The 47,487-nt window shown below is 62.8% G+C and carries 44 protein-coding genes, 1 tRNA gene and 2 pseudogenes (1 of these 47 only partly in view); 25 read left to right on the top strand and 22 right to left on the bottom strand.

The genetic code is table 11. The features are described 5' to 3' along the window. Nucleotides 1-86: 86 nt before the first annotated feature. The 7 genes and pseudogenes from GGR40_RS19680 to GGR40_RS19650 form a co-directional block, all read right to left on the bottom strand. A pseudogene (locus GGR40_RS19680) lies at nt 87-317 on the bottom strand (response regulator); the annotation flags it as partial. Continuing rightward, complete coding sequence (locus tag GGR40_RS19675; protein WP_429277946.1) at nt 314-3,040, bottom strand: DUF4118 domain-containing protein; 2,727 nt, start codon at nt 3,038-3,040, stop codon at nt 314-316. The pseudogene GGR40_RS19680 and the gene GGR40_RS19675, both read right to left, overlap by 4 nt. After that, nucleotides 3,037-3,627 carry a potassium-transporting ATPase subunit KdpC gene (gene kdpC / locus GGR40_RS19670; protein WP_429277945.1) on the bottom strand — a complete coding sequence of 197 codons (591 nt, stop codon included), beginning with the start codon at nt 3,625-3,627 and terminating at the stop codon, nt 3,037-3,039. The genes GGR40_RS19675 and kdpC overlap by 4 nt, the downstream gene beginning before the upstream one ends. A gap of 11 nt (nt 3,628-3,638) precedes the next feature. Then, nucleotides 3,639-5,675 (bottom strand): potassium-transporting ATPase subunit KdpB, encoded by a 2,037-nt coding sequence (gene kdpB, locus GGR40_RS19665; protein WP_429277944.1) that lies wholly within the window; start codon nt 5,673-5,675, stop codon nt 3,639-3,641. Nucleotides 5,676-5,685: 10 nt separating this feature from the next. Next, complete coding sequence (kdpA, locus tag GGR40_RS19660) at nt 5,686-7,389, bottom strand: potassium-transporting ATPase subunit KdpA (protein WP_429277943.1); 1,704 nt, start codon at nt 7,387-7,389, stop codon at nt 5,686-5,688. A gap of 11 nt (nt 7,390-7,400) precedes the next feature. Beyond that, nucleotides 7,401-7,490, bottom strand: coding sequence for a potassium-transporting ATPase subunit F (locus GGR40_RS19655; protein WP_008829858.1), 90 nt, complete (start codon nt 7,488-7,490; stop codon nt 7,401-7,403). A gap of 263 nt (nt 7,491-7,753) precedes the next feature. Further along, on the bottom strand, nt 7,754-8,851 hold the full coding sequence (locus GGR40_RS19650; RefSeq protein ID WP_429277942.1) for an SDR family oxidoreductase: 1,098 nt from the start codon (nt 8,849-8,851) through the stop codon (nt 7,754-7,756). A 185-nt stretch (nt 8,852-9,036) separates the two neighbouring features. On the opposite strand from GGR40_RS19650, the gene GGR40_RS19645 reads away from it, so the two are divergent. Next, on the top strand, nt 9,037-9,891 hold the full coding sequence (locus GGR40_RS19645; protein ID WP_429277941.1) for a glucose 1-dehydrogenase: 855 nt from the start codon (nt 9,037-9,039) through the stop codon (nt 9,889-9,891). Then, nucleotides 9,888-11,003 carry a patatin-like phospholipase family protein gene (locus GGR40_RS19640; protein ID WP_429277940.1) on the top strand — a complete coding sequence of 372 codons (1,116 nt, stop codon included), beginning with the start codon at nt 9,888-9,890 and terminating at the stop codon, nt 11,001-11,003. Before GGR40_RS19645 ends, GGR40_RS19640 begins: the two co-directional genes overlap by 4 nt. A gap of 13 nt (nt 11,004-11,016) precedes the next feature. Here GGR40_RS19640 and ssb read toward each other — a convergent pair whose 3' ends face one another. From ssb to GGR40_RS19615, 5 genes are all read right to left on the bottom strand, one after another. Beyond that, nucleotides 11,017-11,595 carry a single-stranded DNA-binding protein gene (gene ssb / locus GGR40_RS19635; protein WP_429277939.1) on the bottom strand — a complete coding sequence of 193 codons (579 nt, stop codon included), beginning with the start codon at nt 11,593-11,595 and terminating at the stop codon, nt 11,017-11,019. Nucleotides 11,596-11,675: 80 nt separating this feature from the next. Beyond that, nucleotides 11,676-13,520 carry a ferrous iron transporter B gene (gene feoB / locus GGR40_RS19630; RefSeq protein ID WP_429277938.1) on the bottom strand — a complete coding sequence of 615 codons (1,845 nt, stop codon included), beginning with the start codon at nt 13,518-13,520 and terminating at the stop codon, nt 11,676-11,678. After that, the gene (locus GGR40_RS19625) at nt 13,517-13,756 is read right to left on the bottom strand and encodes a FeoA family protein (RefSeq protein ID WP_429277937.1); all 240 of its coding nucleotides are present in this window, start codon (nt 13,754-13,756) and stop codon (nt 13,517-13,519) included. Before GGR40_RS19625 ends, feoB begins: the two co-directional genes overlap by 4 nt. Nucleotides 13,757-13,858: 102 nt before the next feature. Then, nucleotides 13,859-14,515, bottom strand: a complete 657-nt coding sequence (locus GGR40_RS19620) for a COQ9 family protein (RefSeq protein WP_429277936.1) — start codon at nt 14,513-14,515, stop codon at nt 13,859-13,861. A gap of 26 nt (nt 14,516-14,541) precedes the next feature. Next, entirely contained in the window at nt 14,542-15,183 is a 642-nt protein-coding gene (locus GGR40_RS19615) for an ankyrin repeat domain-containing protein (protein ID WP_429277935.1), read from the bottom strand. Between the two features lie 90 nt (nt 15,184-15,273). On the opposite strand from GGR40_RS19615, the gene GGR40_RS19610 reads away from it, so the two are divergent. The 7 genes from GGR40_RS19610 to GGR40_RS19580 all read left to right on the top strand — a co-directional run bounded on the left by GGR40_RS19610 (nt 15,274) and on the right by GGR40_RS19580 (nt 19,630). Continuing rightward, nucleotides 15,274-15,882 (top strand): SCO family protein, encoded by a 609-nt coding sequence (locus GGR40_RS19610; RefSeq protein ID WP_429277934.1) that lies wholly within the window; start codon nt 15,274-15,276, stop codon nt 15,880-15,882. Further along, the gene (locus GGR40_RS19605; RefSeq protein ID WP_429277933.1) at nt 15,870-16,400 is read left to right on the top strand and encodes a YcgN family cysteine cluster protein; all 531 of its coding nucleotides are present in this window, start codon (nt 15,870-15,872) and stop codon (nt 16,398-16,400) included. Before GGR40_RS19610 ends, GGR40_RS19605 begins: the two co-directional genes overlap by 13 nt. A 5-nt stretch (nt 16,401-16,405) precedes the next feature. Then, on the top strand, nt 16,406-17,131 hold the full coding sequence (locus GGR40_RS19600) for a M48 family metallopeptidase (RefSeq protein ID WP_429277932.1): 726 nt from the start codon (nt 16,406-16,408) through the stop codon (nt 17,129-17,131). Nucleotides 17,132-17,172: 41 nt separating this feature from the next. After that, nucleotides 17,173-17,670, top strand: coding sequence for a hypothetical protein (locus GGR40_RS19595; protein ID WP_429277931.1), 498 nt, complete (start codon nt 17,173-17,175; stop codon nt 17,668-17,670). Then, the gene (gene ribD, locus GGR40_RS19590) at nt 17,667-18,650 is read left to right on the top strand and encodes a bifunctional diaminohydroxyphosphoribosylaminopyrimidine deaminase/5-amino-6-(5-phosphoribosylamino)uracil reductase RibD (RefSeq protein WP_429277930.1); all 984 of its coding nucleotides are present in this window, start codon (nt 17,667-17,669) and stop codon (nt 18,648-18,650) included. The genes GGR40_RS19595 and ribD overlap by 4 nt, the downstream gene beginning before the upstream one ends. A 4-nt stretch (nt 18,651-18,654) precedes the next feature. Next, nucleotides 18,655-19,272: a riboflavin synthase gene (locus GGR40_RS19585; RefSeq protein ID WP_429277929.1), complete on the top strand. Its 618-nt coding sequence runs from the start codon at nt 18,655-18,657 to the stop codon at nt 19,270-19,272. Between the two features lie 106 nt (nt 19,273-19,378). Then, nucleotides 19,379-19,630 carry a hypothetical protein gene (locus GGR40_RS19580; protein WP_429277928.1) on the top strand — a complete coding sequence of 84 codons (252 nt, stop codon included), beginning with the start codon at nt 19,379-19,381 and terminating at the stop codon, nt 19,628-19,630. Here the strand turns inward: GGR40_RS19580 and GGR40_RS19575 are convergent, their stop codons facing one another. From GGR40_RS19575 to GGR40_RS19565, 3 genes are all read right to left on the bottom strand, one after another. Continuing rightward, the gene (locus GGR40_RS19575) at nt 19,631-20,179 is read right to left on the bottom strand and encodes a GNAT family N-acetyltransferase (RefSeq protein WP_429277927.1); all 549 of its coding nucleotides are present in this window, start codon (nt 20,177-20,179) and stop codon (nt 19,631-19,633) included. A 1-nt stretch (nt 20,180) separates the two neighbouring features. Beyond that, on the bottom strand, nt 20,181-21,356 hold the full coding sequence (locus tag GGR40_RS19570; RefSeq protein WP_429277926.1) for an amino acid aminotransferase: 1,176 nt from the start codon (nt 21,354-21,356) through the stop codon (nt 20,181-20,183). 80 nt (nt 21,357-21,436) lie between these two features. Continuing rightward, nucleotides 21,437-22,210, bottom strand: a complete 774-nt coding sequence (locus tag GGR40_RS19565) for a DUF1134 domain-containing protein (protein ID WP_429277925.1) — start codon at nt 22,208-22,210, stop codon at nt 21,437-21,439. A gap of 315 nt (nt 22,211-22,525) precedes the next feature. Between GGR40_RS19565 and GGR40_RS19560 the strand changes: the two genes are divergently transcribed. The 3 genes from GGR40_RS19560 (at nt 22,526) to GGR40_RS19550 (ending at nt 26,196) form a co-directional block, all read left to right on the top strand. Beyond that, nucleotides 22,526-22,617: transfer RNA gene (locus GGR40_RS19560), tRNA-Ser, on the top strand. A 143-nt stretch (nt 22,618-22,760) separates the two neighbouring features. Beyond that, nucleotides 22,761-23,900 (top strand): tyrosine-type recombinase/integrase, encoded by a 1,140-nt coding sequence (locus tag GGR40_RS19555; protein ID WP_429277924.1) that lies wholly within the window; start codon nt 22,761-22,763, stop codon nt 23,898-23,900. A gap of 289 nt (nt 23,901-24,189) precedes the next feature. Then, nucleotides 24,190-26,196, top strand: a complete 2,007-nt coding sequence (locus GGR40_RS19550) for a TonB-dependent receptor plug domain-containing protein (protein ID WP_429277923.1) — start codon at nt 24,190-24,192, stop codon at nt 26,194-26,196. Here GGR40_RS19550 and GGR40_RS19545 read toward each other — a convergent pair. Continuing rightward, nucleotides 26,159-26,827, bottom strand: a complete 669-nt coding sequence (locus GGR40_RS19545; RefSeq protein WP_429277922.1) for a cation transporter — start codon at nt 26,825-26,827, stop codon at nt 26,159-26,161. The two genes, GGR40_RS19550 and GGR40_RS19545, sit on opposite strands and share 38 nt — an antisense overlap. 66 nt (nt 26,828-26,893) lie before the next feature. On the opposite strand from GGR40_RS19545, the gene GGR40_RS19540 reads away from it, so the two are divergent. The 5 genes from GGR40_RS19540 (at nt 26,894) to arsH (ending at nt 30,205) form a co-directional block, all read left to right on the top strand. Further along, entirely contained in the window at nt 26,894-27,298 is a 405-nt protein-coding gene (locus tag GGR40_RS19540; protein ID WP_429277921.1) for a MerR family transcriptional regulator, read from the top strand. 96 nt (nt 27,299-27,394) lie between these two features. Further along, complete coding sequence (locus GGR40_RS19535) at nt 27,395-27,724, top strand: ArsR/SmtB family transcription factor (protein WP_429277920.1); 330 nt, start codon at nt 27,395-27,397, stop codon at nt 27,722-27,724. Between the two features lie 10 nt (nt 27,725-27,734). Further along, on the top strand, nt 27,735-28,163 hold the full coding sequence (gene arsC, locus GGR40_RS19530) for an arsenate reductase (glutaredoxin) (protein ID WP_429277919.1): 429 nt from the start codon (nt 27,735-27,737) through the stop codon (nt 28,161-28,163). Beyond that, nucleotides 28,163-29,449 carry an arsenic transporter gene (locus GGR40_RS19525; protein ID WP_429277918.1) on the top strand — a complete coding sequence of 429 codons (1,287 nt, stop codon included), beginning with the start codon at nt 28,163-28,165 and terminating at the stop codon, nt 29,447-29,449. The genes arsC and GGR40_RS19525 overlap by 1 nt, the downstream gene beginning before the upstream one ends. After that, entirely contained in the window at nt 29,450-30,205 is a 756-nt protein-coding gene (arsH, locus tag GGR40_RS19520) for an arsenical resistance protein ArsH (RefSeq protein ID WP_429277917.1), read from the top strand. A 282-nt stretch (nt 30,206-30,487) separates the two neighbouring features. On the opposite strand, the gene GGR40_RS19515 is transcribed toward arsH, so the two are convergent. Together GGR40_RS19515 and GGR40_RS19510 are read right to left on the bottom strand one after the other, a co-directional pair. Continuing rightward, on the bottom strand, nt 30,488-31,735 hold the full coding sequence (locus tag GGR40_RS19515) for an aminotransferase class V-fold PLP-dependent enzyme (protein ID WP_429277916.1): 1,248 nt from the start codon (nt 31,733-31,735) through the stop codon (nt 30,488-30,490). Nucleotides 31,736-31,764: 29 nt separating this feature from the next. Next, nucleotides 31,765-34,146, bottom strand: a complete 2,382-nt coding sequence (locus tag GGR40_RS19510; protein ID WP_429277915.1) for a TonB-dependent receptor plug domain-containing protein — start codon at nt 34,144-34,146, stop codon at nt 31,765-31,767. Nucleotides 34,147-34,573: 427 nt separating this feature from the next. Here GGR40_RS19510 and GGR40_RS19505 point away from each other — a divergent pair. Beyond that, nucleotides 34,574-35,191 (top strand): annotated as a pseudogene (locus GGR40_RS19505) (SDR family oxidoreductase); the annotation flags it as partial. A gap of 319 nt (nt 35,192-35,510) precedes the next feature. Beyond that, complete coding sequence (locus tag GGR40_RS19500; protein ID WP_429277914.1) at nt 35,511-36,260, top strand: SDR family NAD(P)-dependent oxidoreductase; 750 nt, start codon at nt 35,511-35,513, stop codon at nt 36,258-36,260. Here GGR40_RS19500 and GGR40_RS19495 read toward each other — a convergent pair. Next, nucleotides 36,257-37,150 (bottom strand): LysR substrate-binding domain-containing protein, encoded by an 894-nt coding sequence (locus GGR40_RS19495; protein WP_429277913.1) that lies wholly within the window; start codon nt 37,148-37,150, stop codon nt 36,257-36,259. The two genes, GGR40_RS19500 and GGR40_RS19495, sit on opposite strands and share 4 nt — an antisense overlap. Nucleotides 37,151-37,269: 119 nt before the next feature. Between GGR40_RS19495 and GGR40_RS19490 the strand changes: the two genes are divergently transcribed. From GGR40_RS19490 to GGR40_RS19465, 6 genes are all read left to right on the top strand, one after another. Continuing rightward, a complete protein-coding gene (locus GGR40_RS19490) occupies nt 37,270-38,148 on the top strand; it encodes a transketolase (protein ID WP_429277912.1) in 879 nt (292 codons plus the stop codon). A 23-nt stretch (nt 38,149-38,171) separates the two neighbouring features. Next, the gene (locus GGR40_RS19485) at nt 38,172-39,167 is read left to right on the top strand and encodes a transketolase family protein (RefSeq protein WP_429277911.1); all 996 of its coding nucleotides are present in this window, start codon (nt 38,172-38,174) and stop codon (nt 39,165-39,167) included. Nucleotides 39,168-39,219: 52 nt separating this feature from the next. Beyond that, the gene (locus GGR40_RS19480) at nt 39,220-40,518 is read left to right on the top strand and encodes an MFS transporter (RefSeq protein ID WP_429277910.1); all 1,299 of its coding nucleotides are present in this window, start codon (nt 39,220-39,222) and stop codon (nt 40,516-40,518) included. Between the two features lie 88 nt (nt 40,519-40,606). Further along, nucleotides 40,607-42,022, top strand: a complete 1,416-nt coding sequence (locus tag GGR40_RS19475) for a carbohydrate porin (protein ID WP_429277909.1) — start codon at nt 40,607-40,609, stop codon at nt 42,020-42,022. A 480-nt stretch (nt 42,023-42,502) separates the two neighbouring features. After that, nucleotides 42,503-44,824 (top strand): membrane-bound PQQ-dependent dehydrogenase, glucose/quinate/shikimate family, encoded by a 2,322-nt coding sequence (locus tag GGR40_RS19470; RefSeq protein ID WP_429277951.1) that lies wholly within the window; start codon nt 42,503-42,505, stop codon nt 44,822-44,824. Nucleotides 44,825-44,883: 59 nt separating this feature from the next. Continuing rightward, nucleotides 44,884-45,636, top strand: coding sequence for an SDR family NAD(P)-dependent oxidoreductase (locus GGR40_RS19465; RefSeq protein WP_429277908.1), 753 nt, complete (start codon nt 44,884-44,886; stop codon nt 45,634-45,636). 341 nt (nt 45,637-45,977) lie between these two features. On the opposite strand, the gene GGR40_RS19460 is transcribed toward GGR40_RS19465, so the two are convergent. The 3 genes from GGR40_RS19460 to GGR40_RS19450 form a co-directional block, all read right to left on the bottom strand. After that, on the bottom strand, nt 45,978-46,889 hold the full coding sequence (locus GGR40_RS19460) for a HEPN domain-containing protein (protein WP_429277907.1): 912 nt from the start codon (nt 46,887-46,889) through the stop codon (nt 45,978-45,980). A 73-nt stretch (nt 46,890-46,962) separates the two neighbouring features. Next, the gene (locus GGR40_RS19455) at nt 46,963-47,178 is read right to left on the bottom strand and encodes a DUF2274 domain-containing protein (protein ID WP_429277906.1); all 216 of its coding nucleotides are present in this window, start codon (nt 47,176-47,178) and stop codon (nt 46,963-46,965) included. Between the two features lies 1 nt (nt 47,179). Then, nucleotides 47,180-47,487, bottom strand: the final stretch of a protein-coding gene (locus tag GGR40_RS19450) for a TraB/TrbI/VirB10 family type IV secretion system protein (protein WP_429277905.1). 1,012 nt of this gene lie beyond the right edge of the window; only the last 308 of its 1,320 coding nucleotides appear in the window; its start codon lies beyond the right edge, outside the window; its stop codon occupies nt 47,180-47,182.

Genomic DNA, 47,487 nt, shown 5'->3' with positions numbered 1-47,487 from the left:
AGCCCGTATCTTCATCCTATCGGGGAACAGTCACCTGCTACTACACCCACCGGGCGTCAGGACGACTCGCTCCCGCGATTATCCCATGTTTCGGGTTGGGCCTGCTTGATAAGCGGCACCAGTTCCAGCCCGTCGCGGTCGGGCAGGCCAAGGTCCAGCAGCACTACCTCAGGACGGTCCTCGCGTACGCGTTCCATCGCGTCGCGGGCGGTTCCGGCTTCCAGTGTGGCATAGTCGGCGCGGGCCAGCGCGGCCTGCACCAGACGGCGGATATGCGGTTCGTCATCGACGATGAGAACCTTGTGGCGGATTTTCATGGAACGTCCTCGCTATCGAGATGCGCGATGATGAGATGCTCTGGAATGCGGATGGTGAAGCGCGCGCCCGTAATACCTGGTGAGGTGGCCCCCGCCGGATCGTCGGTGTTGGCCGCCTCCACCGTCAGGCCCATCGCTTCGGCGAAACCCTTGACGATGGCAAGGCCCAGCCCGGTGCCGTGGCGCACGCGGTCCGACCCTTCCAGCCGGGTGAACGTCTCGAACACCCGCTTTTCCTGGCCCGGCGGGATGCCCGGCCCATGGTCGATCACCGACAGCGCCAGCGCGTCCGGCAGGCGGCGGCAGCGGATCACGATGGGCGTGCCGGGATCGCCATAGCGCCCGGCGTTGTCCAGCAGGTTGATGAGGCAGTGGTGCAGCAGCACCGGATCGAGCCGGACCAGCGGGATGTCCGGCACGATATCGACCTCCACCGGGCGGCCGTGGAGAGAGGCGCGGGTATCGTGGACGGCCCCGGCGACGGCGTCGAACAGGTCGGTCGCCTCCACCTTCATCGGCAGCGCGCCCGCTTCCACCCGCGCCATGTCCAGCAGGTTGGCGACGAAGCGGTTGAGCCGCTGCGCTTCGGTGTCGATCGCCTCGACAAGGTCGCTGGAAGAGTGTTTTCGCAGCTCCTGCGCCGCGGATATGATCGTGGTCAGCGGAGTGCGCAGGTCGTGGCTGACGGACGACAGCAGCGCGGAGCGCAGGCGGTCGCGCTCGCCGACCTGCCGCGCCTTCTGGCTCTCCTCCTCCAGCGCCATGCGGTCCAGCGCGATGGATGCCTGATCCAGCAGGCTCATCAGCAGCGGCACCTGGTCCGACCGCAACGGATCGCCCGCATCCTCGCGCGCAATGCCCAGCACGCCCAGCACGCCCCGGCCCGACGCGGCAGAGGCGCGCAGGGGGTGGAACAGCCAGTCGGACGCGGTCAGGGTGGACGATCCGCGCCCGGCGGGCTGCTCGTTGTCGATGGCCCACTGCGCCGCCGCCAGTTCGATCTGGTCCAGCCGGTCCTCCGGCGGATAGGCGGCCTGAAGGTTCGGGCCGTTGGTGGAGGGCAGCAGCAGCGCGGTGCGCACGTCCAGCAGGCGGGCGACGTCGGCGCAGATCGCCTGCATCAGTTCGTCCTGCGTCGCCGCTGCGGTCAACTGGCGCGAAAAGCTGGCCAGCGCCGCGTTCTGGCGCGAACTGGATCCCGCAAGGTCCGCCTGCGCCTTCACCCGCGCCGCGAACTGGCTGGTGACGATCGCCACGCCCAGCAGCACCAGAATGGAGATGACGTTTTCGGGATTGTTGACCGTCAGCGTGCCGGTGGGCGGCAGGAAGAAGAAGTTGTAGGCCAGGCTCGACGCCAGCCCGGCGAACAGCCCCGCGCGCAGGCCGAAGGTGGCGGCGGCGAACATCACCGGCACCAGATAGAGCAGAGCGATATTGCCAAGGTCGATGGCTTCCACCAGCAGGCGGCCCAGCACCGTCAGCGCGCAGACCATCATCAGCGTCCAGACGTAGTCGACCGGCCGCCCCCAGTGCCCGCGCGCCCGTTCGCCCCGCGTATTGCCCGCGGGCACCGTGCTGACCGGTTCGCCCGAGGGCATGACGTGAACCGCCACTTCGCCGATGGTGCGCACCAGCCGGTCCACCACCGATCCGTGCCGCAGTTCGAACCACCATGACCGCGACGACTTGCCGATCACGATCTGCGTCGCGCGCGCATTGCGGCAATAGTCGCGGATGCCCTCTGCCACGCCGGTCGCCGGGATGCTGGCGGTTTCGGCACCAAGACGCGACGCCAGCGCCAGCGTGTCGGCCAGCTGGCGGCGGTCGGCATCGGTGAAGTGCTGATTGCGCTGGGTTTCGATATGCACCGCCGCCCACGGCGCCTTCAGCGCATCGGCAAGGCGCTTGCCCGCACGCACCAGCCCTGCCGCATGGGGATGCTCGCTGACCGCCACAACGATGCGTTCGCCCACCGCGAAGCTGCCGGCCAGGGCATTGGCGCGCACATGCTCCAGCATCTGCGCATCGACCGCCTGCGCGGCGCGGCGCAGCGCCAGTTCGCGCAGCGCCGTCAGGTTGGACTTGGAAAAGAAATGGCCCAGCGCCCGCGTCGCTTCGTGGGGGACGTAGACCTTGCCCTCCCTCAGCCGCTCGATCAGTTCGTCGGGCGGGATGTCCACCACCTCGATCTCGGCCTGTTCGAGGATGGAATCGGGCACCGTTTCGCGCACCCGGACGCGGGTGAAGGACGCCACCACATCGTTCAGGCTTTCGACGTGCTGGATGTTCAGCGTGGAATAGACGTCGATCCCCGCGTCCAGCAGTTCCTCGACGTCCTGATAGCGTTTGGGATGGCGGCTGCCGGTGTCGTTGGTGTGGGCCAGTTCGTCCACCAGCACCAGCCGGGGCGCGCGCGCAAGAATGGCGTCGAGGTCCATTTCGCCAAGGCTGTGGCCCCGGTGCTCGACGACGCGGCGCGGGGTGACTTCATGGCCGAGGACGAGCGCTTCGGTCTCGCGCCGGCCATGCGTTTCGACGATACCCACGACGACATCCACGCCCGCATCGCGACGCTGACGCCCTTCGGTGAGCATTTCCCACGTTTTGCCCACCCCGGGGGCAGCGCCCAGGAAGATCTTGAGCCGCCCCTTCCCCTCCTGCGCAGCGGCGCGCAGGAGGGCTTCGGGAGAGGGACGACCGGGATCGGTGGTTCTGTCGTTCACCGGGCAGGCTTAGCGCCAAGACCGTCCAGTCGTCGATTCAGTTCGAACACGTTGACGCGTGGTTCCCCCAGGAAACCGAACAGCGGCTGCTGCACGCTGCCCGCCACCAGTCGCCGGACGGCTTCGGCTTCGATACCGCGCACCCGCGCGATCCGCCCGACCTGATAGAACGCGGCCTGCGGGGTGATGTCGGGGTCCAGCCCGGAGCCCGAAGCGGTGACGAGATCCGCGGGGATGGCCTGCCCGGGCTGTGCCGCCTTCATCGCATCGACCTGCCCCTTCACGCGGTCGTGCAGCGCCTGCGACGTCGGGCCAAGGTTCGAGCCGGAGGATGCCAGCCCGTCATACCCCTTGCCCGCTGCCGAAGGACGGGTCTGGAAGTAGCGCTCCGACGTGAAGGCCTGCCCCGCCACGGCAGAGCCGATGACCTGGCCGCTGCGGGTCACAAGGCTGCCGTTGGCCTGGCTCGGGAAGATCACCTGGCCGATGCCGGTCATCGCCAGCGGATAGGCAAGCCCCAGCAGGCCCGCGAAAAGCAGCGTCATGACGATCGCCGGGCGGAAGGATGATAGGATGTCGTTATTCATGATGCGCCTCCTCAGGCGAGACCCAGGCCGCCTACGGCCAGGTCGATGAGCTTGATCCCGGCGAACGGCGCGATCAGGCCGCCAAGGCCGTACACCGCAAGGTTGCGCGCCAGCAGCGGCCCGGCCCCCATCGGCTTGTAGGCCACGCCCTTCAGCGCCAGCGGCACCAGACACGGGATGATCAGCGCGTTGAAGATGATCGCCGACAGGATCGCGCTCTGCGGACTGGACAGACCCATGACGTTGAGCACGCCAAGGCCGGGGTAGAGCGCCACGAACATCGCCGGGATGATCGCGAAATACTTCGCCACGTCGTTGGCGACGGAGAACGTCGTCAGCGCCCCGCGCGTCATCAGCAACTGCTTGCCGAGGCCGACCACCTCGATCAGCTTGGTCGGGTCGCTGTCGAGGTCGACCATGTTGCCCGCCTCGCGCGCGGCCTGCGTGCCGGTGTTCATGGCGACGCCGACGTCGGCCTGCGCCAGCGCGGGCGCGTCGTTGGTGCCATCGCCGCACATCGCCACCAGCCGCCCGCCCTGCTGCTCCTTGCGGATCAGGGCCAGCTTGTCCTCGGGCGTGGCTTCGGCAAGGAAATCGTCCACGCCCGATTCCGCCGCGATCGATGCCGCAGTCAGCGGGTTGTCGCCGGTTATCATGACGGTGCGGATGCCCATCGCCCGCAACTCGCCGAAGCGTTCGCGGATGCCCGCCTTGACGATGTCCTTGAGGAAGATCGCCCCCAGCAGCCTGCCGTCCACCGCCACTGCCAGCGGCGTGCCGCCCGCACGACCGATCTCGTCGGTGATGCGGCGCAGTTCGGTGGCGGCAGCCGTGGTCCCGGCACCGGGATTGGCCTTGAGGATCGCCTGCACCGCGCCCTTCTGGATCACCCTGCCGCCGGTGTTGACGCCGGAGATGCGGGTCTGCGCGGTGAACGGGATCACCTCCGCCCCTTCAGGCAGCACGGTGGCTGTCTGGCCGAACTTCTCCCGCGCAAGGACCACGATGGAACGGCCTTCGGGCGTTTCGTCGGCAAGGCTGGCGATGAGAGCGGCTTCGGCCAGTTCGGCCACGTCCACGCCGTCGACGGCACGGAACTCGCTGGCCTGACGGTCGCCCACGGTGATGGTGCCGGTCTTGTCCAGCAGCAGCACGTCGACGTCGCCCGCAGCCTCCACCGCGCGGCCAGACTTGGCCAGCACGTTGAAGCGCACCAGCCGGTCCATCCCGGCGATGCCGATGGCCGACAGCAGCGCCGCGATCGTCGTCGGGATCAGGGTGATGAGCAGCGCCGCCAGGATCGACACCGGCACCGAGCCGCCTGCATAGCTGGCGAAACCGGGGATGGTGGCGACGGCGATCAGGAAGATGATCGTCAGCCCCACCAGCAACAGCGTCAGCGCGATCTCGTTGGGGGTCTTCTGCCGCTCTACGCCCTCTACCAGCGCGATCATGCGGTCAAGGAAGCCCTGCCCCGGATTGACGGTGACGCGCACGCGGATCTCGTCGGAGATGACGCGGGTGCCCGCCGTCACGGCAGAGCGGTCGCCGCCTGCCTCGCGGATGACGGGCGCGCTTTCGCCGGTGATCGCCGCCTCGTTGACGGACGCCACGCCGGCGATGACTTCGCCGTCGGACGGGATCAGGTCGCCGGTCTGGACAAGGACCACGTCGCCCTTCTTCAGCTGGCTGGCGGGCACGCTGTCGTAACGGCTGCCGTCCCCCTTCAGGCGCTTGGCGGTCAGTTCCGCCTTGGTGGCGCGCAGCGAGGCCGCCTGCGCCTTGCCGCGACCTTCGGCCAGCGCTTCGGCGAAGGTGCCGAACAGCACGGTCAGCCAAAGCCACAGCACCAGCTGGATCTTGAAGCCGGCGGCGAGGCCGTCCTGCCCCACGACCAGCAGCACCGTCAGCAGCACCGCGACGATGGCGGTGGTGAACATCACCGGGTTGCGGATCAGCTCGCGCGGGTCGAGTTTGCGAAAGGCGTCGCCGATCGCCGGAACGATCAGGTCAGCCGTGAACAGAGATTTATTGTCGGACCGAGCCATGTGCGGATCCTTAGAAAAGCTGGCCACGGATCATCGCGAGATGATCGGCGATGGGGCCAAGGGCAAGGCTGGGCAGGAACGTCAGGCCGCCGACGATCAGCACGATGCCGATCAGCAGGCCCGTCCACAGCGGTCCCGTGGTGGGGAAGCTGCCTGCGGTTTCGGGCGTATATTTCTTGGCGGCAAGGCTGCCAGCAACGGCCAGCATCGGGATGATGATGAAGAACCGCCCGATCCACATCGCCACGCCCAGCATGCCGTTGTAGAACGGCGTATTGGCGGTCAGCCCGGCAAAGGCGGACCCGTTGTTGGCGACCGCGCTGGTGAAGGCGTAGAGGATCTCCGAAAATCCGTGCGGCCCCTTGTTGAGCGGCCCGGCAAGACCCGCCGGCAGGACCGCGGCAACCGCCGCCATGCCCAAAATCGTCAGCGGCAGGACGGCGATCGCCAGCACGGCCAGCTTGACCTCGCGGCTTTCGATCTTCTTGCCCACGTATTCGGGCGTGCGGCCCACCATCAGCCCGGCCACGAAGACCGCGAGGATGGCGAACAGCAGGAAACCATAGATGCCCGCGCCGACGCCGCCGATGACGACTTCGCCCAGCTGCATGTTGAACAGCGGGATCATGCCGCCCAGCGCCGTGAAGCTGTCATGCATGGCATTGACCGCGCCGCACGATGCCGCCGTGGTGACGACCGAGAACAGCGCGCTGCCCGCGATGCCGAAGCGGACTTCCTTGCCCTCCATGTTGCCGCCCGCGACGCCCAGGTGGTGCAGCACCGGATTGCCCGCCGCTTCCTGCCAGTACGTGATTGCGGTGCCCGCCAGGAACAGCGTCATCATCGCCGCCAAGATCGCCCAGCCCTGCCGCGTGTTGCGCACCGCCTTGCCGAAGGTATAGGTCAGCCCCACACCGATTGCGAAGATCGACAGCATCTGCACCAGATCGGTCAGCGCGGTCGGGTTCTCGAACGGGTGCGCGGAGTTGGCGTTGAAGAAACCGCCACCGTTGGTGCCCAGCATCTTGATCGCCTCCTGAGAGGCCACGGGGCCAAGCGCCAAGGTCTGCTTCGCGCCTTCCAGCGTCGATACGTCCACCGAACCGGCCAGCGTCTGCGGCACGCCGCTGGCGATGTAGAACACCGTCAGCACCATGCAGAGCGGCAGCAGCAGATACAGCGTGACGCGCGTCACATCGGCCCAGAAATTGCCGATTCCTGTTGCGCTGCGGCGGGCAAAGCCGCGGAAGAGCGCGAAGGCCAGCGCGATGCCGGTGGCCGCCGACAGGAAGTTGTGGATCGTCAGCGCCAGCATCTGCGACAGGTTCGACATCGTCGATTCCCCGCCATAGCTCTGCCAGTTGGTGTTGGCGCCGAAACTGATCGCGGTGTTGAACGCCAGATGCTCGCTGACGGCGCCGTAGCCCAGCGGGTTCAGCGGCAGCAGCGCCTGCGCACGCAGCAGCACGTAAGTCAGCAGGATCAGCGCCGCGTTGAACACCAGCATGTGCACCGCATAACGGCGCCATGACTGGTCCTCCTGCGGGTCGATCCCGGATAGGCGATAGAACCCGCGCTCCACCGGCCCCAGCACTGCGTGAAGCGGCGTGCGCCGCCCTTCGTAGAGCGTGAAGAGCCACAGCCCCATGGGCTTTGCGAGCGCCAGCAGGACGCCGACGAAGACTGCGATGAGCAGCCATCCCTGAAAGGTCATGTGCTGCCCCCTCAGAACCGCTCGGGCCGCGCGAGCACGGCGACGAGATAGACGAGAAGGCCAAGCGCGGTGAACCCCGCCAGCCACAGATCGATGGTCATGGTAGCCGGCTCCTCACGCGCGATTGCACAAGGCCGCATAGCCAAGGCTCGCGACCAGCAAGATGAGGAGAAGGCCCACCCAGAGGATGTCCTGCATGATGATGCTCCTGCAAGCTCATGTCCGCGACGTGCGGAATGAGACGAATGCAGCAGACCCACTAGGCCAATGCGCCGTAGAAATTCGAGACGAGCGGCTGTGCAATCGCATAGTGATTGCATATGATTTGGCGATTTTTACGCGGTCGGGTGAGAACCTGCTGCTGTCACCGCCGCTGGCGCCGATGCCATAAGGCGCCGCCCGCCGCCACAAGGCCTGCGGTGGCAAGCGCCATCATGCCCACCCGGGCGACAGGGGATGAAGGCTGGCGCAGGCCCCCATCAATGCGGGCGCCGTCACCTGGCGGGGCGTGGACGTTTCCGTCAGTCGGCTCTGCCCCAGGAGCCTTTGCAAAGTACCGGTCGAACGCCGCCTTTGCAGCCCGCCCACTGAGAGAGGGTGAGATGAAATGCCCGATCCGCGCAGGCCAGTTCGGCGCACCGACATAGACACTGTTGCGCGGATGATCGGCAAGACGCACGACGGCATCGGCTACCCGGCGGGGGTCCAGCAGGGGCGGCGGCGCGCTTAGCCGTTTTCCGGAATGATTGCCCGCGTGCCCCATCGCGGGCGTGTCCACGAAAGCGGGATAGACGTCGCACAGATGGACACCGCGATGGTCCGACAGTTCGGCCCGAAGCGCCTCGGAAAAGCCCCGCAGCCCGAACTTGCTGGCAAAATAGGCCGCCGCATAAGGCGCCGCGGCAAAGCCCCCCAGCGAGATCATGTTGACGAACACGCCCTTCCCCTGCCCGATGAAGATCGGCAGAGCGACGTGTGCGTCATTCATGTGCCCGATAAGATTGGCCCGGACGATCTGCTCGTGCGTGTCCATCGGCACGTCGAGGAACCTGCCTACCGCGCCGACGCCCACGTTGCTGAACCACACGTCGATCCGACCCGCAAAAGCGCGGGCGGCCAGCCCCAGCTCGATGACCGCCGCCGTGTCCGTGACGTCGGTCGGGACGGCCAGAACGCGGGCATTCAGCGCGCGGCACTGCGAAGCGACAGTGGATAGATCATCCTCACTGCGGGCAGCAAGGACCAGATCCCAGCCCTTGCGCGCAAAGCCATGAGCTGTGGCTTGTCCGATGCCACTGGATGCGCCGGTGATGACGGCGGTGCGGCGGCTGTCTGCGTCGGCGATGGCCGGTCTCCTTGTCGGACTGAGTGCCGATGCCCCGTGGAGCGTCGGCAGGACGCAAACCCTCGCAAGACAGGACTGCGCGATGACATGGACCCCAGCTCTTACGCAGGGATCCATGTTCCCTTTCAGAAAATGCCGGCAACATGGGTTGGCGACTTCGCGCTCAGAAAATTTCCAGCAATCCGCCTGAGGGCGCGTTTGCGTTACCGAAGTTAAGAACCGGGATCACAGGTCCATTGCCGGCTCTTGGTTGCACACGTCCGACCGGCGTGCACCAGCGCAATCAAGCGAAAAGGCCCGAGATGGAAAACCTGCAGCCCCCGCTTCCCGAACAGCAGCAGCAACCGCCCGGCACCACCGTCGAAATGGACCCGCGGCCCGATCATGGCGAAGACAGCTATCAGGGGCACGGCCGCCTTGAAGGCAAGCGCACGATCATCACCGGCGGCGACAGCGGTATCGGGCGGGCGGTGGCCATCGCTTTCGCGCGCGAGGGCGCAGATGTGCTCATCTCCTACCTGAACGAGGACGACGACGCCCGCGAAACCGCAAGGCTGGTCGAAGCGGCGGGCCGGAAGGCCGTGCTGGTTCCCGGCGACATCGGCGACCCGGCGCACTGCCGTGCCATCATCCAGCAGGCGGTGGAACAACTGGGCGGCGTGGACGTGCTGGTCAACAATGCCGCCTACCAGATGACGTTCGAGGATATCGCCGACATCCCGGATGAAGAGTGGGACAAGACCTTCCGCACCAATATCCATGCGATGTTCTATCTGGCCAAGGCCGCAGTCGCCCACATGCAGCCGGGCGCCGCGATCATCAACACGACCTCCGTCAACGCCGACATGCCCAAGCAGACGCTGCTGCCTTATGCGACGACGAAGGGCGCGATCCAGAACTTCACCGGGGGCCTTGCGCAGATGCTCATGCCCAAAGGCATTCGCGTCAACTGCGTTGCGCCGGGCCCGGTATGGACGCCGCTGATCCCCTCCACCATGCCGCCGGAACAAGTGAAGGAGTTCGGCGCCAGCTATCCCATCGGACGCCCCGCGCAGCCGAAGGAACTTGCCCCTGCCTACGTCATGCTGGCGACGGACGAAGCCAGCTATGTGTCCGGCGCCACGATCGCGGTGACCGGGGGCAAGCCGATCCTGTGATCCCGGATGACATAGACCTTGTCCTCGCGCTGAGCGGGGGCAACGCGCTGGGCGCGTATCACGCCGGCGCTTACGAGGCCCTGCATCAGCGCAGTCTCATGGCGGGGTGGGTTGCAGGCGGTTCTGCCGGCGCGATCAACGGCGCTCTGATCTGCGGCAACGCGCCGTCGGACCGGCTAAACCGGCTCCGGACACTGTGGGCGCCGTCCTGCGACGCGACCTTCGTACGCGATCCCGGCGGGGTTCTGGAAGACACCCGCAGGTTCGCGGCGGCGGCAATGACGGCGTTCGTCGGCCAGCCGGGCATCTTTGCGCCAAAGTATCTTTCGTGGCTGCACAGCGGGTTCGCCGCGCCGGAACGGGCAAGCCTCTACGACACCTTGCCCTTGCGCGCCTCGCTTGAACGACTGGTCGATTTCGACCTGCTCAACGCCGCCGCCAGCCCCCGCCTCTCGGCCACCGCCGTCGATGTGGAGACGGGTGAGGACGTCGTCTTCGACACCCGCGATCATCCGCTTGCTGCCGATCATCTGCGCGCCAGTGCAGCGCTGCTTCCCGTCTTCCCGCCAGTCGAGATTGCCGGTCGCAGCTTCGCGGATGCCGGCATCTCTGCGAACCTCCCGCTCGATTGCATACTGGCGGAACCGGGTGAGCGGCCGCTCCTGTGCCTGGCGCTGGACCTCCTGCCGCTTGCAGGCATGCGCCCTGGATCGGTGACGCAGTCGCTGCTGCGGATGCAGGACCTGATGTTCGGCACGCAGAGCCGACGGGCGATCGCCGCGTGGCAGGCCATCTTCGAAGAACGTGCAAGGAACGGCAAGGCGCGCCCAATCACGCTCGTCCACCTGGCCTATTCGGGAGAGGATCGCGAAGTCAGCGCCAAGGCATTCGACTTCTCGCCCCGTTCCGCTGCCGATCGCTGGCAGGCGGGGCTTTCGGCCATGGCCGATGCACTTGACGATATCGCCTCAGGCGCGATCGAGTTGCGCAAGGAGGCGGGGCTGTCGGTCTACGCCCGCACCGGGCAAACCGCAAAGCTGCGCAGGACATACTTCCCGCTGGCCCCCTCGCCGGCCCCCGGCCCCGGAGCCCAAAGCCCCCGGGCGGAGTAAGCCGCCGGATCAATCAGAACGGGATGTCGTCGTCCAGATCGTCGCCGAAGCCGCCACCCGAACCGCCCGACGAGCCGCCGGTGCGGCCCCATTCGCTGCCGCCGCTGCTGGAGCCGCCAGAGCCACCCCATTCGTCTCCGCCGCGAGAGCCGCCTCCAGATCGCTGGCCACCGCCTGAGGAGCCGCCTTCGTTCCAGCCACCGCCGCCGCCGCGCTGGCCGCCGCCGCTACCGCCGCCGGGTGCGCCGTCCAGCATGGTCAGCACGCCACCGACGCCGCCCACCGAAACTTCGGTGGTGTAGCGGTCGTTGCCGTTCTGATCCTGCCACTTGCGGGTGCGCAGCTGGCCTTCGATGTAGACCTTGGAGCCCTTGCGCAGGAACCGTTCGGCCACGCCAACCAGACCGTCGGACTGAAGCACGACCGAATGCCATTCGGTGCGTTCCTTGCGCTCTCCGGTGGCGCGGTCCTTCCAGTTTTCCGAAGTCGCGATGCGCAGATTGGCGATGCGGCCGCCGTTCTGGAACGACTTGACCTCCGGGTCGGCACCCAGGTTGCCGACGATGATGACCTTGTTGACGCTGCCTGCCATGCGGGAATCGCTTTCCTTCGAATTTCGGCATCCGGGTTAGCGAATGCCGAACCCCGGCGCGAGTCCTGCCGCGGCCTTTTCTACAGCCCTGCCGCCACGGCGATCCAGTATGTCGCACCCGCGGCGATGTAGGCGAGGCCGAACAGGTAGGCCATCATGAAGACCGGCCATTTCCAGCCGTTGGTCTCGCGCCGGGTGACGGCAATGGTCGACATGCACTGCGGCGCGAAGACGAACCACGCCAGGAACGCCAGCGCCATCGGCAGGGTCCAGCGGGTCTTGAGCTTGTCGCCCAGTTCCAGTGCCTGCTCGTCCTCGTTGTCGCCCGCGTCGACGGCGTAAGTCGTCGCCAGCGAGGCCACGGCCACTTCGCGCGCGGCCATCGCCGGGATCAGCGCCAGCGCCATGTCGCGGTTGAAGCCGATCGGCTCCACCACGTAAGCCAGACCATTGGCAACCTTGCCCGCAATGGAGGCATCGACCTGGCTTTCGCCCGGCGCGGCCTTGGGGAAGTTGAGCATGATCCACAGCACCACGGTGACCGTGAAGATGATGGTGCCCGCGCGGCGCAGGAAGATCCACGCGCGCTGCCACAGGCCGATCGCCATGTCCTTGAGGCGCGGCATCTGGTACTTGGGCAATTCCATGATGAAGCCCGAAGCGGCGCCCCTGGTCACTGACAGGCGCAGGATCAGCGCCACCAGAATCGCGCCTACGATCCCCGCCAGGAACAGCGCGAACAGCACCACGCCTTGCAGGCCTATGCCCCAGCCGAGGTTCGTGTTGGGAATGAACGCCGCGATGATGACGGCATAGACCGGCATGCGGGCCGAACAGGTCATCATCGGCGCAATCAGGATGGTCGTCAGCCGGTCCTTGGGATCGGTGATCGAACGGGTGGCCATGATGCCCGGGATTGCGCAGGCGAAGCTGGACAGCAGCGGGATGAAACTGCGCCCCGACAGGCCGACAAGCGCCATCAGACGGTCCATCAGGAAGGCGGCGCGGGCCATGTAGCCCGATGCTTCCAGCGCGAGGATGAAGGCGAAGAGGATGACGATCTGCGGCAGGAACACCACCACCGAGCCGACGCCGGAAATGACGCCTTCGGTCAGCAGGTCGCGCAGCAGGCTTTCGGGCATTGCCGCCTGCACGGCGTCGTGCACCGCGCCGACCGACGTTTCCAGCAGATCCATGATCGGCTCTGCCCAGGTGAACACCGCCTGGAACATGACGAACAGGATCGCCGCCATGATGACGAAGCCCAGCCAGGGGTGCAGCAACACCCTGTCCAGCTTGGCGTGCAGGCGATGGCGCGCCGATTCCGAAAGGATCGCCGCTGTCGCCATGGCATGGGCGGCCACGCGGCGCTCCGCAGGTCCGAGGTCGGTCAGGCCGGGTCCGGGATGGCGCTCTCCGGCAGAGGCGATCGCCTCTCCCAGTTCAGCAAGGCCGCGGCGGCGCACGGCGACCGTGGGGATGACCGGCACGCCCAGTTCTTCGGCCAGCACCGCGGGGTCCACGACCAGCCCGTCCCGCTCGGCCAGATCGACCATGTTGAGCGCGACGACAGCGGGTTTGCCCAGCGCCAGCAGTTCCTGCGCGAAGACCAGATGCTGTTCGAGGTTCGATGCATCGAGCACCACCACCAGCACGTCGGGCGCGGCTTCGCCGGGGAAGTGCCCGGCGATGACCTTGGCGGTCACTTCCTCGTCAGGGCTGGTGAAGTCGAGGCCGTAGGCGCCCGGCAGGTCGGTCATCTCGACCGGTTCCCCGGTCGGCAGCACGAAGCGGCCCGACTTCCGCTCAACGGTGACGCCGGGATAATTGGCGATCTTCTGGCGGGCGCCGGTCAGCGCGTTGAACAGCGCGCTTTTGCCGGCATTGGGATTGCCGACGAGCGCGATCTTGCGTTGGCGGCTCACAGTTCCTCGACCTCCATCGCACCGGCGTGGGCGCGGCGCACCGCCACGGTCATGCGGCCGATGGTGATCGCGATGGGATCGCGCCCACCGAAGATGCCGCGATGCGCGATCGCGATGCGCGCGCCTTCTTCAAGGCCCAGCGCGCGCAGGCGCCGTGCTTCTTCCTGTACGAGAGCGGACCAGTCTACCGACAGGATCCGCGCGGACCGGCCCAAGGGGAGCATATCCAGAGTCATGCCGGCCCGGTGCCAGATAACATCCTTAATTGCAACCGGGTCGCAATAGCGGAAGGTAAGTATTCGCGCGGTCGCAAGGATTTGTAACCTTCCGCACCATCGTCACCGCGCCGGGTAGCGGATCCGACCCAGCAGGCGCGTCATGCTAAAGCGTTCGTCGGGCTTACGCAGCCATTGCGCCTTGGCCTTTTCAAAGCGCATGATCCCGGCGATCCGGCGATCAAGGAAAGCGCGCGTCTCGGCCTTGTCGACGCTCTTGTCGCGGGCGAAGACGTGCAGAGTGGAGGCATAGATGCTGCCAAGGATCGCGCGCTTGGTATAGTGGTTGTAGTCGGTAGCCTTGTCTCCGGCCAGGCGCCACATCGCATCGGCGCTGCGCCAGCCAAGGCGCGTGGAAGCGGCCACGTTCTGCGGCATCGCCATGATCGCCAGCGCGCGCAGCAGGGCTTCCTCGTTGCCCGAAACCGCTTCGAGCCGCGCCCATACCAGACGCCGGATGCGTTCGCGGATGGGCTGGTTGGACAAGGCGTCGCCGCCGACGGAAGCGGCCATGGTCGCATCCACATGCCCGATCCACGCGGTGATCATCGGCATCGCGCCGTCGCGAAAGGCATAGGCCGCCAGCGCCGGATCGACACCCGCCGCCGTCGCTGCGGAAGCGACCGCGTCGGCGGTCCAGCCATCGAACACGGCGGCATCGGCCACCAGCGGCGCCAGTTGCAGGCGCAGGTCTTCGAGGGAAGCGGCCTCTTGCGTCATCGCAGTATCCTTAACCGTCATGTCCTTCAGAACGTCGGGCCGTAGACCGGCCTGGCGGTCTTGCCGGCATTCTTCTTGCCCAGCGTTTCGATTGCGGAGATGAGCTGACTGCTGCCATCGGCCTTGGCATAATCACGCGCGCTGCGGCCCGAATTGTCCGAACGGTCGGGATTTGCGCCCGCTTCCAGCAGGGCCTTGGTCAGTTGCAGGTCCTTGCGATGCACCGCGAAGATCAGCGGCGTTTCGCCCGCATCGTTGGAGATGTCAGGGCTGGCCTTCTGGTCCAGCAGCAGCTGCGCGCCTTCGCGCCAGCCAAGGTTCACCGCCAGTTCCAGCGGGGTACGACCGCGATCGTCGGCCTGGTTGACGTTGGCGCCCTTGGCGATGAGGTAGTTCAGCCAGGTGAGGTCGCGCCGGGCGGTGACGATGTGCAGCGCGCCTTCACCGGAAGTGACGTCCTTGGCCAGCACGATCGAGCCGGACTTCATGATGGCGGCCTCGACCTTGTCGCCTTCCTTCTTCTTCACGGCTTCAAGGAACTTGTAGCCGTCCGAAAAGTCCGCGCGGGCGGGCGCAGCCAGCAGCAGGCTCATGGCGAACACCGGGACCGCCACCTTGAGGACCGAGCGAGAGAGGCCCACAACGCCGCGAATCGTCTTCATCAACACTTCGATCGTCCTTCCACCACAAGTCTTTCGCGCGGCCCCGCCACCCGCGTCTTGCAAGGAATCGTCTAGCAGGTCATGAGCGGGGACGCCATGACATACCGTGCACGTCGCTTCGCCGCTCTTGCAGCATTCGCGCTGACCGCAGGGCTGTCCCTCGCCGGCTGTTCGCAGCAGCCTTCGGCGGAACGCCCGCCGCTTGAGGGCGCTCAGATCGGCGGCCCCTTCACCCTAGTCGACAAGAGCGGCAAGACCGTCACCTGGGACAGCTTCAAGGGACGCTGGCGCATCGTCTATTTCGGCTACACGTTCTGCCCGGATGCCTGCCCGCTCGATGTCCAATCGCTGATGGGGGGCTTTAGCCGCTTCGAAAAGAGCCACCCGCCGCAGGCGGCCAAAGTGCAGCCGATCTTCATCACCATCGATCCCGCGCGCGACACGCCTGAGGTGGTCGGCGAATGGACCGCCGCGTTCAGCCCGCGCCTGCTCGGTCTTACGGGCACGCAGGCGCAGGTCGATCAGGCCGCCAAGGCCTTTGCCGCGTACTACAAGAAGGGCGAAGTCACTTCCGACGGCGGCTACCTGATGGATCACACCCGCATCGCCTATCTGATGGATCCGGACGGCAAGCCGGTGGCCATGCTGCCGATCGACCGCAAGCCCGAAGCGGTCGAGGCCGAACTGGCCAAGTGGGTCAAGTGACGACCGGTAAGCCCTTTTGGGAACTGCCCCTCGAACGCCTCACGCGCGAGGAGTGGGAAGCGCTGTGCGACGGGTGCGGGCAGTGCTGCCTCCACAAGGTGGAGGACGAGGACACCGGCGAGATTTACCATACCAACGTCGCCTGCAAGCTGCTCAACCTCAAGACCGCACAATGCAGTGACTACGCCAACCGGCGCAGCTTCGTGCCCGATTGCCTGAAGCTGACGCCCGAAAGCGCGGGCCGCTATGCCTGGCTGCCGCCCAGCTGCGCCTATCGCCTGCGCGCCGACGGCGACCCGCTGCCCGAATGGCATTACCTGATCAGCGGCAGTCGCGACACCGTACACGAGGCGGGCATGTCGGTGGCGGGCAAGGTGATCTCGGAAACCGTGGCAGGCCCGCTGGAACAGCACATCGTCTGGCCCTACGGCGATGATGACGACGAAGAGGACTGGGCCGAAGACGACAGCGCGGACAGTCCCGCCCCCTGGGACGTCGTGCCGGAGCGCAAGCGCTGAACGCGATGCTTGACTGGCTACGACGCGACCCGCGCCAGGAGCCGGTCGTGGAGGTCGGCGGACGATCGCTGCCGGTCGTCATCCGCCATCTGGAACGCGCCCGCCGGATGACCATGCGCCTCGCCCCGGACGGTAGCGAGGTGCGCATTTCCATCCCGCGCTGGACCCGCACCGCGGACGCGCTGGCCTTTGCGCAAAGTCGGCGGGACTGGCTGGCAAAGCAGTTGGCCGCGCTGCCTGCCGCCGCGCCGCTGGCTGACGGTGCGACGATCACCTTTCGCGGCGACGACCTGCGCGTGGTCCACGACATGACCGCGCCGCGCCGACCGGTGGTCGACGACGGCGAACTGCGCCTGGGTGGTCCCGCAGACTCGCTGGCGCCCCGGGTGCTGCGCTGGCTTCAGGCAGAGGCGCGGGCCCTCCTCGCCGCAGACCTCGCCGAATATTGCGAGCGGGCGCAGCAGCCCTGCCCCGCCCTTGGCCTGTCCAGTGCCCAGCGGCGCTGGGGATCGTGCGCGCATGACGGGACGATCCGCATCAACTGGCGGCTCATCATGGCGCCCGACCCGGTGCGGCGCTCGGTAGTCGCCCACGAGGTCGCGCATCTGGTCCATTTCGACCACTCCCCCGCGTTCCACCACGTCCTCAAGACCATCTTCGAGGGTTCGGTCCACGAAGCCAACCGCTGGCTGAAAGCGAATGGCCGCACACTCTACGTGCCGTTCGGCTAGCGTAACGCGGCATTAGGCCTTACATAGGGCCCATGTTCCCGATGAAACGCACCGGAATGTGGAAAGACGTGAACCCGACCGGCATGGTCGCGGACTTCAAGCTCGTCTGGAAGCAGGCCGGCCACAACCGCTGGCGCATCGCCGCCGTGTCCGCCGCATGCACTTTCGGCGTGTTCTACCTGATGTTCACGCAGGAGGGCAGCGCGCCGCACCCCCCGCCCAAGGTTACGTGGATTTCCGTGCTCAAGGAGCACCGCACCGACGCCGAGATCGAGGAGGAGAACATCGCCAACCAGAAAGCCAAGGAAGCGAACGCCCGCGAACTGGCGCGGCGCGACAAGGAAGTGCGCGAGCTTTACAAGACGATCGGTCGCTATTCGGGGATGGACGTCGATAAGATGGCTCGCGACGCCGATGCGGAAGACGCCGCCAAGGCCAAGGCGGAACGCGCACGCATCGAAAAGACGCTAAGAGAATCAGGTATTTCCGACCCGAAGCTCGCACCGGATCCCGCTGAACCGGACGCTGCCCGGCAGTGAGTTCCGACGCGCGCTGGCTTGCTGCCGCAGCGGCACTGGCTGCGCGGGCACGACCGCTGAGCCGTCCCAATCCGGGCGTTGGCGCCATCCTGGTGCGGAACGGCGTGGTCATCGCCCGCGGGTGGACACAGCCCGGCGGTCGGCCCCACGCAGAGGCAATGGCGCTCGCTGGTGCCGGAGAAGCCTCGCAGGGCGCCACGCTCTACGTCACGCTTGAGCCTTGTGCGCACGATTCCGTCCGAGGGCCAGCCTGCGCGGATCTCGTCAGCGCATCTGGCCTCGCCCGCGTGGTGATCGGCTGCATGGACCCGGACCCGCGCACCGCAGGCGCTGGCGTCGCGCGCATCCGTGCGGCGGGGATCGACGCGCGTTACCTGCCCTCGCCCGCATGCGAAGCCAGCCTCTCCGGCTACCTCACCGCACGTCGGCTTGGTCGGCCCGAAGTGACGCTCAAGCTGGCGATGTCCCTCGATGGCTGCATCGCCCTGACGAATGGCGAAAGCCAGTGGATCACAGGCCCGGAAGCGCGAACGCATACCCACGCGATGCGCGCGCGGGCGGACGCCATACTGGTCGGAGGCGGTACGCTGCGGGCCGATGCGCCCCGACTGGACGTGCGCTTGCCGGGGCTGGAAGATCGCAGTCCGCAGCGTTGGGTTCTGACCAACGGAACCGCGCCCGATGGCTGGCGCGCCCTCTCCTCTCCCTATGCGATCACCGGGATGGACGGCGTGTTGCACCTCTTCGTGGAGGGGGGCGCACATGCCGCGGCATCGTTCCTCGCCGCCGGGCTGGTAGACCGCCTGCTGATCTATCGCGCGCCGGTGCTGCTAGGTGGAAGGCCCGGCCTTGGCGACCTCGGCCTCTCCTCGCTGACGCAGGCGCACGGGGCCTGGCGCCTGACCGAACGGCGGCGGCTTGGCAGCGACGCGCTCGAAGTCTACGACGCCCGCAATTCCCCCGCCGTTCACGAAGGCTAGTTTCATGTTCACCGGAATCGTCACCGCCGTCGGCACCATTCGCGAAGCCCGTCAGACCGGCGACCTGCGCGCGGTCATCGCCTGCCCCTTCGACCCGGCAGGCATGGCCATCGGCGCCTCCATCGCCTGTTCGGGCGTTTGCCTGACCGTGGTGGACAAGGGCGGCATCGCCGGGGACGCGTGGTTCGCGGTAGATATCTCAGCCGAATCGATCTCGCGCACGGTGCCGGGGCGGTGGGAGGAAGGGCGCATGCTCAACCTCGAAGCGGCCCTCAGGCTGGGCGACGAACTGGGCGGCCACATCGTCACCGGCCATGTCGATGGCGTGGGCACCGTGGTCGGCATCGAACCCGTCGGCGATTCCCGCCGCTTCACCATCGCCGCGCCCCGCGAACTGGCGCCTTACCTTGCACCCAAGGGATCGATCACCGTCGACGGCGTCTCGCTGACGGTGAACGAAGTTGCGGACGAACCGGACGGCACCTGCCACTTCACCCTCAACATCATCCCGCATACCGCCGAAGTGACCACCATCGGCACCTTGCGCGAAGGTGATGCGATCAACCTGGAGATCGACGTGCTCGCCCGCTACCTCCAGCGCATGCAGTCCCTGCGCGGCTGAGCCACATCCCCCGCCCGAATGCGCCATTGCGAGCGACGCGGCGGGAGGGCATCATCAACATACCGGCATCGTCCTGTCACATCTGCCAGCCATAAGGGGAGGCACCATGAAGGTTTCCGTTCTGTCCGCCATCGGCCTTGCGGCCCTGCTCACGCTGGCCGGGTGCCTGGAAACGATGCCGCATCCGGACCGGCCGGGCCGTCCCCGGCCTCCCCGGCCCGAAAAGCCAATGGCCTGCACCCGCGAATACATGCCGGTCTGCGCCGTACGTGGACGCGAGCGCCAGACATTCGGCAACGCCTGCATGGCGAAGGCTGAGGGCTTCCGCGTCGTCAGCCCCCGCGCATGCGAACGGTGATCAGCGGCGGCTGAGCGGTCCTGTCGCAAAGCTTTCGGGCGTGATTTCGTAGAATACGTGTTCGACCATTGCGCCGCCGCGCTCGTGCAGGCGACTGCGGCCTTCGATCAGGCGCCCCCCGATGTTGGCCATCGCACGGCGCGATACGACATTGTCGATGCCGATCTGGAAGATCACCCGGTCCACGAAAGCCAGCGCATGGGCGAGCATCAGCCGCTTGGCCTGCGCGTTCCAGCCGCTGCCCCAATAGCTGCGGGCAAGGAAGGTCCAGCCGATCTCGATCTCTCCGGGCCCTTCCGCACCGGGGACGCCGTAACGACTGGAGCCGATGATCGTGCCGGTCGTCTTGTCTGTCATGACCAGCGCACCGCCGCTTTCCAGCGCATCATCGAAGAAGGCGCGGAAAACCGGTTCACGCCACCGGTCGTGGGCCGGGTGAAGCGCCCATATCTTCGGGTCGGAAGCGACAGCGAACAACGCCGTCCAGTCGTCCGCCCGCAGCGGACGGAGGGTCAGCCGATCCCCGTCGAGGATCGGCTGACGATCCATGTCAGGCGGTCACCGTGGCGACGGCGGCAACGAACTTGTCGATGTTGCCTTCGGTCAGCCCAGCCACGTTGATGCGGCCCGAAGCGGCGAAGTAGATGCCGTGATCGGCGCGCATGGCCTTCACCTGATCGGGGGTGAAAGGAATGATCGAGAACAGGCCGTTCTGCGATCCCACCGGCGTCAGATCCACGCCGCCGACCTTGCCTGCGGCTTCCAGCGTCGAGCGCACCTTGCGCATGCGCTCCCGCATCTCGTCGAGTTCGGCCAGCCACTGCGCGGTCAGCGCCTCATCCTCAAGGACGATGCGAACCGCTGCGGCGCCGTGGTCTGGCGGCTGCGACCAGTTTGCACGGGCCAGACCGTGGCCGTTCGACATGACCTTGGCAAGATCCGCCGGATCGGAAACCATCGCGTACAGCGCGCCAACGCGGTCACGATACAGGCCGAAGTTCTTGTCGCACGAATAGCAGATCAGCGCTTCGGGCACCGCGGCCAGCACCTGGCGCAGGCCATAGGCGTCCTCTTCCATGCCATGGCCCAGCCCCTGGTACGCAAGGTCGAGGACCGGCAGGATCGAGGAAGCGCTCAGCAGCCCGGCGATCTCATCCCATTCGGCATTCGTGTAATCGATGCCGGTGGGGTTGTGGCAGCAGCCGTGCAGCAGGATGGCATCGCCCGCTTCGGCGGCAGCTATGGCACCGCGCAGCGCATCCATGTCGGCGCCGGTCGCGGTCGCGTGATTGAATTCAAGAACGTCAAGGCCAAGATCGGCGCAGATCTGGTTGTGGTTCGGCCAGCTGGGCTTGCCGACGATGATGCGCTTGTAGCCGGCGCGCTTCACCATCGCCAGCGCCAGGCGCAGCGAACCCGTGCCGCCGGGGGTCTGCATGCCTTCGATGCGACCGTCCATGGTCGGATTGGACTTGCCGAAAATGTAGGGCATCAGCTTTTCGACGAAGCCCATGTCACCCTCGGGGCCAAGGTAGGCCTTGGTGTCCTGACCGGCGACCAGTTTCTGCTCCGCGGCCTTGATCGCGGCAAAGACCGGCGTGGCGCCATCGGCAGTCTTGTAGACGCCGACGCCAAGGTCGATCTTGTCAGCGCGCGGGTCGCTGTTGTGGAGCTTGATCAGCGCAAGAAGCGCGTCGGCGGGCTGTTGCTTGAGTTCGTTGAGCATGGCGGGCGGCCCATAACCTCGCCAGCTTCATGACGCAACCGTCCAGTTCAACCGTCGCGTCATGAAGCAATATCGTTACGTCAGAAGGGCAGCCAACGCTGCTTTTCGGAAAACTTCATGTAGCCGATGTTGGCGCCCAGCCGCAGCCCCGCGCCCGCGCGCACGGGAATCAGCACCGTGTTGCCGCGTCGAAGATAACTGACGGTGAACCCGCCGACGAGGTAGGCCTGCCCTTCACCCGCTCCGAAGCGGTGGAACAGTTCCTGGCTGTCGTAGAGGTTGTAGACCAGCACGAAGGCGTTGCCGGCATTGGCGCCTGCATCGAATCCGATCGACGGCCCAGTCCAGTAGACCGGCCGCTCGCCCTCAACCTTGTGATGCAGGGTGCCGGAACCATAACGCAGCCCCACGGCGATCGCGCCGCCCGCCTCGCGGCCCACGATATAGGCGTTGGGCTGCCCCTGCTTGGCGAGAAGATCCTTGATGATGTCTGCAAGACCCTTGGCGCCCTTGCCGAACACGCCTTCGGCGGCACCGATCAAATCGTCCTCACGGTATGTACCCGAAGCATCCTGCGTCGTCATCGGCGCATTGCCTGGCGAGGCGGGGTAGCTGGATGCCGGCGGCGGTGAAGCGGGGACTTCCCCGCCGTTCCAGTCGGTGGCCGGAGGTGCATCCACCGGCGTGCCGTTGCCGGGGTTCGTGGCAACAGGATTCGCCGGATAGCGAGCGCCCTGATTGAGGTCGGCGTCGATGGCGGCATCCGGATCGACCGTCGTGACCTGCGCGAACGCAGGAGCGACAGGTGTGGCCAGCGCCAGCAGCGCCGTTGCCGAACCGATCGTGAGGCGCATCTTTCCGGCTGTCCCAGTGTGCGTCCGACGTTGCATATGTTGACCCTTCATGGCGTGCGTACCTCAGCAGTGTAGGCGACCAGAGCCGCCCCTTCCATGTCCCCCGCGCCAAAGCACGGCCAAAACCGATAAGCGTCCACAAGAATCCACCCGGCATGACCTCGCAATGAACGGGCGACAGCATGAGTCCGTTTTGCGGCAGGTCGAGTCGAAAATGCGTCGAATCCGGTATGTTGAACAAATGCACATTCTTGTGCGTCACCCCCTTGCCCACCCGGAATCCCCCCGCTATAGGCACCGCTCTAAGCCGCATCCGGAGACGTGGGTGAGTGGCTGAAACCAGCGGTTTGCTAAACCGTCGTGCCCTTAAGGGGGCACCCCGGGTTCGAATCCCGGCGTCTCCGCCACCGGCTCATCCAGCCACATTCGCGACCATCCGATAAGGCTCTGAGAAATCAAGTCTTTCGGATGATTCGCGTCCACCCGCATCTGCCCCTGTTCGCCTGCAACCGATTGGTCGTGTGGGAAAAAATGTGGGAAGATTTGTGGCATGGGTAAGCTGTCCGCCTCAGCCGTAAGGAACGCCACCAAGCCTGGCCGCTTGGGTGATGGTGATGGACTATTTCTCATCATTCAACCCACCGGAGCCAAAAGCTGGGTGTGCCGTGTTCAGAAGGCCGGCAATCGACGAGACTTCGGTCTCGGAAGCGCCGCGAAAGTAACCCTTGCCCAGGCCCGCGATCGTGCCCGTGAGATTCGCAGCTGGGTAGAGCTCGGTCTTGATCCCATCTTCGAGCGGCGGAAGGCAGAAGGCATTCCGACCTTTAAGGAAGCCACCGCCAAGGTTCTCGCTGCCCAACGCAAAACGTGGCGTAATGAAAAGCACGAAGGCCAATGGCTGCGCACGCTCGAGACATATGTGTTTCCGAAGCTGGGCAACGTCCAGGTGTCAGAGATCACGGGCCCGATGATCCGGAACGTTCTGGCCGAGATCTGGCTATCGAAGCCAGAAACCGCGCGGCGTGTGCGTCAACGGATCGGGGCTGTGCTCGACTGGGCATTCGCATCGGGCTTCCGGGAAACCGAGGCACCGATGCGGGCTGTGACGAAGGGGCTTCCGAAGCAACCCAAGAACGACGGCCATTTCGCGGCGATGCCATATAATAAGGTGCCGGCATTCATCACCAGTCTCCGCGCACGGGAATCATTCAGCCGCATGGCGCTCGAGTTTGCGATCCTGACTGCCGCCCGCTCCGGCGAAGTCCGAGGAGCACGCTGGGAGGAATTCGATCTGCAAAACCGTCTCTGGACGATTCCCAAGGAACGAATGAAGGCAAACCGTGAACACATCGTCCCTCTCACTGCGGCCGCAATTCGAATTGTTGAAAGGGCCTCTATCCTCCGGTTGGGCGAATGCCCCCTTGTTTTCCCCGGAGCAAAGCGGAACAGTCCCTTGTCCGACATGACGCTAACAAAGCTCCTACGTGAGATGAAGGAACCATATACGGCCCATGGCTTCCGCTCGGCATTTCGGGATTGGGTGAGCGAAGAAACTGAACACTTGCGGGAGGTTGCAGAAGCGGCGCTTGCCCATGCCGTCAAGGACAAAACTGAAGCAGCTTATCGACGAGGAAATCTGCTAGAGAAGCGCCGAAAGTTGATGGAAGATTGGGCGCAATTTTGCAAATAGCTGAATGAGATTGGTTCTGCCGGCATACGGCAGCCCCTGCCCCACCCTGTTTAGCGCCGTCCCATTTTAGCCATTTAGAGCTAGAATTCCGCTCCTGACGTGCAGCCCTTCCGCTCTGCCGGCAGCTCGCGACCAACTTACGCCGTAGCCAAGACGGTGCATGATCGTCCGCTTAGGACAGAACCTGCCAACCGCCGTGGCACGGGACGTGCAGTATACCCTCGCCGATCTTCACCTGACGTCCAAAGGCCTTGACCCTGTAGTTGCTACAGGCCCTATGAGGCTCCCCGTGATCGCAATCTGGATCGAACAGGGGCTAGCATTGAAGTCTGTTTCTCGAAAGCACCGGCGGCTGAACCGCGCCCTTCTCTGGCTTCTCCTTGGAACTGCCTGGCCCGCCTCGGCCTATGGTCAAACCGATGATCACGCCGAAGAGGAAGAAGAACCCGAGATCGTAGTGCAGGCGACCCGTTCAAGGCGCCGCGTACAGGATGAACCCATCCGTGTGGACGTGGTGAATCGGGAAGAGATCGAAGAAAAAGTCCTCATGCGGCCGGGCAACATCGCTATGCTGGTCAGCGAAACGCCGGGAGTCAGGGTCCAGACCACTTCGCCTGCGCTGGGCGCGGCCAATGTGCGCATCCAAGGGCTGAAGGGCAGATACACGCAGATTCTCGCCGATGGCCTCCCGCTCTACGGCGGGCAGACGCCGTCCATTGGCCTGCTCCAGATCCCGCCAACTGATCTGGGTCAGGTGGAGATCGTCAAAGGCGCGGCCTCTGCCCTTTACGGTCCTTCGGCCCTTGGCGGCGTCATTAACCTGGTGTCCCGTCGTCCGACGAGCGAACCGCAGGGCGAACTGCTGCTGAATGCGACAAGCCGGAACGGTCAGGATGTCGCCGGCTACGTCGCTTCCCCGATCAGCGAGACGCTTAGTGCGTCGGTTACGGCGGGCTATGACCGGCAGAGTCGCCAGGACCTCAACGATGATGGCTGGGCAGACATGCCCGGCTTTGAGCGCTTCACCGTTCGACCCCGGTTCTTCTGGGATGGTGCTGACGGATTAAAGGCCTTGTTGACCTTCGGCGCCATGGCCGAGCAACGTGACGGCGGCACAATTCCAGGTGCGACTGCGCCGGATAGGCGACCTTTCGTTCAGGCGCAGCGCAGCCGCCGCTATGATCTGGGCCTGACGGCCGAGACGCCGCTGGACGGCATCGGCACACTTCATCTGCGCGCTTCCGGTGTTACCCAGTCTCATCGCCACCGCTTTGGTGACCTCATTGAGAATGACCGCCACAGGACTGGTCTGGCCGAGGCGTCGATTGGCGGCGAGGTTGGCAGGACCACATGGCTGGCGGGCGCTGCCATTCAGGCGGACGATTACCGCTCCAGAGCGTATTCCGCCTTTGATTATAGCTACACCGTGCCCTCGCTCTTCATTCAAGGGGAGCAGAAGCTGGCTGACAGCCTGACGCTTGCGGGGAGCGCGCGATGGGATGGTCACAGCGACTATGGTTCGCGTGTCAGTCCGCGTCTGTCGGCGCTCTACAAGCCCGGCCCCTGGACAATCCGCGCGTCGCTCGGGCGCGGCTTTTATGCCCCAACGCCATTTGTCGAAGAGATTGAGGCGAACGGCCTTTCACGCCTTATGCCCTATGCCAAGCTGAAGGCTGAGGTGGCGGACAGCGCGTCCATAGACTTCGGTTATGCAGATGGACCGATCGAGGCCAATGTAAGCCTGTTCGCTTCCAACATCGACAATGCGGTTCAGCTGCGGGAGGTGGACGCTAGTCATGTGACACTCATTAACGCCGCCGGCCTGACGAAGACGCGCGGTGCAGAGGTGCTGTTGCGATACCGCTGGGAAGCCGTGACGCTCACTGGCAGTTATGTTCATGTCGATGCGAGAGAGCCATACCCGGATGGGCCGGGTCGCCGGACGGTCCCGCTGACTCCTCGCGACAGTGCCGGGCTGGTTGCCATGTGGGAAAGACATGGGCGGGGCCGGATCGGGATCGAAGCCTATTATACCGGCCGTCAGTCGCTGGACGACAATCCCTATCGGACCCGGAGTCGCCCATACGTCCAGCTCGGCGCGATGGGCGAACTCGTACTTGGCAAAGTCAGTCTGTTCGTCAACGCGGAGAATCTGCTGAATGTCCGGCAGACCAAATATGACCCGCTACTCCTGCGCAGCCGCGCGCCGACAGGTGCCTGGACGGTCGATGCATGGGCGCCGACCGATGGCTTCGTTCTCAATGGCGGGGTGCGGTTCCGGTTTGGCGGGGAATAGGACGAGCATGGTCGATGCCCTTCAATTCCCCCCAAGCCTGTCGGACTATTTGCCAACCGCCCGATATGCCAAGACCAGCCAGCACCGCAGCGACGGCGATGTCCGGCCAGGCGGTTCCAGTGCCGAAGACGCCCAGCGCGGCCGCGACCACAGCAATGTTGCCGATCGCATCGTTGCGAGAGCATATCCAGACCGACCGGCGATTGGCATCGCCCTCCCGATGCCGCCACAGGATCACCGCACAGATCAGGTTGGCGACGAGTGCGAGGACGCCGATGATGCCCATGGTTTCGGCCGTCGGCAACGTCCCGCGCGCCGCCATCCACACAGTGCTGGCGATGACCCAGATGCCCAGCAGCAGAAGCGACACGCCCTTGGCTAGCGCAGCGCGGGCACGCCAGCGCAGCGCAAGCCCGGCCACGCCGAGGTTGATGGCGTAGTTGGCCGCATCGCCCAAAAAATCGAGCGCGTCGGCCTTAAGTGATGCTGATCCCGCGGCGACGCCCGCGACAATCTCGACACCGAACATGCCGGCGTTAATGAAAAGCGCAATCCACAGCGCTCGCCGCCAGACGCGATCGTCGGTCTTTGCGTCATTGCCGTGTGATCCGCCGCAGCAACCGCCGGCCATATGCCATCTCCTCATTCCGTCGATGACCGGCTACATAAGGCCTGTAGCAACTACAGGGTCAAGAGCATGGCGATGACGATCGGTGAAATGGGCAAGGCCACGCATACGAAGATCGAGACCATCCGCTACTATGAGCGGATCGGCCTGCTTCCGAAGCCTGCGCGCACGTCAAGCAACTACCGGAATTACGGGCAAGCCGAGCTTGGGCGCCTGTCTTTCATCCGGCGGTCGCGAGATCTGGGCTTTTCTCTCGATCAGGTCCGCGCGCTTCTCGGCCTGTCCGACGATCGCAGTTGCGACTGCGCCGGGATCGATCGGATCGCCAATCAGCACCTTAGGGAGGTGGATCGCAAAATCGCGGATCTCCAGGCATTACGACGGGAATTGAAAGCCGTGATCGACTCTTGCGATGGTGGGACTGTCGCGGAATGCCGCATCATCGAGGCGTTGGGGCCGGTTGTATCGCGATAGTAGAGCGTCATCTCCGGGATTGAGAATTACCGACCAATCCATCGGGTAATTCCGATGCTTCTTGACTGCGCAAATCCCATCGGATAGATCCGATGGATGGAAATCATTGCTTCCCTCGAAATTTTAGGTGCGCTGGCGCATCCCACCCGTCTGGATGCCTTCCGCCTCCTTGTTCGCCACGAGCCTGATGGGTTGTCGACTGGACAACTTGTTGAGGCTTCAGGGCAGAGCCAAAGCACATTCTCGACGCATTTGGCTGTGCTTGCGAAAGCTGGACTGGTCCTTTCGGAAAAGCGCGGTCGCCAGCAAATCCAGCGGGCGAACATCAGCGCGTTAAAAAGCCTGATGCTCTTCCTGGCGAAGGATTGCTGTCAGGGCCACCCCGAACTTTGCGAGCCGCTCGTTGCTGAACTCACCTGCTGCTGAAGGATTTATCGTGGCAACCGACATCATCATCTATCACAACCCGGAATGCGGCACCTCGCGCAACACGCTGGCGATGATCTGCAACGCGGGCATCGAACCCCATGTTATCGAATATCTGAAAACCCCGCCTTCGCGCGCCTTGCTGGTCGAGCTGATCGGCCGCGCCGGGATCGGCCCGCGCGCACTGCTGCGCGAGAAGGGAACGCCCTATGCAGAGCTAGGCTTGGCAGACACCGCATTGTCGGATGACGCGCTGGTCGATGCGATGATGGCGCACCCGATCCTCATCAACCGGCCACTTGTCGTCTCGCCGCTGGGCGTGAAGCTGTGTCGTCCTTCCGAAGCTGTGCTTGATTTGTTGCCCACTGGCCAACTCGGCACATTCACGAAGGAAGATGGCGAACAGGTGGTGGACGCCTCGGGCCAGCGCATCGCCTGATGCTACTTGCCGTCCTGATCTTCGTCGTCACCATCACCCTCGTCATTTGGCAACCCAAGGGGCTCGGCATTGGGTGGAGCGCGCTGGGCGGCGCGGCGGTGGCGCTGCTTCTGGGCGTTGTTTCGCTATCCGACGTTCCGGTGGTGTGGGGCATCGTCTGGAACGCGACGGCCGCATTCGTTGCGATCATCATCATCAGCCTGCTTCTCGATGAGGCTGGTTTTTTCGAGTGGGCAGCGCTGCATGTCGCGCGATGGGGCAAGGGCAATGGTCGTCGCCTGTTCGCGATGGTCGTACTGCTGGGCGCGGCGGTCTCGTCCCTTTTTGCCAATGACGGCGCGGCGCTGATCCTGACGCCGATCGTCATCGCCATGCTGCGGGCGCTGGGATATGGCGACAAGGCCACGCTCGCCTTCGTCATGGCCGCCGGGTTCATCGCCGATACGGCAAGCCTGCCTTTGGTCGTATCGAACCTCGTCAACATCGTGTCGGCCGACTTCTTTGGCCTAGGCTTCGGCGAATATGCGAGCGTCATGGTGCCGGTCGATCTGGCCGCGATCGCCGCGACGTTGGGCGCGCTGATGCTGTTTTTCCGGCGCGACATTCCGGCGACCTACGACGTGGCTGCTCTGCGCGCCCCGCGTGAAGCGGTCCGCGACGCCGCGACCTTCCGCGCCGGATGGATCGTTCTGGCGCTGCTGCTGCTCGGCTTCTTCCTGCTCGAACCAATGGGCGTGCCCGTCAGCGCCGTGGCCGCTGCCGGCGCAATCCTGCTGCTCGCGATTGCAGGCAAAGGGCACGTGATCCAGACCCGCAAAGTCATGCGCGAAGCGCCATGGCAGGTCGTGATCTTCTCGCTGGGCATGTATCTGGTCGTCTACGGCCTGCGAAATGCCGGGCTGACCGACCACCTCGCCGCATTGCTCGATAAGACCGCCCAGGGCGGCGTGTGGGGCGCGGCGCTGGGAACCGGCATGATCGCGGCGGCCCTGTCGTCGGTAATGAACAACATGCCGACAGTACTGGTGGGGGCGCTGTCGATCGATGCCGCTCACGCCACCGGCGCGGTGAAGGAAGCCATGATCTACGCCAATGTGATCGGCTGCGACCTCGGACCCAAGCTCACGCCCATAGGTTCGCTTGCGACCCTGCTGTGGCTGCACGTTCTCGGCCAGAAGGGGATCAGGATCGGGTGGGGCTATTATTTCCGGGTGGGCGTCACACTCACCGTTCCCATCCTGCTCATCACCCTCGCGGCTCTCGCCTTGCGTATTGGATTTGCCTGAATGCCTCTTCGTAATCTCCATGACCCCGACAGCCTGCCAGCGCTGGATCCCGCCTATATTCACCAGCGGCCAGCAACGGGGCTAGGCGCGCTCGACCCTGCGCCGCGCATCCTGCTGCTCTATGGCAGCCTGCGCGAGCGGTCTTTCTCCCGTTTTGCCGTTGAGGAAGCCGCGCGCCTTCTGCGTCTGTTCGGCGCGGACACTAAGATCTTCGATCCCTCGACGCTGCCGCTGCCGGATCAAGTAGTGGGAGACGATCATCCTGCTGTCCATGAGCTGCGCGAACTTTCGATGTGGTCCGAAGGTCAGGTATGGTGCAGCCCGGAACGGCACGGGCAGATTACCGGCATCATGAAGGCGCAGATCGACCATCTACCGCTGGAGATGAAAGGGATGCGGCCGACGCAGGGACGCACGCTCGCGGTCATGCAGGTGTCCGGAGGGTCGCAGTCGTTCAACGCGGTCAACACGCTGCGCCTTCTTGGCCGCTGGATGCGGATGTTCACCATCCCCAACCAGTCGTCCGTGGCAATGGCCTACAAGGAGTTCGATGAAGCGGGCCGCATGAAGGCGTCGAGCTATTACGACCGGATCGTGGACGTGATGGAAGAGCTGGTGCGCTTCACTGTCCTGATGCGCCCGCACACGCAGCAGCTTGTCGATCGCTATTCGGAGCGCAAGCACCATGGCGTGCTCGTCGATCCAGCAACTGACCTTTCAGCCATCGCTGTTTCAGGTCAGTCCAGCAGGAACTGACGGGTTTCGGCGAGAGCAGTCGTTCCTTGCAGGTGCTGGGAACGACTGGAAAGTCCCAGGCCAAGGCGTTGCGCGCGCAGCGAAACCGACCCCTTGTCGCCATTCAGACGCAAAGTTCGTGTGCCCAAGTGCGGACGTTCCGGTTGCTAATGCCCCGGCCAGGTCATTCCGACTCTCGGCACCTTGCTAAATCCCGTCCACGAAGCACATCCAACACTTAGAATTAAGTACTCATTTTTGTACTAGGAAAGAGTGGTGCTGTTGCGGCTATAGACGCGTCAGTTATTGGGGCCAGTCGCCTGCTAACTGCCGTATCGCCTGCGCGGCCGCATCAACGTCCTCAATCGAATTGAACAGTGCCGGAGTGATCCGGACACAGGCCCCCTTTCCTACGCCGTTGCGGCTCACGGTGAAGATGGCATGTCTATCCAGCAGCGCAGCGGCCAGCTTGGTGTTGCCATCATCGCTGGTGACATCACGCAAGCGGAATGAGGTTATCGCGCCGTGCAGTTCCGGATCGTCCGGCGTCAGAATTTCCACACGGTCGATGTGCCGCACTTGCGATACCCAGCGGTTGCGCAGCGCACGCAGACGGTCCATTCGGTGCTTGTTGCCGATGCTCTGGTGAAACGCCAGCGCGGCAGGCGCGGTGAGGATTGCAGCGAAATCGCTGGTGCCCGTGTGCACACGGCTCCAGATTCCATGATCGACGCCCTCGGCAGGGTCCAGGTCGATCCGGTCAAGGGCCGACTTCCGGATATGAATGGCGCCCATCCCAAGGGGAGCACCCAGCCACTTGTGGCAGTTCACACCCACGAAATCACAGTCCAGCGAGGCGATGTCGGCATCGCACTGATACCAGCTATGGGCTGCGTCAACGATGACATCAATGCCGCGTGCCCGCGCCATGGCTGCAATCTCACGTACCGGAATGACCAGACCCGTGCGGTGGCTCAGCCGGGTGAGCAGAACCAGTTTCAGGCGCGGGTTCTCCCGGAAAGTCCGTTCATAAGCTTCGATGAGATTATCGCGCGTTGCAGGTTCGGGCAACGCGATGCGAACGACTTGCGCACCCTGCTGCCGAGCAAGGCTGTCCATACAAGCCTGCATCGAATCGTAATCGAGGTCGGCGTAAAGAACGCTGTCGCCCTTCCCCACCCGATTGTAGCCAAGGATCAGGGCCTTCAGTGCTTCCGTGGCGTTACGGGTGAACGCCAACTCTTCCGCTGGAACGCCCATCGCCTGCGCCAGTTGATCTCGCACTGCCTTGGCATCGCGGCCATAGCCACGCCGGGTATAATAGCTGGTATCCCGGTTCACTCGCGCAAGGTTCTCGCGATAGACTTCGAGGACGGCGCGCGGCATCATCCCCCAGTTGCCGTTCTCCAGTTGAATAACGTCTCGCGTGACATCGTATTGAGAGGCGACTTGTCGCCAATATGCTTCGTCGTTCGTAAACGGATCAAGCGGGGCGGCCTGTGCTTCGGCCCGAGACGCCAGCGGCAATGCCGCCAAGGCCCCGGCCAGCATCGTGCGGCGATCCAGACCGCCCTGCTCCATCAGAACGTCACTCCAAGGCGGGCATAGTACTGGCCACCGTCCGTGTCGTAAGGTGCGTTGCGCGAGTAGATCAGACCGCGCACTGCCTGGTTTGTCGCCTCATCAGGGTAGCTGTTGAAAATGTTCTCGGCGCCGACACGCACAGTGAGATGCTCATTGATGGTGTAGGCCACCGACAGATCGAACAGCACCATTGACCCGAAGTCCTGGAAGATTTCGCCCGTGGCATTGCCCGAAACGTCCGTCCAGCTGCCATAGTAACGCGCGCGACCAAGCAGGGAAACCGGTCCCAGATCATACCCCAGCGTTGCAGTGGCGTTGTGCTTGGGCAGACGATCCTCGAATACGCGGCGTTGCGTGGCGTTGCTTACCGCAGCAGAGGTGCCCGAAAGCACCTTTGTCACGTTGTAGTTGTAAGCGAGGCTGGCGTTGACGCGACCGGCACCAAGGGGCGCAGCATAGCCCAGCACCGCGTCTATGCCGCGCGTGCGCGTATCGAAGTCGTTGGTGAAATAGCTGACCGAGGTGAAGCCTTCCGGGTTGGGATAACCGGCAGGCACAGTAAACGTGCTGGACTGGCTGAAGCGATCCGTCAGTTTGATCTGGTAAGCATCAAGGCTTCCGGTCAGACCGAATGGCGTGCGGAAGGTAAGGCCAGCGGTAACCGTCTTGGACTTTTCAGGTGTCAGCGCCTTGGCACCAAGCAATACGGAAAGCGGATCGGACGGCGACAAGCGACCGGACGTGTAGATCGTTTGCGTTGTGGTATCGAGGCCTTGAACGGTCGAGCGGGTGTTCAGCTGTCCGGGCGTCGGTGCTCGGAACCCGGTCGAATATGTAGCACGCAGGCCCAGGCCTTCGGTCGGATCGACGCGCGCGGACAGCTTGTAGTTGAAGGTGTCGCCGAACGCCGAGAAATCCTCGTAGCGGCCCGCCGCGCCGAGGGTCAGCATATTGACCGGCTTCCATTCAAGGTCGACGTAACCTGCGTAGCTGGTCTGGTTCCACGCACCGGCACGGTCGGGCCCATAGCCGGGGAAGCCATTTGAGCCGCCCGCAAGGCCGGTGCGTGCGCCCGGACCGATCAGGTAGGACGCTTCGTCGCCAGCGCCGACTTCGTAAGTTTCGCGACGACGCTCGGCACCGAACGCCACATTGACGGGTTCTTCGGACCCTACGTCTAGCCGGTAGACGAAATCGGCATTGAAGTTGAGCTCGCGCTGCTCAAGCTTGCCGATGTAGAAGCTGGTCGGGCTGAGCGGCCCCATCGAGGCGTTCAGGCTTTCCTTCATGCCATATTCGATAGTGCTGCGGCCCCACGATGCGCTGAGATCGTAGCTGAGGGCGTCGCTGATGTCGCCCTCGAGGCCGCCCACCGTCTGCAGATCGCTATATTGCGTTGTCAGCCGCGGCGTGAAACCGGTGGGATAGAGGGTCGAGAACGAAAAGCCCGGAAATACGCTGCTGGCACCATAGACGCTGGCGGTGGCAGCAGGGTTGCGCCAGTTGAAGTCGGTCTGTCCATCACCCGACTGCGCGGTGAGGAAACCGTAAAGCCGCATGGCATCGCTGAAGGCGTACTTCGCATCGATCGCGCCGCGCAGACGGGTTTCATCAGGCTGGCCCCAGCGCTGTACCGGGTTCGGCACGTCGAGCTGCGGATTGGCGTTCTGAAATTCGATCGCGTCGGGACGCTGCCGGGTACGCGAAGTGGCTTCGGACTTGTCGTAGTCGCCGGTGAAGACGATGCTGCCGCGATCGCCAAGCGCGATGCCACCGCGCATACCGACCTGATACTGGTTGCCGTCGCCTTCATAATACTGCGAGAACTGCGAGTAAGCGCTCATGCCCGGCTCATCCTCAAGGATGATGTTGATCACCCCGGCAATTGCGTCCGAACCGTATTGGGCAGCTGCGCCGTCGCGCAGCACTTCGATCCGCTTGATGGCGAGCGAGGGGATGCTGGCAAGGTCTGCGGCCTGTGCACCGCGCGTCCCAAGGAGGGCAGAGCGGTGGTAGCGCTTGCCGTTCACCAGCACGAGCGTCTGGTCGGGCGAAAGGCCGCGCAGGGTGGCGGGGCGAACGAAGGCCTGACCATCGGCTGCAGGCAGGCGCTGCACGTTGAACGAGGGCAAGAGTTGCGCCAGGGTATCGTTGACGTCGCCGGAGACGCTGGAGCGGATAGTGGTCGCCCCCAGCACGTCGACGGGAGCAAGCGTATCGAATTGCGTGCGCGAACGCTCGCGAGTTCCGGTGACGATGATGCCTTCGTCGCCAGCATAGGCCGACGATCCGCTGTCTACCTCGCTCGCACTCTGCGCCAGCGCCGGAACGGACGCGAGAGACAGCGCGAGCAAGCTCGCACCGGTGAGAATTTTCATGAATGACCCTGTTCTGCGACCACCGGGCTGCGTCCGGCGCGGCTCCGTTAGGTTTTAGAAATGACGAACCAATGACAGGATTGGATTTGGCAGGGCAGTCATTCCTGTTCTTCGGAGGACACGAAGACCACTTTTGTCAACGATAGAACGCCGTCGCACAGTCGCACGTAGAGTGTCGCAAAATTGCAAGATCGTAAAAAAAGTTCCAGGTCTCAGTCGATTGGAGCTCCGACCCTAGCCGGTCGTTCAGCAGCCAATTCCGCGCTCCCGGGTGCGGACCGGCAGCTTCCCCATTCTGGATGCCCCGGACTGGCCGGAAGGCGACTGTCCGGATCAGAGCCGGGTATCAGGGAACGCCGACTTTCGCGCGGGGCGGCTGCCGACCAACGTACGCCGCTCGTCGTGAGGTGCGGAGACGTCCGGGCGCCGTGTCATTACCGTCATTGCCGACGTATCCAGGCCCCGGGACGTGACGGACATGGTTTCGCAGGTTGCCCATGATCTGGGCGAACTGAACGTGATGGTCGCCAACGCCGGCATCGCGCGGGTGAAACCGCTGCTTGAGATCGACGCCGACGAATGGGATCTTGTCGTGGCCATTAATCTGCGCGGGGCACTGCTTTGCTATCAGTCCGCCGCGCGTCAGATGATAGCCCAAGGTAAGGGTGGCAAGATCATCGGGGCAGCGTCGATAGCTGCATTCCGGCCAACGCCATTACTTGGGCACTACTCCGTATCCAAATGGGGTCTGCGTGGGTTGACCCAGGCGGCCGCCATGGAGAGGGCACAACACAAGATCACAGTTAACGCGTATTGTCCCGGTACGGTTGGCACCGGGATGTGGGATCTAATCGACGAGCGTATGGCGCAAGCGGGCGGCCTCGAACGTGGCGAAGCACTCAAAAAGCATTCCGAGGGTATTCTGTTAGGGCGTACTTCCGAACCGGAGGATGTCGCAAAGCTGGTGTCGTTTCTCGCGTCACCGGACAGTGACTACATGACCGGACAATCGGTGTTGATTGACGGGGGTATTCAATTCACCTGAACCCGCCGAGCTGCTTATTTGGTGCAATGCGAAGCGTTGGAAAACCGTGAGTTCTTTGTCCTGGGATTCAGGCTCAGAACTTCTTGCTGCACCGCGCGCAATGTCCCGCGCGATGTCAAAGAGCAGAGATACGCAGGTCGTGATTGGTTTCGTCAAGGGCTCCGCATAACATGCGACCGTCGTGAGTAGCAGGAGAGTGTTTGGTCATCGCATACCTCGTGCATGAATCAGGTTCACGCCGCCTGACATAATTGCGTTTGTTCGACGTTTCACCCTCTTCCACATGTCCAATCACTCAATCATGTGTTGGAGAGGTTCTATGCTGTTAGCCGATAAAGTGTGCATCGTAACTGGCGCGGCGTCAGCGCGAGGCATCGGACGAGCGACTGCGCGGCGGTTTGCTGAGGAGGGCGCAAAGGTCGCGATCCTCGATCTCGATCTGGGCGCCGCTCAGGCTGCTGCTGCAGATCTAGGCCACGGCCATTTGGGCTTGAGCGCTAACGTCGCTGACGAAGCAGCCGTAGCGACAGCTATCGAAGCCATCGTTGCTCAGTTCGGACGCATTGACGTACTGGTCAACAATGCTGGCATCACGCAGCCGGTCAAAACCCTGGAGATTGGTCGCGCAGACTATGACCGCATTCTGGATGTGAACCTGCGCGGAACTTTGATCTGCTCGCAGGCTGTCATTCCTCACATGGTCGCAGCTGGCGGTGGCAGCATCATTTGTCTTTCATCGGTGTCGGCACAGCGCGGTGGTGGGATTTTCGGTGGTCCGCATTACAGCGCGGCCAAGGCTGGCGTCTTGGGTCTTGGCAAGGCCATGGCCCGCGAATTCGGCGGCAAGCAGGTACGTGTGAACTCCATCACACCAGGCCTAATCTCCACAGATATCACTGCAGGCAAACTCAGTGACGCTCAGGAGCAATCCATCATCGATGGCATTCCTCTCGCGCGCCTTGGTGTAGCAAACGATGTTGCGAATGCTGCGGTATTCCTCGCGAGCGATCTATCCAGCTACCTGACCGGTATCACCCTCGATGTTAATGGCGGGATGCTGATCCACTAAGCTGAGGGTTGCTGGTCGTCCGTTTTTGCGAGTTCGGCCAGCAACCATTTCTTGAATGCAGAAACTGCTGGTCTTTCCTCATTCCGGTGAGGAAAGACCAGGTAGTGCTGTGCATCAATTGGATGTCGAGCCTCATCGCCAAACAGTTCGACAAGTCTGCCGCTGCGTAGTTCACGCTCGGCCAGGCGGGTCGAGTCGAGGCATATGCCCAGACCATCGGCAGCCGCTGTGATTGCCATGAAGCTGCGATCGAAACGCATTCCGGCGCCTGTCGGCGCGGTCACACCGTTCGCTGCGAGCCAATCTTCCCAAGTGATCGTCTTGAGCGAACTGCGGATCAGCGTGTGACCGGCAAGATCGCCTGGACCGGAAATTCGTTCCGCCAAGGCTGGCGCGCACATTGGCACGATGCGTTCATGCCCCAACGGTATTGCCGAAAGGCCACTAAAATCCCGATCACCATAAACGATATCGGCATCGAAATCGTCGTTTGAAAACCGGGTGTAATCGGTATCGGCGGCGATCTGGACTGCCATGTCGGGATGGGTGTTAAGGAACGCCTGCAGCCGCGGTGTAAGCCATTGTCCCGCGAAGCTGGGGGACGCATGAAGCCTTAGCACTTCAGCATGACGGCTCTGCACTGACAGTAGTCCTGCCCGCAGAAGACCAAAGGCTTGCTCAACTGGCTTATGCAAGACCTTTCCGTCCAGTGTCAGCGCAAGCTTCCGGCCTTCGCGGTCGAACAGTTTTGCGCCAATTTCCCGTTCGAGCTTCGCGATCCCGTGGCTGACAGCACTTGGCGAGAGATTAAGTTCGGCAGCAGCCAGCTTGAACGAATTATGGCGGGCTGCAGCCTCGAAGATTTTCAGAGGCCCGACAAGAAGATGCATTATGGATGAACCTGATTCATGTAGGGTGTAAGAATTCCGTTTGATGAAACTCTATCTCTCGAATTTAAGCAGAGCGCAAGACATGCACTTTTCGGCATGCAGGTGAGAGGAGTTTGAAGATGGGTGCCCCCGCAACCGCCAATATGCCGCTGCGCGATCTTGAAGAACGCGCATACCATATCCGCAAGCATGCGTTGCGCATGGGCGCGGTGCAGGGTCAGGGCTACATCGGTCAGGCGCTTGGCGTCGCTGACGTATTGGCGGTTTCATACTTCCGTGCTCTCGATTACCGTCGCAATGAGCCGGAATGGGAAGGCCGCGATCGCTTCCTTCTGTCCATCGGTCACTATGCAATCGCGCTTTACGCGGCCCTTATCGAAGCTGGCATCGTTCCATTGGAAGAGCGCGAAACATACGGCTCTGACGAAAGCCGGCTGCCGATGTCTGGAATGGCATCTTACACGCCCGGTATGGAAATTTCAGGCGGTTCGCTTGGTCAGGGCCTCGGCATCGCTGTCGGCATGGCACTAGGTCTGAAGCGCAAGAACTCCGATCGCTTCGTCTACAATCTGCTGTCGGATGGCGAACTGGGCGAGGGTTCAACGTGGGAGGCTGCGATGTCAGCGCCTCACTGGAAGCTTGATAACCTCATCGCGATTGTTGATCACAACAATCAGCAGGCCGACGGTCCTTCCTCGCAAGTGCTCGATCACCCGGAGCTGGTAGCGAAGTTCGAAGCCTTCGGCTGGCACGTACAGCGGGTGGATGGGAATGACGTTTCCGCTCTTGTTGCCGCGTTCGATGCTGCTCGCGAACTGCGTGAGCCCAAGCCCCGTATCATCATTTGCGATACGCTGATGGGCAAGCGGGTACCTTTCCTCGAGACGCGCGAAAAGACGCACTTCATCCGGGTGGATGAAGACGAATGGGACAAGGCCATCGCCGCAGTCGATGCTGATTGGGCTGGACGCGGCGGCACCATCAACACCGCAATTTAAATTACCGGGAGAGAGTTGAAACCATGAACGCTCCAGTTCGTCTCAAGACGTCGGCAATGATCGCGTCGATAGCCGCTGAAGGCCAGCGCACTATCGCAGCGCCGTTCGGCAATGCCCTGGCCAAGGCGGCCGAAACCCGCGACCGCATCGTCGGCATGACCGCTGACCTCGGCAAATACACCGATCTGCACATTTTTCAGCAGGCGCATCCCGATCGCTTCTATCAAATGGGTATGGCCGAGCAGCTTCTGCTGATGTCGGCCGCCGGCATGGCGCGTGAAGGCTTCCAGCCCTGGGTCACGACTTACGCAGTCTTCGCGGCCCGTCGCGCGTACGATTTCCTGTGTTTGGCGATTGCCGAAGAGGATCTCGACGTGAAGGTATGCTGCGCGTTGCCCGGGCTCACAACGGGCTATGGCCCATCGCACCAGGCAACCGAAGACATCGCGATCTTCCGCGGAATGCCCAACCTTACCATTATCGATCCGTGTGACGCGGTTGAAATCGAGCAGGCCACGACCGCGCTCGCAGATCATCGTGGCCCCGTCTACATGCGCCTGCTTCGCGGCAAGGTACCGGCACTGCTCGACGAGTACGGCTACCAGTTCGAACTGGGTAAGGCCAAGATCATCCGCGACGGGGCTGACGTTCTTGTCATATCGTCGGGTCTGATGACCATGAGGGCCTTGGAAACAGCCAATGCCCTGGCTGACCACAAGATCGATGTGGGCGTCCTTCACGTGCCGACGATCAAACCGCTGGATGAAGCCACAATCCTGGCTGCGGTCGGCGCAAAGCCCGGTCGCCTTGTGGTTGTTGCAGAGAACCACTCGGTCATTGGCGGGCTTGGCGAAGCTGTCGCTACCGCAATGATGCGTGCGGGCGTCTATGCTCCCTTCAAGCAAGTGGCGCTGCCCGATGCGTTCCTGGATGCAGGCGCTCTGCCAACCCTTCACGACCGCTACGGTATTTCTACCAAGGCTATGTGCGACAGCATCAAAATCTGGCTGTCGCAGTGATATCAATATTCACGGACCTGGAATTCCAGGCCTGACGATTTCGGAGAGGTCGATGACTGCTACAACAATTCCTCGTCCTGACACAGGCGTTCGCACCAGCGCGTACGGCAAGATTGCCTGGCGTATCCTGCCGTTTCTGCTGCTGTGCTACCTTGCGGCTTATATCGACCGCGTGAATATCGGTTTTGCGAAGCTGCAAATGGCCTCGGACCTTGGTTTTTCAGAAGTGGCCTATGGCCTGGGCGCAGGCATCTTCTTCATAGGCTACTCCATTTTCGAAGTTCCCAGCAACCTGATGCTCCATAAGGTCGGCGCCCGACGCTGGATCGCGCGCATCCTGATCAGCTGGAGCGTGGTTTCGGCATGCTTCGGCTTCGTGCAAACCGAAACGCACTTCTACGTCTTGCGCTTCCTCCTGGGTGTCGCTGAGGCAGGTTTTGCGCCAGGCGCCTTGCTCTATCTGACTTATTGGTTTCCTGCTGGCCGTCGTTCTAGAGCCAACAGTGCAATGTTCCTGGCCATCCCCTTTGCAGGTATCATCGGTGCGCCGCTGTCCGGCCTGATCATGGAAAACATGAGCGGTGTGGGACAGTGGGAGGGCTGGCGCTGGATGTTCGTCCTTGAAGCCCTGCCTGCGCTTGTCGCTGGCCTGCTTACCTGGCGCTTCCTTCCCGACCGTCCGGCAGACGTGGACTGGCTGTCCGAAGAGGAACGCAAAGCGGTCCTCAGCGATATCGCCAAAGATGCCGGAACGACTACCGAGCACATGTCCGTGAGGCAGTTCCTGTCGGACAAGCGGTTGTGGTTGCTTTCCGCGGTCTACTTCTGCGTGGTCATGGGTCAGTACGCTATGACCTTCTGGTTGCCGACGATCATCAAGAACGCGGGGGCTACAACGCCGTTGTTCAACGGTATGCTGACCAGCCTCCCGTTTCTGACGGCCATGGTCGCGATGCTGTTTTTCAGCTTCAGTGCCGACCGGACCCGCGAACGTCGCTGGCATCTGATCATCCCGATGTCGGTAGGTGCCGCAGCGCTTACGATTGCCTCGTTCTTCCCGCATAATCTGACCGTCTCGATCGCGCTTTTGTCCATTGCAACCGCGGGCATGCTGACCTCGACGGTCATGTTCTGGAGCCTTCCGCCAGCATTTCTCGGCGGCGTCTGGGCCGCGGCGGGAATTGGTGCAATCAACAGCATTGGTAACGTCGCCGGCTTTGTTTCGCCTTACGTCATTGGCTCACTCGTCTCTGCCAGCGGTGATCTTCGCCTTGGTCTTTATGCAATCGCCGGTTCCGTGATCCTCGGGGCGGTGCTCGTTCTTCTGGTACCGCGCAGCGTCAATCGCTGAGCGTCCGGGTCGCAATAACGCGCGTCGGGAGAGGCGCGCGCAATCAAACGAAAAAGAAAGGCGCCGGACAACCGGCGAAGCCTGAGCGATGTCTATCGATCTTCCTCCGCCTCCGCCGGCGTATGTGCTGACGGAACCGAATACTGTTTCCCAGACCGCCGGAGCCCAACCGGTGGCTGCCGCCCCAGTCACTTCGCAGCAAGCCGCAACCGACAGGTCGATCTCCCAACAAGACCCGTCGACTGGCCTTGGTTGTAACACCCATGTGGTGGTTGCGAGCCCTGCGATCCCGGCTAACCAACCGCACTTGCTCGGTGACTGGGGCGGTATTCGAACCGGGCTGGAGGATGCTGGCATCACGCCTTCTGTCCAATACATTGCGATGCCGGCATGGAACGTAAATGGTGGCACCGGATCGAAGACGGCATACACAGCTCAGCTTACATTCGGCGGGAAGTTTGATCTTGGTAAGATCGCTGGCATCAAAGGCGGATCCATACAGGGCCTGATCACCAATCGGCATGGATCGAACGTCAATCAGACCGCGGAGATTGGCCTCCTTCAATTTCCGCAGGCGGTCTGGGGTGCAGGTCAGGTTTGGCGCCTGTCCCAGATGTTCTACCTGCAGAAATTCGGGGCGTCCGAACTGAAGGTCGGGCGTATGAGCGTCGGCGAGGATTTCGGTACGGCGCCGTGTTTCTTTGAGAGTCTAACCTTCTGCGGTATCGTACCAGGGCATATCTCGCCGCAATACTGGTACAATCCGCCGGTCAGCGTCTGGGGCGCGCGGACGCGTATCGCGGATAAACTGGGCTACACTCAAGTGGGCGTTTACGAGCTCAATCCGGACAACCTCGATCCCCAGCGTGGCTTTAATCTGAGCATGTCAGGCGCTACGGGTGCTCTGATCCCAGTTGAAAGAGCCTTCACCGTCAAGCTCGGTGGCGATGCCTCGCGGTCGGGCATCTACAAGATCGGAATCTGGCATGACACATCTGTCAGCAATGACCTTGTCCGGGATATCGATGGTAATTATGCGGCCCTTACCGGACGCCCTGCTGCTCGCAAGCGGGGGCGCTGGGGCGGCTATGTCGTCGTGCGGCAGCAACTGCATGGCCCCGATGCCGATGGCGCTGGCGCTGTGAATGTGAACTTCAGCGGGGTCATTACCGATGGACGGACCAACCTAATCCATTCAATCTTCGTCGCAGGCATCACCAGGACCGGACTGATTGCAGGGCGGCCGAAAGATGAGGCAGGGATCGCTTTCGCGCGTACCCACATCAATGGGAGGCTCGCGGACGTCCAGCAGATCCAGTACGACCAAGGGATCACGGACCGGGTTCCGCAGCAGTCGGAATACGTAGCTGAGATCACGTACTCCTTCGCCGTTCACCCCGCATTGAGCATACGGCCCAACGTGCAATTTTACTTGCACCCCAGCGGTCGAAACGATCGACCGACCGTGGTGGTGTTCGGGGCGAGCGCCTTCGTTACGTTGTGACGAGAGGATAAGCCACTGTGCTTCTTGGACTGAGAGCGACATGCCGGTGTCTGCGTTTCAGGCAGACATCGGGCAACTGATTATTGAACCGATATAGTGATCTCAACTTCTGCCGATGACGATAGAAGGTAGATCAGACGGTGCAGCACTTGTCGCCGCGCCAGCACGTTGCGCAGTGTTGAATATGTCGGATTTCAGGTTTCGCCGTGCACCTATTTTGAGGTTAGCACGGCCACCATCCTCCTTTTCAGTTGGTGCAAATAGCTGAACCAGATTCACCTAACACGATACTTTTTCAGGTTTGAGTCTATTTCTTGAGATGCAAAGCAGTCGGTCCTAAGCCCGGGCCGGGCTGCCGCTGGCAGACACCACGTGCGCCCAGTTCTTGTTACGGCGCCGCGTCCGCGACTGCCGAGGCAGCGGAGAATACAATTGGAATCACCAAATAGCGCGAGGATAGCGCAGAAAATATTTGGCGGGGTGCTAATAGCCCTCGGCTTATACTTTATTGGCTTTGGCGGATGGTTGGTCACGCTAGGTGGGACTTTATATTATGCGATAGCTGGTTTGCTTATAGCTGCCGCTGGCGTCCAGGTCATTCGGGCGCGCGCCTCCGGTTTCTTCATCTACCTGGCAGCCTGGGCTTTCACGCTGGTCTGGGCGATCTGGGAATCAGGCAGTGACCCTTGGAAACTTGAGGTCAGACTGTTTGCGCCGAGTGTACTGCTTGCCCTTTTCCTTATCCCTGCTCTGGGTGGACAAGCGCGTGAGAAGATACCGGCTGCCTGGCGAGGCTTTCAGGCGGTTACAGCTGCCGCTGCCTTGGGGATGATCGGCCTCATTCTGTATGCGAGCTTCGGTCCTGAAACCGGCGCGACGACGCAGATTGCAGCGCAGGCTGGCGGCACCGCCACCGATTGGCAGTTCTACGGCAATGATGCTGGTGGATCGCGGTTTGCAAATGTCGCGCAGATTACCCCGCAGAATGTCAGCCAGCTTCAGGTCGCATGGACCAATCAAAGTGGCGATGGTCCGGATGAAACCGAGCTCAATCACAAGGGCAGGGAATATCATTCGGAGTCGACGCCGATCAAGGTTGGCAACACGCTTTACACTTGTACGCCGCACTCGATGGTCGTCGCGATTGATGCTGCGACCGGCAAGACCAAGTGGAAGTTCGATCCCAAGATTCCGCGCAACAACCCCTACATCGTGTGCCGCGGCGTAGGCTATTACGAAGCCGCACAGGCTCAGAGCTGCAGGCACCGCGTGTTTCTGCCGACGATGGATGCGCGCGTTCTGGCCATCGACGCCGATACCGGTGAACTGTGCCGCAGCTTCGGCAAGGATGGTGCAGTTGATCTGCGCGACCAGACGGGCACCTGGCCCGCCGGCTGGCAGGTTTCAACCTCGACGCCCTTGGTCATGAATGATCGACTGGTCGTCGGTTCGCGAGTGATCGACAATATGTCGACCGACGAACCTTCGGGTGTTGTGCGTGCATATGACCCTGTGGATGGCCGTCAGGTCTGGGCATGGGACGTGGGTCGTTCGGCGGACGCACTGCCGGGCCGTCTTCCTGAGGGCCAAGAGTACACACGCAGCACACCGAATGTATGGGGCCCGATCACCGGCGACCCGAAGCTTAACCTGGTCTACCTTGGCACCGGCAACCCGGCGCCCGACTACTATACCGGCTTCCGCCGGCCATTCGATCGCCGCTTTGGTACCTCGCTTGTCGCTCTGGATATCACCACGGGCAAACTGCGCTGGCATTACCAGATGGTCCATGATGACATGTGGGACTTCGATATCCCGATCGGCCCTTCGCTGTTCAACCTCAAGGATGGAACCCCGGCGCTCATCCAGACGACCAAGATGGGCCAAATCTTCATGCTCAACCGTGCGACCGGCAAGCCGATTGCACGTGTAGAAGAGCGTCCTGTCGACCAGGTCGGCGCTACTCCCAACACGTTCATTTCGAAGACACAGCCGTTTTCGGTCGGCATGCCCAGCCTTACGCCGCCGAAGCTTACGCCTCAGGATATGTGGGGGGCGACGCCGATCGACCAGCTTAGTTGCCGGATCGACCTCGCCCGTGCTCGTAACAGCGGTATCTTCACGCCGATCGGGCCGACGCGTTCCATCGGTAATCCAGCCTTTGATGGCGTGACCGATTGGGGCGGTGCCTCTGTCGATACCCAGAAGCGCATGATGTTCGTCAACACGATGAACATGCCTTTCTACTTCCAGCTGGAAGATCGCACGACGGACCGGGCTAAGGAACTCCTCAAGCGTAAGAGCAGCGGCGGCGAGAATGCCAAGAAACTCGACGTGCGTGTACAGGAGAGGACCCCCTACCTTGCCACGCTGCGAGCATGGCTCAGCCCATTCATGGTTCCTTGCGTACCGCCGCCCTGGGGTGAAATGGTCGGCATCGACCTCGATACCCGCAAGGTCATGTGGAAGAAGACGCTGGGCACTTCGCGCGACAACAACCTGTTCGGTCTGCAGCACAACCTGCCGCTTCCGACAGGTACGCCGAACCTGGGCGGCTCGATCGCAACGGCTGGAGGTGTGGTGTTCATTGGCGCGACGACTGACCAGTACATTCGCGCGTTCGATGCCAAGACAGGCAAGGAGCTATGGAAGCACCGCCTCAAGGCAGGGGCTACCGCAACGCCTATGACGTATCGCGGTCCAGATGGCCGACAGTATGTGGTCATCACCGCTGGTGGTCACGGAGCCCTGGGCACTCGCTACAGTGACGAAACAATTGCTTTTGCGCTTCCCCGCAAATGACACCGGAAGGGCGGCCCTCGGGTCGCCCTTCTTCTCATCTAGTTTAGGAGTATCTCTCAATGGATCTTGGGCTTCAGGGTAAGAAGGTCATTGTCAGCGGTGGTTCGCGCGGCATTGGCCGAGCGATCATGGAACTGTTCCTTGCGGAAGGCGCGCAGGTCGCGTTCTGCGCACGAGGTGAGGGCGGTGTGCTGGAGGCGCAGGCAGCACTGGGCGATTCTGCCTTCGGCTCAGTTGTAGACATCACGAAGTCTCAGCAAGTGACCGAGTGGGTTAACCGCGCTGCAGAGCGTATGGGCGGCATTGATATAGTCGTGCCGAACGTTAGCGCCCTCGCAGGTGGCCGCGATCTGGACACTTGGCGGCGAGCATTCGAAACCGACCTGCTCGGCACCGTCACCATGGTCAGCGCGGCGTTACCGTTTCTCAAATCGTCGACTGCTGCATCGGTCGTACTGATATCTAGCGTATCAGGTCGCGAAGTCGACATGTTTGCTGAGCCCTACGGGATCTTGAAGGCAGCGCTGATCCATTACGGGAAGACGCTGTCGGTACGACATGCGACCGATATGATTCGGGTCAACACAGTCTCTCCGGGCAATGTCTATTTCGAGGACGGCGTTTGGGGGCAGATCGAGCGCGATACGCCCGAAGTTTTTGCACAGTGTCTTCTGCAGAACCCCTTTGGCCGCATGGCAACGCCGAAGGAGGTCGCGAACGCGGTGGTGTTTCTTGCAAGCGCTGCAGCCAGCTTCATAACTGGCACAAATCTTCTGATTGATGGGGGGATTACGCGAGGGGTTCAGTTCTGACGCGCGAAGCTTAACACCTCAAGGCGGCCGGGAAACCGTGCCGCCTTTTCTCGGCCATGCGCAGGCCCGCACATAGGCGAACGCTAAATGTCGGTACTGATGGGTCCGTTGTTCGACACATCGCTAGGAACCGGCAGGAAAATCCCAACGAGCGTTTTTCCTCGGACCGTTTGCGCAAGATAAACGAATGGCTGGTTTCGGGCGCGTGGCAAACCGGGCGCAATATCCGATTTGGGCGCAGTGCTGCCTTCCGTCAGAAGGATTCTACAGGTCCGTGAATGACGGCTTTCCTCGGTGGGCTCCTCCGAAGGCGACAGTCGCGAAAGTCCCATCTGCAGACGCTATGCTGCTTGAGCAAGAGCATCGATACGGCTCTCGCAGGCGCGCCTTACAAGACCGCAGAGCACCTCAATCCGCGCAGCTATCCATTCTAGCTCTTCGGACGATATATGGTAGGAGCGAGAGTACCTCGCCTTCACATAGGCATCTCGGAGAAGCGAGTAACACCGTTTCTGAAATCGTGTTTCCCGCGGCCAAACCTTCCGCAACGATGGCTCCAGTTGTTCAGCCATGTCGCGTAACCGGTTGAGATTATGCGTCTTAGGTGAATAAAGGGTCCGAACCAAGAATAGGCAATGATAGAAGCGTTCTGCGGCTTGGTGAAGCAGAAATGCCGCCTCTTTCACCATGCCGGCTTCCCGAGCAGTATTTGCAAGCTTTGCAAAATTTTCCGCACTTTCCACCCATTCGTCGAAATACTCACGCGTTTCAAAAAGTGCTTGCTCCGCGGTAAGCGGTTGAGGCTCAACAAATGGATATCCGGGCTCCTCGAAAAGCGAAATCCCATCACTCAGGATATCCATGAAGAAATAGCGGCCGATCTGCAGTTTTCCATTTACATCATCGAGACTGTGAAAAATCGGTGAGACGAGCGTGCGGAGCCGTGTACCTTCGGATAGATCGGCAATAAGACGGTTCTCGGTCTTTTCCCAGAACTCCGCGACGTCCGTAAGGTCTTCGTGGTTCACGACAACGAGCAGATCGAAGTCCGAGTAGTACCGCCCGACTGGATCCTCGACCCAATCACCCCGGGCATAACTCCCGAAAAGGATGATCTTCAGCAGCTTCGCTGATCGCAAATGCGGCTGCGTCCGTCGTGCGGTCGCGAAGGCGAATCCTTCCCGTAGCACCTCCACGACATGGGCAAGTTCGGCACGCTTGCCTTCCGGGAGATGGTCCAGACTGGTCTTCATACTGTTAGAATCGCCGGAAATCCGCTATTTGCCAAGCCCAAAATGCACTTCACAGACAAACCGTCCCCCTCGCCTAAATCTGTTTCCGACTTTGCAGGAAGCCCCTGTCGCTTTCGAGATAGCTGGCCAGGATCGCCGGAACGAGATCACCCACAGCAGCCTGTTTCCCGTATACCCTTGCATAGTGCGCCGCATAATCCTGCAGCGCTTGATGCAGGTCAGGCAGGACCGTGATGGCCAGCTTTACGGGCGTCCGGTCCGGAAGCTGCGGAAGTTTGATTGCCGACATATCAGTTCTCCTGTTTCCATGGGTTGAGCACAAGGTCCTGGCGAACGATCAGCCGCACCGATGCGCCGGCACGGATCACGATTGTGGGCTGCACGTCGAGATTACGCTGGGTGATCTGGTCACCCGCCCGCGCCGTATTGGTCTGCGCGGAATCGCGGAAGGCCCTCACGAGACCACCCTCCCCCGAAATCGAAAGCTCGGTGCCGACGCCCAACAGCGTCGACAGCGCAACGCCTTTCACCAGGCGCCCCGTATGGTAATCGACCTCGTCCGAAAGGCCGGCGCGGCCCGCTGCGTCGGTGGCCGGCA

Source organism: Novosphingobium gossypii (assembly GCF_050433305.1).
GTDB lineage: Bacteria > Pseudomonadota > Alphaproteobacteria > Sphingomonadales > Sphingomonadaceae > Novosphingobium > Novosphingobium gossypii.
The sequence above is the reverse complement of the archived record's forward strand: the minus strand, read 5'-3'. Positions and strand labels throughout refer to the sequence as shown.

Bases quoted from the DNA above. Each gene is read 5' to 3' on its own strand.
- kdpC (WP_429277945.1), bottom strand. From the start codon at position 3,627: ATGAATAACGACATCCTATCATCCTTCCGCCCGGCGATCGTCATGACG.
- kdpB (WP_429277944.1), bottom strand. From the start codon at position 5,675: ATGGCTCGGTCCGACAATAAATCTCTGTTCACGGCTGACCTGATCGTT.
- kdpA (WP_429277943.1), bottom strand. From the start codon at position 7,389: ATGACCTTTCAGGGATGGCTGCTCATCGCAGTCTTCGTCGGCGTCCTG.
- GGR40_RS19655 (WP_008829858.1), bottom strand. From the start codon at position 7,490: ATGACCATCGATCTGTGGCTGGCGGGGTTCACCGCGCTTGGCCTTCTC.
- GGR40_RS19650 (WP_429277942.1), bottom strand. From the start codon at position 8,851: ATGGATCCCTGCGTAAGAGCTGGGGTCCATGTCATCGCGCAGTCCTGT.
- GGR40_RS19645 (WP_429277941.1), top strand. From the start codon at position 9,037: ATGGAAAACCTGCAGCCCCCGCTTCCCGAACAGCAGCAGCAACCGCCC.
- ssb (WP_429277939.1), bottom strand. From the start codon at position 11,595: ATGGCAGGCAGCGTCAACAAGGTCATCATCGTCGGCAACCTGGGTGCC.
- GGR40_RS19625 (WP_429277937.1), bottom strand. From the start codon at position 13,756: ATGACTCTGGATATGCTCCCCTTGGGCCGGTCCGCGCGGATCCTGTCG.
- GGR40_RS19620 (WP_429277936.1), bottom strand. From the start codon at position 14,515: ATGACGCAAGAGGCCGCTTCCCTCGAAGACCTGCGCCTGCAACTGGCG.
- GGR40_RS19610 (WP_429277934.1), top strand. From the start codon at position 15,274: ATGACATACCGTGCACGTCGCTTCGCCGCTCTTGCAGCATTCGCGCTG.
- GGR40_RS19600 (WP_429277932.1), top strand. From the start codon at position 16,406: ATGCTTGACTGGCTACGACGCGACCCGCGCCAGGAGCCGGTCGTGGAG.
- GGR40_RS19595 (WP_429277931.1), top strand. From the start codon at position 17,173: ATGAAACGCACCGGAATGTGGAAAGACGTGAACCCGACCGGCATGGTC.
- GGR40_RS19585 (WP_429277929.1), top strand. From the start codon at position 18,655: ATGTTCACCGGAATCGTCACCGCCGTCGGCACCATTCGCGAAGCCCGT.
- GGR40_RS19580 (WP_429277928.1), top strand. From the start codon at position 19,379: ATGAAGGTTTCCGTTCTGTCCGCCATCGGCCTTGCGGCCCTGCTCACG.
- GGR40_RS19575 (WP_429277927.1), bottom strand. From the start codon at position 20,179: ATGGATCGTCAGCCGATCCTCGACGGGGATCGGCTGACCCTCCGTCCG.
- GGR40_RS19570 (WP_429277926.1), bottom strand. From the start codon at position 21,356: ATGCTCAACGAACTCAAGCAACAGCCCGCCGACGCGCTTCTTGCGCTG.
- GGR40_RS19565 (WP_429277925.1), bottom strand. From the start codon at position 22,210: ATGCGCCTCACGATCGGTTCGGCAACGGCGCTGCTGGCGCTGGCCACA.
- GGR40_RS19555 (WP_429277924.1), top strand. From the start codon at position 22,761: ATGGGTAAGCTGTCCGCCTCAGCCGTAAGGAACGCCACCAAGCCTGGC.
- GGR40_RS19545 (WP_429277922.1), bottom strand. From the start codon at position 26,827: ATGGCCGGCGGTTGCTGCGGCGGATCACACGGCAATGACGCAAAGACC.
- GGR40_RS19540 (WP_429277921.1), top strand. From the start codon at position 26,894: ATGGCGATGACGATCGGTGAAATGGGCAAGGCCACGCATACGAAGATC.
- GGR40_RS19535 (WP_429277920.1), top strand. From the start codon at position 27,395: ATGGAAATCATTGCTTCCCTCGAAATTTTAGGTGCGCTGGCGCATCCC.
- GGR40_RS19525 (WP_429277918.1), top strand. From the start codon at position 28,163: ATGCTACTTGCCGTCCTGATCTTCGTCGTCACCATCACCCTCGTCATT.
- arsH (WP_429277917.1), top strand. From the start codon at position 29,450: ATGCCTCTTCGTAATCTCCATGACCCCGACAGCCTGCCAGCGCTGGAT.
- GGR40_RS19515 (WP_429277916.1), bottom strand. From the start codon at position 31,735: ATGCTGGCCGGGGCCTTGGCGGCATTGCCGCTGGCGTCTCGGGCCGAA.
- GGR40_RS19510 (WP_429277915.1), bottom strand. From the start codon at position 34,146: ATGAAAATTCTCACCGGTGCGAGCTTGCTCGCGCTGTCTCTCGCGTCC.
- GGR40_RS19500 (WP_429277914.1), top strand. From the start codon at position 35,511: ATGCTGTTAGCCGATAAAGTGTGCATCGTAACTGGCGCGGCGTCAGCG.
- GGR40_RS19495 (WP_429277913.1), bottom strand. From the start codon at position 37,150: ATGCATCTTCTTGTCGGGCCTCTGAAAATCTTCGAGGCTGCAGCCCGC.
- GGR40_RS19490 (WP_429277912.1), top strand. From the start codon at position 37,270: ATGGGTGCCCCCGCAACCGCCAATATGCCGCTGCGCGATCTTGAAGAA.
- GGR40_RS19485 (WP_429277911.1), top strand. From the start codon at position 38,172: ATGAACGCTCCAGTTCGTCTCAAGACGTCGGCAATGATCGCGTCGATA.
- GGR40_RS19480 (WP_429277910.1), top strand. From the start codon at position 39,220: ATGACTGCTACAACAATTCCTCGTCCTGACACAGGCGTTCGCACCAGC.
- GGR40_RS19475 (WP_429277909.1), top strand. From the start codon at position 40,607: ATGTCTATCGATCTTCCTCCGCCTCCGCCGGCGTATGTGCTGACGGAA.
- GGR40_RS19465 (WP_429277908.1), top strand. From the start codon at position 44,884: ATGGATCTTGGGCTTCAGGGTAAGAAGGTCATTGTCAGCGGTGGTTCG.
- GGR40_RS19460 (WP_429277907.1), bottom strand. From the start codon at position 46,889: ATGAAGACCAGTCTGGACCATCTCCCGGAAGGCAAGCGTGCCGAACTT.
- GGR40_RS19455 (WP_429277906.1), bottom strand. From the start codon at position 47,178: ATGTCGGCAATCAAACTTCCGCAGCTTCCGGACCGGACGCCCGTAAAG.